This window comes from Anaerocolumna jejuensis DSM 15929 (assembly GCF_900142215.1).
GTDB lineage: Bacteria > Bacillota > Clostridia > Lachnospirales > Lachnospiraceae > Anaerocolumna > Anaerocolumna jejuensis.
Map to the genome: position 1 here is coordinate 169,028 of NZ_FRAC01000008.1, position 57,671 is coordinate 226,698.

Annotated in this window: 46 protein-coding genes and 1 tRNA gene (1 of these 47 cut by a window edge); 7 read left to right on the plus strand and 40 right to left on the minus strand. The window is 43.5% G+C overall.

Going from position 1 to position 57,671, the window contains the following annotated elements; all coding sequences use genetic code 11:
• Positions 1-418: 418 nt before the first annotated feature.
• The 9 genes from rny to BUB77_RS06955 form a co-directional block, all read right to left on the minus strand.
• Complete coding sequence (rny, locus tag BUB77_RS06915; RefSeq protein ID WP_408606386.1) at positions 419-1,951, minus strand: ribonuclease Y; 1,533 nt, start codon at positions 1,949-1,951, stop codon at positions 419-421.
• Positions 1,952-2,141: 190 nt separating this feature from the next.
• Positions 2,142-3,596: a tRNA (N6-isopentenyl adenosine(37)-C2)-methylthiotransferase MiaB gene (miaB, locus tag BUB77_RS06920; RefSeq protein WP_073274215.1), complete on the minus strand. Its 1,455-nt coding sequence runs from the start codon at positions 3,594-3,596 to the stop codon at positions 2,142-2,144.
• Positions 3,597-3,661: 65 nt separating this feature from the next.
• A complete protein-coding gene (locus BUB77_RS06925; RefSeq protein ID WP_073274217.1) occupies positions 3,662-4,174 on the minus strand; it encodes a hypothetical protein in 513 nt (170 codons plus the stop codon).
• A 42-nt stretch (positions 4,175-4,216) separates the two neighbouring features.
• Positions 4,217-5,461 carry a glutamate-5-semialdehyde dehydrogenase gene (locus BUB77_RS06930; RefSeq protein ID WP_073274219.1) on the minus strand — a complete coding sequence of 415 codons (1,245 nt, stop codon included), beginning with the start codon at positions 5,459-5,461 and terminating at the stop codon, positions 4,217-4,219.
• Positions 5,462-5,490: 29 nt separating this feature from the next.
• Positions 5,491-6,057 carry a 5-formyltetrahydrofolate cyclo-ligase gene (locus tag BUB77_RS06935; RefSeq protein WP_073274221.1) on the minus strand — a complete coding sequence of 189 codons (567 nt, stop codon included), beginning with the start codon at positions 6,055-6,057 and terminating at the stop codon, positions 5,491-5,493.
• Positions 6,057-6,284, minus strand: a complete 228-nt coding sequence (locus tag BUB77_RS06940) for a DUF896 domain-containing protein (protein ID WP_330392514.1) — start codon at positions 6,282-6,284, stop codon at positions 6,057-6,059. Before BUB77_RS06940 ends, BUB77_RS06935 begins: the two co-directional genes overlap by 1 nt.
• A 265-nt stretch (positions 6,285-6,549) precedes the next feature.
• Positions 6,550-7,404 carry a glutamate 5-kinase gene (proB, locus tag BUB77_RS06945; protein ID WP_073274223.1) on the minus strand — a complete coding sequence of 285 codons (855 nt, stop codon included), beginning with the start codon at positions 7,402-7,404 and terminating at the stop codon, positions 6,550-6,552.
• An 89-nt stretch (positions 7,405-7,493) separates the two neighbouring features.
• Positions 7,494-9,098 carry an NAD(P)/FAD-dependent oxidoreductase gene (locus tag BUB77_RS06950; RefSeq protein WP_073274225.1) on the minus strand — a complete coding sequence of 535 codons (1,605 nt, stop codon included), beginning with the start codon at positions 9,096-9,098 and terminating at the stop codon, positions 7,494-7,496.
• Between the two features lie 136 nt (positions 9,099-9,234).
• On the minus strand, positions 9,235-10,437 hold the full coding sequence (locus tag BUB77_RS06955) for a BaiN/RdsA family NAD(P)/FAD-dependent oxidoreductase (RefSeq protein WP_073274227.1): 1,203 nt from the start codon (positions 10,435-10,437) through the stop codon (positions 9,235-9,237).
• A 1,104-nt stretch (positions 10,438-11,541) separates the two neighbouring features.
• On the opposite strand from BUB77_RS06955, the gene BUB77_RS06960 reads away from it, so the two are divergent.
• The gene (locus tag BUB77_RS06960) at positions 11,542-12,021 is read left to right on the plus strand and encodes a flavodoxin family protein (protein ID WP_073274229.1); all 480 of its coding nucleotides are present in this window, start codon (positions 11,542-11,544) and stop codon (positions 12,019-12,021) included.
• 115 nt (positions 12,022-12,136) lie between these two features.
• Here the strand turns inward: BUB77_RS06960 and BUB77_RS06965 are convergent, their stop codons facing one another.
• The 5 genes from BUB77_RS06965 to BUB77_RS06985 form a co-directional block, all read right to left on the minus strand.
• A complete protein-coding gene (locus BUB77_RS06965; RefSeq protein ID WP_073274231.1) occupies positions 12,137-12,499 on the minus strand; it encodes a response regulator in 363 nt (120 codons plus the stop codon).
• 65 nt (positions 12,500-12,564) lie between these two features.
• Positions 12,565-15,024 carry a leucine--tRNA ligase gene (leuS, locus tag BUB77_RS06970; protein ID WP_139241128.1) on the minus strand — a complete coding sequence of 820 codons (2,460 nt, stop codon included), beginning with the start codon at positions 15,022-15,024 and terminating at the stop codon, positions 12,565-12,567.
• 236 nt (positions 15,025-15,260) lie between these two features.
• The gene (locus tag BUB77_RS06975; RefSeq protein WP_073274235.1) at positions 15,261-15,695 is read right to left on the minus strand and encodes an RbsD/FucU family protein; all 435 of its coding nucleotides are present in this window, start codon (positions 15,693-15,695) and stop codon (positions 15,261-15,263) included.
• A gap of 87 nt (positions 15,696-15,782) precedes the next feature.
• Positions 15,783-17,258, minus strand: coding sequence for a rhamnulokinase (locus BUB77_RS06980; RefSeq protein WP_073274236.1), 1,476 nt, complete (start codon positions 17,256-17,258; stop codon positions 15,783-15,785).
• Positions 17,259-17,277: 19 nt separating this feature from the next.
• On the minus strand, positions 17,278-19,071 hold the full coding sequence (locus BUB77_RS06985) for an L-fucose isomerase (protein WP_073274237.1): 1,794 nt from the start codon (positions 19,069-19,071) through the stop codon (positions 17,278-17,280).
• Positions 19,072-19,241: 170 nt separating this feature from the next.
• Here BUB77_RS06985 and BUB77_RS06990 point away from each other — a divergent pair, with 170 nt between their 5' ends.
• On the plus strand, positions 19,242-20,147 hold the full coding sequence (locus BUB77_RS06990; protein WP_073274240.1) for an AraC family transcriptional regulator: 906 nt from the start codon (positions 19,242-19,244) through the stop codon (positions 20,145-20,147).
• Between the two features lie 62 nt (positions 20,148-20,209).
• Here BUB77_RS06990 and BUB77_RS29380 read toward each other — a convergent pair whose 3' ends face one another.
• Genes BUB77_RS29380 through BUB77_RS07005 form a run of 3 tightly spaced genes read right to left on the minus strand, consistent with a single transcriptional unit; the run spans position 20,210 to position 23,546 of the window.
• Positions 20,210-21,316, minus strand: coding sequence for a BclA C-terminal domain-containing protein (locus tag BUB77_RS29380; protein ID WP_073274242.1), 1,107 nt, complete (start codon positions 21,314-21,316; stop codon positions 20,210-20,212).
• A gap of 12 nt (positions 21,317-21,328) precedes the next feature.
• Positions 21,329-22,432 (minus strand): BclA C-terminal domain-containing protein, encoded by a 1,104-nt coding sequence (locus BUB77_RS07000; protein WP_073274244.1) that lies wholly within the window; start codon positions 22,430-22,432, stop codon positions 21,329-21,331.
• A 25-nt stretch (positions 22,433-22,457) separates the two neighbouring features.
• Positions 22,458-23,546, minus strand: coding sequence for a glycosyltransferase (locus BUB77_RS07005; RefSeq protein ID WP_084123964.1), 1,089 nt, complete (start codon positions 23,544-23,546; stop codon positions 22,458-22,460).
• Between the two features lie 163 nt (positions 23,547-23,709).
• Between BUB77_RS07005 and BUB77_RS07010 the strand changes: the two genes are divergently transcribed.
• Together BUB77_RS07010 and BUB77_RS30670 are read left to right on the plus strand one after the other, a co-directional pair.
• On the plus strand, positions 23,710-24,819 hold the full coding sequence (locus tag BUB77_RS07010; RefSeq protein ID WP_073274248.1) for a tetratricopeptide repeat-containing glycosyltransferase family 2 protein: 1,110 nt from the start codon (positions 23,710-23,712) through the stop codon (positions 24,817-24,819).
• A complete protein-coding gene (locus tag BUB77_RS30670; protein ID WP_073274249.1) occupies positions 24,819-25,739 on the plus strand; it encodes a collagen-like triple helix repeat-containing protein in 921 nt (306 codons plus the stop codon). The genes BUB77_RS07010 and BUB77_RS30670 overlap by 1 nt, the downstream gene beginning before the upstream one ends.
• A gap of 40 nt (positions 25,740-25,779) precedes the next feature.
• Here BUB77_RS30670 and BUB77_RS07020 read toward each other — a convergent pair whose 3' ends face one another.
• The 12 genes from BUB77_RS07020 to alaS all read right to left on the minus strand — a co-directional run bounded on the left by BUB77_RS07020 (position 25,780) and on the right by alaS (position 38,970).
• Positions 25,780-26,499: a BofC C-terminal domain-containing protein gene (locus BUB77_RS07020; protein ID WP_073274251.1), complete on the minus strand. Its 720-nt coding sequence runs from the start codon at positions 26,497-26,499 to the stop codon at positions 25,780-25,782.
• A 68-nt stretch (positions 26,500-26,567) separates the two neighbouring features.
• Positions 26,568-28,232, minus strand: coding sequence for a putative polysaccharide biosynthesis protein (locus BUB77_RS07025; RefSeq protein WP_073274253.1), 1,665 nt, complete (start codon positions 28,230-28,232; stop codon positions 26,568-26,570).
• A 15-nt stretch (positions 28,233-28,247) separates the two neighbouring features.
• Positions 28,248-29,333, minus strand: coding sequence for a DUF3048 domain-containing protein (locus tag BUB77_RS07030; protein ID WP_073274577.1), 1,086 nt, complete (start codon positions 29,331-29,333; stop codon positions 28,248-28,250).
• Between the two features lie 77 nt (positions 29,334-29,410).
• A complete protein-coding gene (gene ybeY / locus BUB77_RS07035) occupies positions 29,411-29,911 on the minus strand; it encodes an rRNA maturation RNase YbeY (RefSeq protein WP_073274255.1) in 501 nt (166 codons plus the stop codon).
• Positions 29,895-31,013, minus strand: coding sequence for an HDIG domain-containing metalloprotein (locus BUB77_RS07040; RefSeq protein ID WP_073274257.1), 1,119 nt, complete (start codon positions 31,011-31,013; stop codon positions 29,895-29,897). Before BUB77_RS07040 ends, ybeY begins: the two co-directional genes overlap by 17 nt.
• A 24-nt stretch (positions 31,014-31,037) precedes the next feature.
• Entirely contained in the window at positions 31,038-32,090 is a 1,053-nt protein-coding gene (locus tag BUB77_RS07045; RefSeq protein ID WP_073274259.1) for a PhoH family protein, read from the minus strand.
• On the minus strand, positions 32,065-33,306 hold the full coding sequence (yqfD, locus tag BUB77_RS07050; RefSeq protein WP_073274260.1) for a sporulation protein YqfD: 1,242 nt from the start codon (positions 33,304-33,306) through the stop codon (positions 32,065-32,067). Before yqfD ends, BUB77_RS07045 begins: the two co-directional genes overlap by 26 nt.
• A gap of 37 nt (positions 33,307-33,343) precedes the next feature.
• Complete coding sequence (gene yqfC, locus BUB77_RS07055) at positions 33,344-33,721, minus strand: sporulation protein YqfC (RefSeq protein WP_242962411.1); 378 nt, start codon at positions 33,719-33,721, stop codon at positions 33,344-33,346.
• Between the two features lie 97 nt (positions 33,722-33,818).
• A complete protein-coding gene (locus BUB77_RS07060; protein ID WP_073274261.1) occupies positions 33,819-34,880 on the minus strand; it encodes an LTA glycolipid anchor biosynthesis glycosyltransferase, IagA/BgsA family in 1,062 nt (353 codons plus the stop codon).
• Between the two features lie 230 nt (positions 34,881-35,110).
• Positions 35,111-35,710: a TVP38/TMEM64 family protein gene (locus tag BUB77_RS07065; protein WP_073274581.1), complete on the minus strand. Its 600-nt coding sequence runs from the start codon at positions 35,708-35,710 to the stop codon at positions 35,111-35,113.
• 294 nt (positions 35,711-36,004) lie between these two features.
• Entirely contained in the window at positions 36,005-36,181 is a 177-nt protein-coding gene (gene rpsU / locus BUB77_RS07070) for a 30S ribosomal protein S21 (protein WP_033166800.1), read from the minus strand.
• A 149-nt stretch (positions 36,182-36,330) separates the two neighbouring features.
• On the minus strand, positions 36,331-38,970 hold the full coding sequence (alaS, locus tag BUB77_RS07075; RefSeq protein ID WP_073274262.1) for an alanine--tRNA ligase: 2,640 nt from the start codon (positions 38,968-38,970) through the stop codon (positions 36,331-36,333).
• 294 nt (positions 38,971-39,264) lie between these two features.
• On the opposite strand from alaS, the gene BUB77_RS07080 reads away from it, so the two are divergent.
• Positions 39,265-39,336: transfer RNA gene (locus BUB77_RS07080), tRNA-Glu, on the plus strand.
• Between the two features lie 183 nt (positions 39,337-39,519).
• On the opposite strand, the gene BUB77_RS07085 is transcribed toward BUB77_RS07080, so the two are convergent.
• The 10 genes from BUB77_RS07085 to BUB77_RS07130 all read right to left on the minus strand — a co-directional run bounded on the left by BUB77_RS07085 (position 39,520) and on the right by BUB77_RS07130 (position 53,151).
• Positions 39,520-43,986, minus strand: a complete 4,467-nt coding sequence (locus BUB77_RS07085) for a PolC-type DNA polymerase III (RefSeq protein ID WP_073274264.1) — start codon at positions 43,984-43,986, stop codon at positions 39,520-39,522.
• Positions 43,987-44,002: 16 nt separating this feature from the next.
• Complete coding sequence (ispG, locus tag BUB77_RS07090) at positions 44,003-45,067, minus strand: flavodoxin-dependent (E)-4-hydroxy-3-methylbut-2-enyl-diphosphate synthase (protein WP_073274266.1); 1,065 nt, start codon at positions 45,065-45,067, stop codon at positions 44,003-44,005.
• A 224-nt stretch (positions 45,068-45,291) separates the two neighbouring features.
• Entirely contained in the window at positions 45,292-46,641 is a 1,350-nt protein-coding gene (gene rseP / locus BUB77_RS07095) for an RIP metalloprotease RseP (RefSeq protein WP_073274582.1), read from the minus strand.
• Positions 46,642-46,825: 184 nt separating this feature from the next.
• Positions 46,826-47,974 carry a 1-deoxy-D-xylulose-5-phosphate reductoisomerase gene (locus BUB77_RS07100; RefSeq protein WP_073274268.1) on the minus strand — a complete coding sequence of 383 codons (1,149 nt, stop codon included), beginning with the start codon at positions 47,972-47,974 and terminating at the stop codon, positions 46,826-46,828.
• Between the two features lie 171 nt (positions 47,975-48,145).
• Positions 48,146-48,943 (minus strand): phosphatidate cytidylyltransferase, encoded by a 798-nt coding sequence (locus BUB77_RS07105; RefSeq protein ID WP_073274270.1) that lies wholly within the window; start codon positions 48,941-48,943, stop codon positions 48,146-48,148.
• 18 nt (positions 48,944-48,961) lie between these two features.
• Positions 48,962-49,669 carry an isoprenyl transferase gene (locus BUB77_RS07110; RefSeq protein ID WP_073274583.1) on the minus strand — a complete coding sequence of 236 codons (708 nt, stop codon included), beginning with the start codon at positions 49,667-49,669 and terminating at the stop codon, positions 48,962-48,964.
• Between the two features lie 124 nt (positions 49,670-49,793).
• Entirely contained in the window at positions 49,794-50,348 is a 555-nt protein-coding gene (gene frr, locus BUB77_RS07115) for a ribosome recycling factor (RefSeq protein WP_073274272.1), read from the minus strand.
• A 47-nt stretch (positions 50,349-50,395) separates the two neighbouring features.
• Positions 50,396-51,100, minus strand: a complete 705-nt coding sequence (pyrH, locus tag BUB77_RS07120; RefSeq protein WP_073274274.1) for a UMP kinase — start codon at positions 51,098-51,100, stop codon at positions 50,396-50,398.
• Between the two features lie 15 nt (positions 51,101-51,115).
• Positions 51,116-51,919, minus strand: coding sequence for a bactofilin family protein (locus BUB77_RS07125; RefSeq protein WP_073274276.1), 804 nt, complete (start codon positions 51,917-51,919; stop codon positions 51,116-51,118).
• Between the two features lie 20 nt (positions 51,920-51,939).
• Positions 51,940-53,151: a polysaccharide deacetylase family protein gene (locus tag BUB77_RS07130; RefSeq protein WP_073274277.1), complete on the minus strand. Its 1,212-nt coding sequence runs from the start codon at positions 53,149-53,151 to the stop codon at positions 51,940-51,942.
• A 273-nt stretch (positions 53,152-53,424) separates the two neighbouring features.
• Between BUB77_RS07130 and BUB77_RS07135 the strand changes: the two genes are divergently transcribed.
• Positions 53,425-53,844 (plus strand): hypothetical protein, encoded by a 420-nt coding sequence (locus tag BUB77_RS07135; RefSeq protein WP_073274279.1) that lies wholly within the window; start codon positions 53,425-53,427, stop codon positions 53,842-53,844.
• A gap of 360 nt (positions 53,845-54,204) precedes the next feature.
• A complete protein-coding gene (locus tag BUB77_RS07145; RefSeq protein ID WP_073274283.1) occupies positions 54,205-55,059 on the plus strand; it encodes a hypothetical protein in 855 nt (284 codons plus the stop codon).
• 138 nt (positions 55,060-55,197) lie between these two features.
• Here the strand turns inward: BUB77_RS07145 and BUB77_RS07150 are convergent, their stop codons facing one another.
• Positions 55,198-57,671, minus strand: partial view of a glycoside hydrolase family 2 TIM barrel-domain containing protein gene (locus BUB77_RS07150; protein ID WP_139241129.1) — the 3' portion only. The gene runs 544 nt beyond the window's last position; the window shows 2,474 of its 3,018 coding nt (coding positions 545-3,018); its start codon lies off the right edge, out of view; its stop codon occupies positions 55,198-55,200.

The window sequence follows — 57,671 nt, forward strand, 5'->3', positions numbered from 1 at the left end:
AATGGATATACACAGATGACCAAGGGGGTTGTATTGGCATTTTGTCTCAAGAGGTTCCTTATGACACTTAAGCGGCAGGAAACGTGACTAGGTAAAGCAATGCCACTGTTTGAGCTTGATAACTAACACAGCCCTATTTGTTACAGCGAGTTTGGCATTGATTTGCCTGCCAGTCACGTTTTCTGCCGCTTTAGTGGAATAAGGGTTCTCGCGTAACAAAAGGTCAATACAACCCCCTTGGTCATCGTCCGGTCCCATAAACTTCCTTCATGCATCTGTCGTGGTTAATATATACGCCAAACCCATGAAGCCCAATTATGGAACCAAGCTTTATCAATTTAACTCATTAAAATATCTTTGTCCAAAAAAAGATGGCGAAATCCCCGTTACAGGAATTTCGGCCATCCTAAATCTGTCATTATTTAGCGTAATCCGTCACTCTTGATTCTCTGATTACATTTACCTTGATCTGACCCGGATATTCCAGTTCAGATTCAATCTGCTTTGATATGTCACGAGCAAGTAAAATCATGTCCGCATCGGTAATCTGATCCGGTACAACCATAATTCGAACTTCCCTGCCTGCTTGTATCGCAAAGGACTTATCTACTCCCTTAAAGCTATTGGAGATATCTTCTAATTGTTTCAATCTGTTTGTGTATGTTTCTAATGTTTCTCTTCTGGCACCTGGTCTCGCAGCCGAAATGGTGTCCGCAGCCTGTACGATGCACGCAATCAATGATTCCGGTTCCACATCTCCGTGATGTGATTCCACTGCATTAATTACAATCGCAGATTCCTTATACTTTCTGCATAAATCAACACCGATTTGAATATGTGAGCCTTCCATTTCATGGTCAACAGATTTACCAATATCATGCAGTAATCCGGCTCTCTTTGCCATTCTGATATCAACGCCTATTTCTCCGGCAAGTAAACCGGATAACTGAGCCACCTCAATCGAATGTTTTAAAGCATTTTGTCCATAGCTTGTTCTAAACTTCATCTTACCGAGAAGTCTCACAAGTTCAGGATGAATTCCATGAACACCAACCTCTAAAGTTGCTGCTTCACCTTCTTCACGAATCATGACCTCAACTTCCTTTTGAGCCTTTTCTACCATCTCTTCAATTCTGGCAGGATGAATTCTTCCATCCACGATCAGCTTTTCAAGGGCAATTCTTGCCACTTCTCTTCTGATGGGATCAAAACCGGATAAAATAACGGCCTCAGGGGTATCATCTATGATAAGATCCACTCCCGTAAGGGTTTCCAGGGTACGGATATTTCTTCCTTCCCTTCCGATTATTCTTCCTTTCATCTCGTCATTTGGAAGCTGTACAACGGATATGGTAGTTTCCGCCACATGATCTGCAGCGCATTTCTGAATAGCGGTAACAACATAATCCTTTGCTTTTTTGTCTGCTTCTTCTTTTGCTTTGCTTTCAAGTTCCTTAACTAACATTGCAGTTTCATGCTTAACTTCATCTTCAACTGTCTTTAAAAGATATTCTTTCGCTTGCTCGGAGGTAAGTCCTGAAATTTTCTCCAGTTCCTGCAGCTGCTGTGCATGAAGCGCTTCTGCTTCATTCTTGACTTTGTCAAGTTCAGCTTCCTTTGCAGTAAGTCTGGATTCTTTCTTCTCAAGTGCTTCGATTTTTCTGTCTAAGGTTTCTTCCTTGGACAGCACCCTTTTCTCATAACGTTGAACTTCTGCTCGTCTTTCCTTGCTTTCCTTCTCTAACTCATTTTTAGTCTTTAAGGACTCTTCTTTTGCTTCGAGTAAGGCTTCTCTTTTCTTAGTTTCAGCCGTTTTTAAAGCTTCATCTATGATTTCCCTTGCTTTTTCTTCCGCAGAACCAATCTTAGCCTCTACGACTTTGACATGGTAGGAAATAGCAAGTTTCCAGACAAGAGGAACAGCGATGGCCAGGGTTACTAATATAGCAATAACTATCTGTACAACCGGCACTGGAGCACCTCCTTATTGAATTTTCATTGTACGAATATACAACATATAAATTTTATACTGTTTTAATGACTATGTCAAGTATCCCCATTAAATTTTTATGCATTATGTCATATTTCACCGAAAATAATCAAAAGGAATGGGAAATCTTACACGATTCAAACAAGGCGTATCAGCCCTCTGCCAGTTCTCCGAAATAGTAAAATCCCTTGCACTGGGAAAGCTTGACTTTAACCAGCTTTCCTATTAAATCTTCCGGTCCTTTGAAATGAACCAGACTGTTATTGCTTAACCTTCCGGTCAGCAAAGAAGTATCCTGGGAGTTTATCTCTTCAACTAAGATTTCTTCCTCTGTTCCTTCCATTCTGCCTGTCATTTCACCTGCTATTCCCTGTACTGTTTTTAACAGCCTGTCAAACCGCTCCTTAGCTACCGCTTCCTCTACCTGGTTTTCCATTACGGCAGCAGGAGTACCGGAGCGCTTGGAATAAAGGAAGGTATAGGCACTGTCATAGCGCACCTTCTCGACCACTTCCAGTGTTTCCAGGAAATCCTCCTCTGTTTCACCTGGAAAGCCTACAATGATGTCCGTGGTAAGAGAGATATCCGGCATGGCAGTTCTGATTTTTTCAGCCAGGTTCAAGTAACTTTCCTTGGTATAATTCCTGTTCATTTTCTTTAAGACCTCTGTGCTGCCGGATTGTACCGGAAGGTGCAGATGCCTGCATATCTTCTTGGAATTCTTCATTACTTCAATAAGCTCGTCAGATAAATCCTTCGGATGAGAGGTCATAAAGCGAATTCTTTTAAGACCTTCTATCTCTTCCAGCCTTGCGAGTAACGCTGCAAAACTGATTGGTTCTTCCAGGTTCTTTCCATAGGAATTGACATTCTGTCCCAGAAGCATTATTTCAACCACACCGTCTGCAACTAACTCCTCCACTTCCTTCACAATGTCCTCTGGATTTCGGCTTCGCTCTCTTCCTCTTACATAAGGTACAATACAATAGCTGCAAAAATTATTGCAGCCGTACATAATATTAACGCCTGCCTTAAACCGGTATTTTCTCTCGCTGGGAAGGTCCTCCACAATCAGCTTTGTATCCTTCCAGATATCAATTATCATGGTCCGGGAGCTTAATCTGGTGTCAATCAGCTCCGCCAGCTTAAAGATATTATGGGTGCCAAATATCATATCTACAAAGCGGTAGCTTTTCCTGATTTTATCAACCACGGCATCTTCCTGCATCATACAGCCGCACAGGGCAATCATCATGTTCGGATTTTTTCTTTTCAGGTTATTAAGATGGCCAAGCCTTCCGTAAACCCTGGTATTGGCATTCTCTCTTACCGTACAGGTATTGTAGACAACAAAGTCAGCCTCTTCCCCCTCTACCGGCACGTAGCCGATTTTCTCCAGTATTCCCGCAAGTTTTTCCGAATCCTTGGCATTCATCTGGCAGCCGAAGGTGACTACGGAAAAGGTCAGCGGCCTGTTAAGCTCCTTTTCCTTTCTTTTGACCCATTCCCGGCATTTAGCCATGAAATAGTATTGGCGCTGGGGTTCCTCCAGGGGTTCTTTGCTATCTAAATTAACATCCTCAAAATTCCTAAGTAAACTGCTCATTTTCTATTCTCAACTTTCAAAATACAATTATCCGGGGGTTATTATTACTACTGAAAATCACACCACTAACCGCCGGCTTTTTCATTCTCATTATACTTCTTTTTATAAAGCTCATATTTTTCTATCATTACTGTCTCAATATCTATATCATAGATGCTGCATATATAAAATATTTTCAATATCAAATCTGCCATAGCCCCCGGCACACCCTTGGGGTCATTATCGCCCCTGTAATAATAATAACTTACATGGTAGCCTTTGTTGGACTCCTGGATAATAGTATAAAAATCTGTAAGGCAGGAGGCGATGGCTTCTGTAAATGGAAGAGTATCTTTTTTATTTCCCGCCATTTCCGGAAAATACTTTTCTGTCTCTTTAATGAAACCTCTGATATTCAGTAAATCATCGGCAGTAAGTACCTGTATTGCATCTTCTCCTATTTTGATTTTTTTCTGAAGGTAAAGTTTCAGAAACTGATGCCCTAAGTCACGCAGAGCATCATAATATTCCTGAGCTGTTCCGGCTCCCGGTTCTTTTAATTTCCAGCATTTTTGCAACAGTCTTTCAAGCCTACCCATATATGCCTCTCTCGTGCTTATTCCATATTAAATTTTGCTGCTTTAAGGTCTTATCTGTCCATTTCCAAAAATAATATATTTCGTTGAAGTCAATGCCAGCAGTCCCATAGGTCCTCTGGCGTGAAGCTTCTGGGTACTGATACCGATTTCTGCTCCAAACCCGAATTCTCCTCCGTCCGTAAAACGGGTGGAAGCATTGACGTAGACGGCAGCTGCATCAATCTCATTTAAAAACTTCATAGAGTTCTGATAATCCTTTGTGATAATGGATTCGGAATGACCTGTATTATAATGGTTTATATGCTCTATGGCTTCCTCGATGGAATCCACTATTTTCAAAGATATCAACCGGTCCAGGTATTCCTTTCCATAGTCCTCTTCCGTCGCGGTTTCAATATCCGGGCAGACAGCTCTTGCTCTTTCGTCCCCCCTGATTATAACCTGGCTGTCCGTCAGCATTTGATACAATAAAGGGAGAAAGGTATCTTTTATACTGCTGTGCACTACCAGGGATTCGCAGGCATTGCACACTCCAAGCCTCTGGGTCTTGGCATTATGAATAATACTTAATGCCATGTCAAAATCCGCTGATTCATCCACATAGACATGGCAGTTACCGGTTCCGGTCTCAATCACGGGAATGGTACTGTTTTCCACTACTGTCTGAATAAGCCCGGCACCCCCTCTTGGTATAAGAAGGTCAATATACTTGTTCAGGCGCATTAATTCCCTGGCAGTTTCTCTGCTGGTATCTTCAACTAATTGTATGGCATCCTCTGCAATCTCACAGGAAGCAAGTGCTTCCCTGATAACCTTCACAATTGCTGCATTAGATTGAAGGGCATCACTGCCGCCTTTTAGTATAACGGCATTACTGGTTTTAAAGCATAATCCGAAGGCATCAGCCGTAACATTGGGTCTGGATTCATAGATTATACCGATAACACCCATGGGAACCCTTCTCTGTCCTATCAGCAGGCCATTGGGCCTTTCTTTCATAGATATGACTTCACCAATGGGGTCCTCTAAGGCTGCAATATCCAAAAGTCCTTCTGCCATTGCTTCAATCCTTGCAGAGTTAAGTTTCAGCCTGTCAATGAGAGCCTCTGTCATACCATTTGCCCTGGCATTTTCTACATCAGCCAAATTAGCTGACAGAATATCGTCCTCATGGCTTTTTAAAGCAAGAGAAGCTGCCTTTAATCCGCCTACTTTCTTTTCCTGACTGAGTGTGTTTAAAGCCGTAGCCGCCTTCCTGGCCCTTTGCCCTATTTCCGATAATTTCATGAAATCACCCTCTCTTTCTATCTTTCATTTTAAGGTATAAATTTTTTCGAAAAGGTATCTGTTATTAATAAATCTATCTTCACATCGTGTTTTTCAGACGGTATTCTGTCATATACCTGAAAATCATAGGCAAAGGCAATTTTCATGAATTCCGCCCTATGCGCTGCAAAATATGCGTCATAATAGCTCCTGCCATAACCGATTCGGTTCCCTTCCAGGTCAAAAGCCAGCCCCGGTACCAATATTACATTCAAGCCATCGGCTAAAAGCTCAACAGGGTTTGAGGTATCCGGCTCCGGTATTCCCATATTGCTTATGGCCGTCTCCTGAAAAGAGCGTATATAAAAAAATTCCAAGCCGCCTTCCGTTACCTTTGGAAGAGCCACCTTTTTACCCTCCTCTAAAGCCTGATTGATCAGCGGCAGGGTATCGACCTCCTGGTTGAAAGCGGCATACAGTATGATCTGACTGCAATTTTTGTATTCTGTAAGCCCGGTGAAGTGCCTGGTCATAATTTTACTTTTCTCTGCGATTTTATCTGTGGTAAGCTTTTCTTTTTTACTCTTTATTTCCTGTCTGATTTCTTTCTTTGTCATTAATGCTTATCCTTTTTTACCAGCTCCGTCACTGTGCCATCAGGGTTTAAGAGGGATATGTTATTAAGAGTGCCCCTTAAATTATTTCTTACTGCCTGTATATATTCACTGCGAAGCTGCGCCTGCTCTGATTTTTCTTCTTCTGTCAGGCCTTCTTCCTTTGATTTTTTATATAATTCATTAATTCTTGCCAGTTTAAAGTCTTCCATGTATTCTCCTTGTTTCATTCCAGCTCCCCTTGCATGCCGCAAATAAGGAGGTGAATTATGCTTTTCCTTAATTCTTACTAACTGCCATGCTTTCCCAAGCGTTTTCCTTTCACACTTGCTCCCATTGCATACCGCAGACAAGTCTGCGGTACTGCCACTAATAATGGAGTGTGAAAACGCTTTTCTTTCACACTTGCTCCCATTGCAGTACCGCAGACAGGTCTGCGGTACTGCCTTAAATAATGGAGTGTGAGAACGCTTTTCTTTCACACTTTTCCGTAATCTATTTATTAGAATACTGCCTGGTACTGATATAATCAAGCAGTTTAAAATTCTCATTCCTGTGCGCCTGAAAGAAGGTTCCTTTTTTCTCTCCTGCCATAATAGCATTAATAATATTTATTTCTTCCCCGTTGGCGATTATCATATCCGCGCCGGAGCCTGTAGCTATCTTAGCAGCACTGATCTTTGTTGCCATGCCGCCCGTTCCCACAAGGGTTGAGGAATCCTTTGCCATACTGTCCAGTCTGTCATCTATACGCTCTACAAAGTCAATAAATACCGCCTCTGCATTTTGCCTGGGGTCGTCGGTGTACAGCCCGTCAATGTCGGACAGGAGAATCAGCAAATCAGCATTTACCAGCGCCGTTACTATTGCGGACAGGGTATCATTATCACCGAACTCAATTTCATCCGTTGTAACCGTGTCGTTTTCATTTACTATGGGTATAACACCCATGCGGAACAGCTCCTGAAAGGTGTTTTGGGCATTTTCCCTGCTGATATCATTAATCATAGTATACTTTGTCATCAGTATCTGTGCGGGAACCTGATTATATTCCGCAAACAATTTTTGGTAGACCATCATAAGCCTGGCCTGGCCCACAGCCGCACATGCCTGTTTTTCAACCTTTTCAGTAGGACGGTTCTGAAGTCCAAGGGTCTCCTTTCCCACTGCTATGGCACCGGAAGATACCAGAATGACATCCTTCCCCTCATTACGTAAATCTGTTAATATACGTACCAGTCTTTCCATCTTGGAGAGATTGATCCGTCCTGTCTCCTGATGGGTCAAGGAGGATGAACCAATCTTGATAACGATCCGTTTCTTATCCTTTAAGTCTTCTCTGCCTGCCATATTTCTTCCTCTCCTGCCATTAAGCCGCTTTGCCGCCTGAACTTATGCTTTGCCTGTAAAATTACATCTATTCTACCTTATTTATGATTTCATGTAAACATTGGATTCTTAAATTTTGACGCAATGGCTTCAAAAACCTTAAGCCCGTCAACAGCTGCCGAGGTAATGCCTCCGGCGTAGCCGGCTCCTTCTCCGCAAGGGTATATCCCCCCAATACTGGATTCAAAGAACTCATCTCTTTCCATCCGAAGGGGTGAGGAAGTTCTGGTCTCAACTCCTGACAGAACAGCCTCTTCCCCGGAAAAACCTGCTATTTTTTTCTCAAAGGCTCCTATTCCGTCAATTAAGGCAGCCGATACATAATCCGGCAGGCAGTCTCTCAGGTTTGAAAGGTTATACCCTCCCTTTAAATTCGGAGTTATCTCTCCAAAACCGGTGCTGGCCTTATTTCTCTTAAAGTCTCCATAGAGCTGTACCGGTATCAGTCCTTTTCCAGCCTCATAAGCCTTGGCTTCCCAGATTCGCTGGAATTCAACTCCTGCCAGAGGATAATTTTCAATACCGGACGCCTGAAAATCCTCCGGTTTAACAGTAACAATTAAAGCACTGTTGGCATTCCGCTCATTTCTGCCATGGTTACTCATACCGTTAACAGCCGTGTGCCCTTCTTCGGAAGAAGCATTTACCACAAAGCCTCCCGGACACATGCAAAATGAATAGATTCCTCTGTTATTTACAGCATTATGAGTTAATTTATAGTCGGCAGGAGGGAGCTTATCAAACCTGCTTCCGTATTGGTTCCGGCTGATTAATTCCTGGGGATGCTCCATACGGACTCCAATTGCAAAAGCCTTGGGCGTAAGCTTCATTCCCTTATCATAGAGCAGCTGAAAGGTGTCCCTGGCACTATGACCAAGGGCCAGCACTAAAACTTCACAGGCCAGTACTTCCCTGTGGTTTACCTCAATGCCGGTAACCTTTCCCCCTTCTGTCAGAATATTGGTCAGGCAGGTATTAAACCTTACCTCACCGCCAAGGGACAGGATTTCCTCTCTGATTGCCTTTACCACATCTCTCAGCTTATCCGTACCGATATGAGGCTTGTTCAGATAGAGGATTTCCTCGGGAGCACCATGCTCGGCAAGTACCTGCAGCACAAAATGGTTTCTTCCGAAGGCATCCTTTATCAGCGTATTTAGCTTTCCGTCGGAAAAAGTCCCGGCACCGCCTTCCCCGAACTGAACATTGGACTGAGTATTGAGTTTACCGCCGTTCCAGAAGCTTTCCACGGTTCTTACTCTGTTTTCTACTGCTTCTCCCCGCTCAATAATTACAGGGCGGTAGCCAAAGCGTGCCAGCAAAAGCCCGCAGAATAAGCCCGCAGGGCCAAAGCCTGCTATAACCGGCCTTGCCGACATTCTGTTTTCACCGGAGGGCTTGAAATGATAAGCATTTTTCTTTGCTATTGTTATATTGGGAGTTTTTAGCCTGGCAGCCTTTTTTTCTTCGTCCGCCACCATGACTTCTACCTGATAAACATAATAGATGTCTTCCTTTCTGGCATCTATGGATTTTTTTGTAATAACGAGCTTTTTAATGTCCTGCTCGCTTATTTTCAGTGTTTTTGCAGCCAGCTTATACAAATCCTTTTCTGTATGGTCAATTTTAAGCTTTAACTGGGATATTTGTAACATTACTACCTCTTTTCCTTCCTGCAGAAGTTGAAATAAATTTTTTAATCACCTCCAGGTGTTAAAAAGCTGAAATTTATGGCATTTTTAAACCTGGAAGGGGTCAAATACCCTTAATTCAACTTATCAGTCTATCTTTTTATAAATGGCTGCCGGCTGTATAACCGCTGGACCATGCCCATTGCAGGTTATAGCCGCCGCAGGTACCATCCACATCCACAATTTCCCCCGCAAAGAACAGTCCCTTCACCAGCTTTGATTCCATGGTTGCCGGATTAATCTCCTTCGTATCCACGCCCCCGGCAGTTACCTGTGCCAATTCGAAGGATTTTGGTTCCGATATCGGTATCTTCCATTCCTTTAGCCTGGCTGCCAAGCGGCTCAGCTGCTCATTCTTTAACTGACCTAAGGTCAGGGATACCTCTATTTTTGTCTCTTTTAAAGCTACATATGCTAATTTATTATTTAAAAGCCCGATAAAGGCCTGCTCTATGGTTTCCATCCGATTTCTTTTAAGCCTGCTGACAAGAACATCCTTCAGCTCCTCCTTTGAAAGAAAGGGAAGAAAGTCAAGTACCAGCAAGGCTTCCCTTCCTTCACTTAAAGCCTTGGCCGCATAGCGGCTTACCTGCATAACAGGAATGCCTGAAATCCCGTAATCTGCAAAAAGCACTTCGCCTTTTTCTTCCGCCAGGAGCTTCTTTCCGGAATATAAGCTCACCTCAGCCTCCGTACGGACTCCCGCTAATGTCTTAAAATATTTTTCCTTTGACTTTAGCTGGACAAGGGCAGGAAGTGGTGTAATAATCCTATGCCCCAGAGCCTTCGCCAGCTCAAATCCGCTTCCGTCGGAGCCAAGGGCAGGATTTGCCATGCCTCCTGCTGCTAAAAGCACTCTGTCCGCCTGATATTCTCCCTTATCCGTATATATCCTAAGATTCTTCTCCATTCGCTGAACATGGACGCCGCATTCAACTCTCACTCCCAGCCGTTCCCCCTCCATTAACAGGGCCTCTAAGACAGAGGTAGCCTGTCCGGAATTGGGATAAAGATATCCGTTCCGCTCATGAGGATATATACCGATTTCCCGAAAGAATTCCACAGTCCTTCCAGTGTCAAAAGCCTTTAAAACCTCCGGGGCAAAGGAGGGGTCATCGCTTCGGTAACACTCCCTGTCCTGTATTAAATTAGTGTAGTTGCATTTGCCATTCCCTGTAGCCAGGATTTTCTTGCCCGGTTTATCCTTATGCTCCAGAACCGTAACCTTATTCTTCCTTTTTGCGGCCCATAAAGCAGCAAAAAGCCCGGATGCCCCGCCACCAATAATATAAATCCCGCTCATACGGTTACTCCTTCCAAATTACATTTCTATAACATTTCCCTATTACAATCCTCTATTAAATCTCCATATGACTCTCTGACACCAGAATCATAATCCAGTTTTATAAATCCATATCATAAATCTGTATGCCGCCTTTCTTTTATTCAAAAAAAGGAAACTAAATTCTATTATAGCATATTAACCGGTATCTGCCCACAATTATCATAGAATCCCCCACAGCAAATGCATGAAAACATACTATGGATGTCCAAAGAACCAGGGGATTGGTTTGGACTTTACATTGAGAGTTTCTTTATGACACTAAGCCTCACAAAACACAGCAAGCCAAAACACCCTCCATATCAATCCTTCCGTTACAGTTCAGCCTCACAATCTATTCACGGAAATTTTAGAAAAAGTACAGATGGTTTCTGATTCCGTTCATGTATTTTCAATGAGGGGTTCCTTATAACACTTAAACCGTCAAGAAACACAGCAAGCAAAAACACCCTCCATATCAATCCTTCCATTATAGTTCAGTCTCACAATCTATTCACGAAAATTTTAGTAAAGTATAGATGGTTTCTGATTCCGCTCATGCATTTTCTATCGCGGGGTTCCTTATAACACTTAAGCCGCAAGAAACACAACATGGAAAACGCCCCTCTATAGCGAGATTTCCGTTACAGTTCAGCCTCACGATTTATTCACGGAAATTTTAAGAAAAGTACAGATGGTTTCTGATTCCGTTCAGGCATTTTCTATCGAGGGGTCCCATTATGACACTTAAATGGCAGCCGTTATGACTAGGTTAAATTACACCATTGTCTGAGCTCACAGCATTAATATACCCAATAATTGTGAAGCGAGTTTGGTGCAATTTAACCTTCCATGAATAACGGCTGCCATTTTAGTGGAATTGGAACCGTGAGCAAGAAAATGCCTGAACGGAATCAGAAACCATCGTCCGTTTCCAAAGACTTAAGTCCAGCAAAGCCTGAACTGTAACAGCCTTCCATTCCATAAATTAACATATCCTTGACAAACGTGTCCCAATGCCGTAAGATAGCAATTAGGCAATAATACCTAGGCCATATTCACTATATGCTTAGAAAGGAGCGAAGGATGAACACATTAGTTGTTTTCTATTCACTTGAAGGAAACACAAAAATCGTTGCTGATATCCTTGCAGAGGAATTGGATTCTGATTGTATAGAGTTAAAGCCGGACAAGGAAATTCCAAAAGGGGGCTTCACCAAGTTTTTCTGGGGCGGTAAAAGCATTCTGTTCCACGAAAAACCAAACCTTTTAAATGACCTGCCTGACATAGATGAATACGATACGATATTCATCGGTACTCCCATTTGGGCAAGCTCCTATACTCCCCCCATTGCCTCTTTTCTGGAGAAAGTATCCATAAAAGGCAAGAAACTGGCCCTATTTGCCTGCCATGCAGGTGGTGGTGCCGAAAAGTGCTTTGAGAAATTAAAATCTGCTTTAAGCGATAACACGATTATCGGAACAATTTCCTTTACAGACCCTGCCAAGGAAGAAAAGGAAAAAATCAAAGCCCAGCTAAAGCACTGGCTTCATGAAATCACTTAACTCCCCTCACCCAATCAACTATGAAAATTAACTTCCCGTAATGAATAAGGCTTAAGAAAACAATCTGCGACTGTCTTCTTAAGCCCTTTTTTATGATATCACTTATATTATATATTTAGAGGAAATTAAGCTTTTTTACCTGCTCCAATACGTCCCCTTCACGGAAGGGCTTTACAATATAGCCCTTGGCACCGGCCCGGATACAGTCTAACTTCATATCTTCCTGTCCCAAAGCCGATACCATTATAATCTTACAGTTACTATCGATTTTCTTTATTACTTTTAAAGCTTCCACTCCGTCCATCACGGGCATGGTAATATCCATTGTCACGAATTCAGGCTTAAGCAGGAGATATTTTTCTACCGCTTCTCTTCCATTCGATGCTTCTCCCACCACTTCATAGCCATTCTTCTGTAATATATCCCCTAAAACTTTTCTCATAAATATAGCATCGTCAGCAATTAAAACCGTCTTCATGTGACCTCCTGTAATTTTGCCACGTATGATATATTTACAGGTATCTCCTGTAAATATTGTTTTTACTAACGTACTACAATATTATAAATTTTATCTTTTACATAAATTTCTTTTATAATATTCTTGCCATCCAGGAACTGTCTGACTGCTTCTGTCTCCATGACCTTATTCTTCACAGTATCCTGCTCTTCTCCCCTGTTGATCAAAACTGTTGCTTTTACTTTTCCGTTAACCTGAACAGCAATTTCAACCTGATTTTCAATGGTCTTCTCTTCTTCCCAGACAGGCCAGGAAACTGCATAAAGCCTGCCGTTAAAGCCTGCCATATTCCAAAGCTCCTCCGTCATATGGGGTGCTACCGGATTCAACAGAATAAGAAAGGTTCTGTATTCACCCTTTGTAATCCTGCCCTGCTTGTTGAATTCATTGATCAGTGCCATAAGGGCAGCAACGGCTGTATTGAATTTCAGTCCTTCAAAATCCAGGCTGACCTTCTTAATGGTCTGATGCATCTTTACTTCTAATTCTCTGGAGTAGCCTTCGTCCTCTGTAAGAATATCCTGAAGCTTCCATACTCTCTCAAGGAAACGGCGGCAGCCCTTTACGCCGTCATTGGACCAGGCAGCACTTAATTCAAAGGCTCCGATGAACATTTCATAGGTACGTAAGGTGTCCGCACCGAATTCTGCTACGATATCATCCGGGTTGATTACATTTCCCCTGGACTTTGACATCTTTTCACCGTTTTCCCCAAGAATCATACCATGGGAGGTTCTCTTCCTATAAGGTTCGGGCTCGCTTACATATCCCAGATCATAGAGGAACTTATGCCAGAATCTGGAATAAAGAAGATGCAGAGTGGTGTGCTCCATTCCGCCGTTGTACCAATCTACCGGCAGCCAGTAGTCCAGTGCTTCCTTGGAAGCAAATTCTTCCTCATTGCGGGGGTCAATATAACGCAGGAAATACCAGGAGGAGCCTGCCCATTGTGGCATGGTATCCGTCTCTCTGTGAGCAGGACCGCCGCAGTGAGGACAGGTAGTTTCCACCCAGTCCGTCATTTTGGCAATGGGGGACTCCCCGTTTTCACCGGGTTCATAGCTGTCTGTTTCCGGTAAGAGCAGAGGAAGCTCACTCTCCGGAATCGGCACATAGCCGCATTTTTCACAATGCACCAGAGGAATCGGTTCACCCCAGTATCTCTGTCTTGAGAATACCCAGTCTCTTAATTTAAAGTTAACGGTCTTCTTTCCGATTCCTTTTTCTTCCACCCATTCTGTCATGAGCTTCTTTGCTTCTGTTACGTAAAGTCCGTTCAGGAATTCAGAATTAATCAGCTTTCCGTTATATTCCGTAAATGCTTCTTCCTCGACGTTGCCGCCTTCAATTACGGGAATAATCGGCAGGTTAAATTTCTTTGCAAATTCCCAGTCCCTGGTATCATGAGCAGGTACTGCCATAATAGCACCGGTTCCATAAGTCATAAGGACATAATCTGATATCCAGACAGGAATTTCCTTGCCGGTTACAGGATTTACGGCAGCTATTCCCTTAATCTCCACACCGGTCTTTTCCTTGGCAAGCTCCGCTCTTTCAAAATCGGATTTCTTTGCCGCTGCTTCCCTGTAGGCAGTTATCTCATCCCAGTTGGTTATTTCAGCTTTGTATTTATCCAATAAACCATGTTCCGGTGACAGTACCATATAGGTAGCACCAAAAAGGGTATCCGGCCTGGTGGTAAAGATTTTTAAGGTTTCTTCTTTTCCCTTTAATTTAAAATCGATTTCCGCACCTTCCGAACGTCCGATCCAGTTCTTCTGCTGGTTCTTAATACGGTCCGCATAATCCACCAGGTCAAGGTCATCTATCAAACGGTCTGCGTAAGCAGTAATCTTTAACATCCACTGGCTCTTTACCTTATGGACGACTTCGCTGCCGCAGCGCTCACATACACCGTTTACCACTTCTTCATTGGCAAGCCCCACCTTACAGGAAGTACACCAGTTAATTGGCATCTCCGCTTTATAGGCAAGTCCTTTTTCAAATAATTTTAAGAAAATCCACTGTGTCCATTTATAATAACCGGGGTCTGTGGTATTCACTTCCCTTTCCCAGTCAAAGGAGTAGCCCAGAGATCTAAGCTGTTCTTTAAAATGCTTTATATTATTATCCGTTACGATTCTCGGATGAATTTTATTCTTAATGGCATAGTTTTCCGTAGGAAGTCCGAAGGCATCCCACCCCATTGGATATAGCACATTGAAGCCTTCCAATCTTCTCTTTCTCGCTATGATGTCAAGGGCCGTATAAGGTCTTGGATGTCCAACATGAAGTCCCTGTCCTGATGGATAAGGAAACTCAACAAGGGCGTAGTATTTGGGCTTGGATTTGTCAATTCCGGTCCTGAAGGCATGCTCGTTTTCCCAGATATCCTGCCACTTTTTTTCAATTTTCTTCGGTGAATATTCCTCTGTCACTCTAAATGACCTCCTAAAATGTACTAGATTTTTATTAATTATACACATTATTTAATATTTTAACAACAGTTAAACTTAATTTCTGTCTTTCTTTTAAATACAGCCGTAGGGGCAGCAAAGCTGCAACCCCTTAAAAACAAAGAAAAACTGCTGTAAAATAAATTGTATGTAAATTGTATGTAAAGACACATTGCCGGATTTATACGCTGATTCGGAAAGTTTCGTCCGATTACAGCCTATAAATCCGGCAATGCATTTTTTATAGCCTTCGCTTAATTTTCTTGTCAGATTACGCCTTTTTGGAGCATGATATTGGCATAAAGTGCCTTTTCTCCCGTTGCTATAATTGCATAGGAACTCTTTGCCTCCTCATAGAAAGCAAAGCGTTCCCGGTGGTCAACGGCGTCCTCTCCTCTTGTATCATGTTTTTCTATGATTTTTTCATAGGTTTCCCATATGGGAGTTTCAACCGTATCTCCCTTTACAAGCTCCATTAAGGTGACCGGCTTCGTGGCATATGTATCCAGAGGGAACACTGTCAGTATTGCATCCAGTATCTCCGGAACCCCGTGTCCGTCCAGGCGGATTACAATGCTGTTTTTTCCCATGGACTGAGCCGGAAAATTCCCGTCTGCTATTACAATTCTGTCACCATGCCCCATTTCACACAAAACTTTCAGCAGCTCCGGTGACAAAATAGGCGGAATACCCTTTAACATGCTAAAATCCTTTCCCAATGCAGAAAAGTCATTCTCTTTCCCATTGCTTCATAGTATTTATCAGCAGGCAGGTAACAGCTACAGTTCTTAAACAGTACCATTTGAAAGGACTGCCTTATAGCGATTGTAAGCCTCCTGCCATTCATTTTGTTCTTTCGGACTGTAAACTGCTATATCCGCCGACTGTCTTATGATGCTCCTTAAAGCAGGCAGGCCGTCAATATCCCCGGCTGCTGCAAACTGAAGAGCAACATTTCCGTATACGGTTGCCTCTACAGGTCCTGCCATTACCTCTTTTCCGCAGGCACAGGCAGTCATTCTGCACAGCAGCGCACTGTTTATTCCTCCACCCACCATATAAAGGCGCTCATAGGATAGTCCGGTGCAATCTCCGATTTCTTCCAATACCATCCGGTATTTAAAAGCCAGGCTTTCATCGATGCAGCGTACAATCTCACCGGGTGTTACAGGCACCCTCTGACCGGAATCCCTGCAATAATTTCTTATCCTCTCCGGAAGATTCCCCGGCAGGGAAAATTCCTCTTTGTCCGTATCAATAAAGCATAAAAAAGGCTCTGCCTCCTCCGCCATTTGCTCCAGCTGGGAGAAGCTGTAGGAGCTTCCCTCCTTCTCCCACCATCTTCTGCTCTCCTGAATCAGCCATAAGCCGGTAAGATTCTTCAGAAAAGAAACCTTACCGCCATAGCCGCCTTCATTGGTAAAGTTATACCCGGCAGATTTCTCATTGATAAGGGGGCTGTCAAGCTCTGTTCCCATCAGGGACCAGGTGCCGCAGCTGATAAATATGAAATCCTTCTCCTCTGCCGGCACCGCAACCAGAGCGCTCTGGGTATCATGGCCTGCTACCGCTACTACATTTATGGGCATGAGATTAAGTTCTTCCCTTATTTCTTCCAGAACAGGTCCCAGAACAGTTCCGCTGGGTATTATTTCCGGCAGCAGCTCCTTTGGAATCTCCAGGGCCCGCAATACCTCCCCGGACCATTTGCTCTCCCCGGCCTCCAAAAGCTGGGTGGTGGATGCGATGGAATACTCTCCATAGCTCTTCCCGGTAAAGAAATAATTGAATAAATCCGGCATCAGCAGTAAGGTTTTTGCCCTGTCAAGGAAATCCTTTCTGTGAGCTGCCAGTGAAAAAAGCTGAAAGGCTGTATTGATCTCCATCAGCTGGCTGCCGGTTATACGGTATAAATCTTCCAGCCCCATTTTTTCCTGAACCGCTTTTAATATGCCTTTCGTTCTTGTATCCCTGTAGTGGACGGGATTCTCTAACAGCTTGCCTTCAGCGTTAAGAAGGCCGAAATCCACGCCCCAGGTATCCACGCCAAGGCTGGTGATATCCCCTTCATTCCCTGCTTTTAACAAGCCTTTCTTCATTTCATGAAACAGTCTTAATACGTCCCAGTACAGAGTACCGCTTACCAGTACCGGCTCATTCAGAAAACGGTGGATTTCCCTTATGCTTATGCTGTTATTATTCAGTTCTCCAACCATTGCTCTTCCGCTGGAAGCACCTAAATCAAAGGCTATAACCTTCTTCATTTCACACAATCTCCCTGCTTTATTTGTACATAGGGCCAAAGGTCTGGCAGGCTCTGTAATCCTGTCCTTCCTTATCCATGCCAAATGCATTCCATACGGCAGGACGGAATATTTTCTCCTCGGGCACATTATGCATGCTTACAGGTATTCTTAAAATAGAGCACAGGGTAATAATATCTGCTCCGATATGTCCATAGCTTATGGCACCGTGGTTAGCTCCCCAGTTATTCATCACATCATAGGCAGAGGCAAAGGCGCCGCTTCCCGTAAGTCTTGGAGCGAACCAGGTGCAGGGCCAGGTATAGTCCGTTCTCTTCCACAGCTTATCCGAAACCTCTTCCGGAAGATTCAGGGTATAGCCCTCTGCCAGCTGCATTACAGGTCCTATGCCCTTTATCAGGTTAAGGCGCATCATGGTAACCGGCATTTCACTTCTTGTCAGGAATCTGGAGGAGAAACCGCCGCCTCTGAAATATCCGGTATCCGCTGCATTCCAGGTAGTTGCAGCAAGGCAGGCAAGTTCATCTTCCTTTGATATCTCCCAGAAGGGCTTCATGATACCATTTCCGTCCTTATCCTTTATCTCACCGCAGGCATCGATGCAGGCAGCACCGGAGTTGATAAGATGGATGAAGCCCTTGGATTCCTTTGCAATTCCTTCCAGCTCATAGCCGGTAGCCTTCTTTACCGCCTCAGGACTCCAGTAGGTTCTGACATCCGCAAATATCTGAGGTGTATTGGTCAGGAGCTTGCCAAACAGCATTCCGATACCATTTAATGTATCATTCTCCGTAGCAAGGACATAAGGCTCCCTTGCTCCTTCCCAGTCAAAAGAGGAATTCAAAAGGGATTCCGGGAAATCACAGTTGGGATAAAAATCCGTCCACTGCCTCTGTCCCTGGAAGCCGCCGGCTATGGCATTGTGTCCCACGCTTTCTTCTTTGGCGTAGTCCGGAAGATTTGGATTACCATTATATAAATCCTTGATAATACACATCATCTTTACAACAAATTCCCAGTCTTTCTCCTTGTCCTCATCGGTTTTGCGCAATTCCTCCGGATTCTTGTCAAAGCCTTCCCTGCAGTGTTCCTTTGTCCAGGCCAGTGCCTTTTCATACTCTTTCTTATCGTATATTTCTTCCGTCATTCTGCGGATAATCTCTACTTCATCAACAGATTCCACTCTCATCCCCAAGTATTCCTCAAAGAAATCCGTGTCAATTATGGATCCGGCTATTCCCATACAGATAGAGCCGATCTGAAGATAGGATTTTCCCCTCATGGTAGCTGCCGCAACAGAAGCCCTGCCAAACCGAAGAAGCTTCTCCTTTACATCCTCCGGAATCTCAGTGTCCGCAGCATCCTGCACATCATGGCCATAGATGCCAAAGGCAGGAAGTCCCTTTTGCGCATGTCCTGCTAAAACAGCTGCCAGATAGACAGCTCCTGGTCTTTCCGTACCGTTAAAGCCCCACACACCCTTGATGGTGTTCGTATCCATGTCCATGGTTTCTGAGCCATAGCACCAGCAGGGAGTAACTGTAAGGGTAATGTCTACTCCCGCCTTTTTGAATTTGTCCGCACAGGCAGCTGCCTCCGCTACACGGCCGATGGTGGTATCGGCTATAATTACTTTCACAGGCTCGCCGTTTGAGTATCTGATGTTTTCCTCAAAAAGCCTGGCTGCTGCCTTTGCCATACCCATGGTCTGTTCTTCCAGGGATTCCCTTACTCCTAAGGCTCCCCTTCTTCCGTCAATCGTCGGTCTGATTCCGATTACCGGATAATCCCCGATTAGTCTGCTCTTTGCCATAATAAATACCTCCTGAATATTCTGCATTAATGGCATTTCATAAAAGTAAGGCCTGCATTTCACCGGACCATTTCATGCAATGCTCATGTTAGCTTTATTATACCGTTGCCCTATCCCTGTTACTTGTGTTATAATGGCAAAAAATATAACGATATTCACCTGGAGGATATATGCAAAGTCTTGGCTACAATGAGAGCAAACAAAGAGGAACCTTTGACTTTCCAATAGAATTCTATCATATTGATAAAAACCATCCCCAATACATAATGTCCTACCATTGGCATGTAGAATATGAAATTATTCGTATTTTGGAGGGCAGTTTTTACGTTTCCCTGGATGAGAGGGAATATCAGGCCCAAAAAGGGGATATTCTTATCCTGAACAGCGGTACCCTTCATGGCGGTACGCCTAAAGACTGTATTTACCAGTGCATTGTTTTTGATATGAATATGCTGCTGAAAAAGGAAAATGTCTGCAATGTCTACATTAAGGATATCATGAGCCATAAGCATATGATAAGAGAATATTATCCCTCCTGCTGCAGGGGTGCTGCCTCCATTCCCAGCGAAGGACCGGCGCCTAAGGAAGAAGCCTTAAGGCAGCAGCTGGACTGCCTCTTTGATACCCTGAATGAAAGAGCCCCCGGATATGAGCTTATCATCCAGGGGCTTCTATACCTGATACTTGGCAGCATTACCATCAATCATTTCTATACAAGGGATTCCTTGGATACCCAGCGAAACCATAAACGAATTCACCTTCTAAAACAGGTGCTGGAACTTATGGAGGAATCCTACCAGAGTATTCTGACCCTGGAACAGCTGTCCAAAGCGGCCGGGATGTCTCCCAAATATTTCTGCCGTTTCTTTCATGAAATGACGCATAAAAGTCCCTTTGAATACCTGAATAATTACCGGGTCGAAAGGGCCGGCTATCAGCTTCTGGCAACAGAGGATTCCATCACAGAAATAGCCTATGCCTGCGGTTTTAATGATTTAAGCTACTTTATCAAGATGTTTAAGCGCTATAAGGGGATTACACCGGCGAAGTACCGGAAATTAAACTCCTCCGGTTGATTCCGGTGCGGTAATTCATAAGCTTTAAACAGCTTATGAATTACCGGCCTTTCCGGCTCTAACTAACTTAAACGTATAATCATCAGGCTTGCGCCTGCTCCGTTGTTAATTAAGGTAGCTACACCTAAAACACTGGTAAACATCTGCAGGGATACTGTTGCTGCTGCTCCCAGGTCAAGCTCGATCTCATTATAATACTGGGAGGTCGATATCACCGGGTTGATGGTGGATGCAGTATTAACAGCACCGTTTATTAATAGCCTGCTTCCCATTAAGAGGGATAAGGTCGTATTAATATGGTAGGATATACGGTATCTTCCAAAGGTATTAACGGTAAAAATGGTATTAGCCCCATTTACTAAGATATCTGCGGATAACAGCTGGGTGCTCGGAAGAGGAATCAGGGTTCCGCCAAGCAGTACGGTAACAGCAGTTCCTGTTGTATTGGCTGCAAATCCTGCCGTAGCGGACGGATTGGGCCCTGTGGCTCCCGTTGGGCCTGCAGGACCAGTTGCGCCCGTAGCCCCCGTAGCTCCCGTGGCTCCTGCTGCTCCCACTGTCCCGGTTATTCCTGTTGCTCCGGCAGCTCCCTGAGGACCTGCCGGTCCTGCTGCTCCCACTGTACCTGCCGCTCCGGCTGGTCCGGTGGCTCCTCTGGCTCCCGTAGCTCCCGTCAGTCCGGTAGCTCCTGTGGCCCCGGTTATTCCTGCTGCTCCCACAGCACCCGTGGCTCCTGTAATACCCACGCTGCCCAGGGCTCCTGTGGCTCCTGCCGGCCCGTTGGCTCCCGTAGCTCCTGTGGCTCCCGTGGCCCCGGTGGCTCCCGTAGCAGACCCGGTGGCTCCCGTGGCTCCCGTAGCTCCGGTAACTCCCGGAATAACAGGGGCATTCATGGCAAGCATCATCTTGGAGTTCAGCATAAGCTGGTTTTCCAGGGCCGTATTCAGCATTGCTTCAACACTTGAATTTACATTCAGCACATCCTCATAGGTAGCACTCCCTCCCGAAAGCCCGGGCAGTGTACCCAGTACATATTGCATCTTTTCCCCTTCTGCGTTGAGGATATGGCTCATTCCTAATTCCTCCAGCGCTATAGAGGATAATATCTGATTAATGGAATCACCTCTGGTAAGAGGCGGTGTAATGGTAGGATACTTTGGCAACGACATATTAGCTCCCTCCTAACTCAAACGAATTATCATTAGGGATGCTCCAGCTGAGCCGCTTAATAAAACGGCTGCTCCCAATAACCCAAATAGTTGCAATGATACCGTTGTTCCTGCCGTAACATCAAGTAAAACTTCGGCAGAAAAGCTTGATAAGCTCAGCAGTGGTATTACTGTGGACTGCAGCAGTGCTGACCCGTTAATTAATACTCTTGTGCCAAGAACCAGCGCAGCAGTGGTATTAACATTGTAAGATAGCCTGTAACGCCCGGCCGTATTAATGGTAAAGGTATCATTTGCTCCGTTTACCGTAATGTCTGCCGGCAATACCTGACTGCTTGGAAGCGGTACTACAACTCCAGCCACCGTTACAGATATGGTAGCTCCTGTTGTATTTGCTGCAAAGGCTGCTGTACTAGTAACGTTGGTACCTGTCGGCCCTGTGGCTCCCGTACCACCGGTGGCTCCTGTGGCTCCTGTGGCCCCCGTAGCTCCTGTGGCTCCTGCCACCCCTTGGGCTCCTGTCGGTCCTACTCCTCCTGTAGGGCCCAGGGGACCGGTGGCTCCCGTGGCTCCGGTTGCCCCTGCCGCTCCAACAGCACCGGTAGGACCTATAGCCCCTGCCGTACCTGCGGCTCCTGTGGGACCTGCTGGACCCTGGGCTCCCGTGGCTCCCGTGGCTCCGGCGGGACCTGTGTCACCCGTTGGACCAATGATTCCGGCGGCTCCTGTGGCTCCTGTAGCTCCTGTGGCTCCGGTTGCTCCTGTGGGTCCGCCGGAAGGACCTGTGGCTCCCGTGGCTCCCGTTGGCCCTGTGGGACCCTGCATTTCCGAGGAGGCCAATGCGCTTTGCATTTTATTTTTATAGAGCAGCTGATTCTGAGATATGGCATCTATCATATTGCGTACACTCTCATTTGCTGCCAGAACATCGTCAACCGTTGCACCCGGTCCGGTGACACCCGGAAGAGTTCCTAAGATGTATTGAAGCTTTTCACCTTCTGTATTAATAATGTGGCTTAATCCCAATTCTTCCATTGCAATAGAAGATAATATCTGATTAATGACATCTTCTCTTGTCATTGCAGGGCTGATGGAAGGAAAACTTGGCTGTGACATATAATTGCACCCCTTTATCTGAAATTTAAGTCCTTAGTACTTCCAACCTGTTTTTCGCTTCCTCAAGGCCAGGATTGTTCAATAATGCCTGTTCATAAGCTTCACAGGCATTTTCTTTCTCTCCGGCCTTTAAACAGGCTTCCCCCATATAAAAATAGGCAAGAAAGCTTCCGCTGCCGCTCCTGATCAGATAATTCCCATTATCTTCTCCAAGGAGAACACAATAGGAAAACTCCTTCTTGGCTTCCTCATATCTGTTAAGCTTTAGCAAAGCAGATCCTCTGTAAAAATGAAGCTCCACATAATCCGGATACAAATTGACCGCCTTTGATAAGCCCTCACATACACTTTCCAGGTTTCCATTAGTAAGTAGTATGTCGTATTTTAATTTATACAAAAGTGCCGGGGGCAGTTTACCCTGGGACAGAAATCCTAATATCCCATGATTAACAAGCTCTAATGCATCCTTTATATTCCCCAGCCGGTACAGTTCGCAGGCAATATAATAATCCAGCCACGGATTATCCTTATCCTTTTCTCTTTCCTTCAGGCAGATACGAAGGTTCCTTAAGGCTTTTTCCCTCATGTGTGCTGTGTTGTATCCGTAATGAAGGATTTCCATACAATTTCCGGTATCCCCCGGTTCCGGCATAATACCGGATTCCGTCACAAGCCTCTCATGTATGCTGCCCTTAAAATAAAATTCCTCTTTCTTTTTAAAAAGTCTGTTATGATAGGAAATATAGTATTCCTTTTCTTCTCCTTCCGAATCAATCAGATGCAGCAGCTTTACCCAATATATTTCTCTATCTCCTTCCAGTAATTCCTTAAAAGCCTCTTTCTCCTTTATTACCAGTCTTTCATCTGCATCCATCCACAGTATCCAGTCACCGGAAGCTTTTTCCAGGCTCATATTACGGGCAGCGCTGAAATCTTTCCTCCATTCCGCTTCATAAACCTTATCGGTATACAGGGCACAGATTTCCCTGCTATTATCAGAAGAGCCTGTATCAATGACAATTATCTCATCAACAACATCCTTCACACTCTCTAAAGCTGCCCTGATATACTCTTCTTCATTTTTAACTATCATACAAAGACTTAATGTCGGCATAATCCATCCTTTAAATGTACTGGATCTATAACATTTTATGTTCTATCCGGTCAGGGGTTACTATACAATTAGTATTATAAAGCAATGAATATAACAGTATCACTCCATGAATCCGCTCCCATATAATATATTAATAATTATGTAATGAACCGGAGATTTATTAATGGTAACTATCAGTTTATCCATGATTGTTAAAAATGAAGAAAACAATATAAGAAGGTGCCTGAATTCCATCCGGGGTATTGTGGATGAAATAATCATTGTCGACACCGGCTCCACCGACAATACCAAGGAAATCTGCGCCCTTTATACCGATAAGATATATGATTTTGAATGGATAGATGATTTTTCCGCCGCCAGAAATTATTCCTATAGGCTTGCGGCAAAGGATTATATCCTGTGGCTGGACGCAGATGATTTTCTGCTGCCGGAAGACAGGGTCAAGCTGAAGAAGCTGAAAGAAACCTTAAACCCCCAGATCAATACCGTTATGATGAACTATAACACTGGTCTGGATTTTCAGGGAAATGTTATTTTTTCATATTACCGGGAAAGACTGACAAAGAGAGAATGTAATTTTAAATGGAACGAGCCCGTACACGAATACCTGCTAACCGAAGGTCCCTTTCTGGAAACAGACATCTGCATTACCCATGGTAAAATACCGGGAGAAACGTCAAGTGACCGGAATCTGAAAATCTATGAGAAAAAGCTGAGCAACCTGGAATTTCTTTCTCCCCGGGGAACCTATTACTACGCCAGAGAATTAAAGGACCACGATAATTTTCTGGAAGCCTCCAGGCAATTTGAACTATTCCTTGACACGGATTTAGGCTGGTTAGAGGATAATATCTCTGCCTGCAGTGAGCTGGCCAAGTGCTACCTGAAGCTGAATCAGGATAAACGCGCCCTTGCCTGCCTTTTCAGAAGCTTTATTTATTGTGCTCCAAGAGCCGAAATATGCTGTCAGATCGGATATTACTATCAGGAAAAAATGGATTATGAAACTGCCGCTTTCTGGTTTCAATTTATCCTGTCCCTGAAAAAGCCAAAGCAATGCTGGGGCTTTCTGCAGCATGACTGCTGGTCCTACATCCCCCTCATCGAAAGTGCTGTTTGCTATGACCGGATGGGTGATTACAATAAAGCACTGAAATATAATACCAGGGCTTTAAAAATAAAGCCTGATTCTCTGCAGGCAAAGCAAAATCAGACATATCTGCAAAATAAAGTGGCTTTGAACCGGAAAAATAAAACGAAAGGAGTTCCTTAATGTCTATCCCGAATTTTCCGGATATCAGTCCGGATATTACTAGAGAAAAAGCATTGAATATGATTCTTGCATCCATTGCTCTGGAAGAAGTGGGACTAAGCCACATTATTAATGCAGAAGGAGAAAAAATACAATATGTAATAAACGAGCTGCATAAAAAGACCGGATGCAGTGCTTCCGTTGATGATATCCTATCCGTTAATAAAAGCGTGGAATCCTTAATTGACGCCCTGATGCAGATGCAGATTTTTCTAAAAAATAAAATGGACCATGTACTCGATGTCATGGCCTCTGAAATAGGACCCACCGGTCCCACTGGACCTACCGGCTGCCAGGGCCTGCCGGGGCAAAAAGGCCTGCCAGGTCCGAAAGGACCTGAAGGAAAACGCGGACCCAGAGGAGAAAAGGGTACCATAGGAGATACGGGACCCATGGGCCCAACCGGACCCCAGGGCATTCCCGGCCCTGTGTGCAAAACCTATTCCTGTGTTTCATCCTTCCGGGAAGGCTGTTTAGAAGCTGCCTGGAACTGCATGACCTCCTTTAAATGGAGGGTCAATTTTTCTCCTGATGACTGCACCTGTCCTTCTCTTTCCTCCGACGACAGCTGCATCCTGCTGAAAACCGGTACATATTATCTGATAACGCTGACCATCAATATTATAGGGCAGAATAATCAGCAGAAAAAGAATCTGGACATCTCCATAAATCTGAATGAAAATAATCTGACAAAGGAAATCTTTCGTATATTCAGGCCATATACAGCCTGTGTCAATACACCAGTCACCATATCCGCCGGCAGTTTCTTTCTTTCCACGGCTAATGGTATGGAAGACTGCTTTTTGACTGTCAGCCTGCTGTCACCTTATTCTGTTACTACCGGGCAGGCAGAGCTGACTGTAGTTGAATATCCCTGCTGACTTTTAAATTACAGTCAATGGACGCAGACACCGCTGCGCCCTAGCTGGAATAATTCTCAAGAACCGCATACAATTCATCCAGGTCCTTTATCGATATTCCATCCTCTAACCGGAGCCTTTCCTCCAGAGGGATATCTTCAACGGAAACACCGGTGTAGTTATAAACGGTTTTCTTATCGCCATAATAAGCTACAATATAGCCGTCCACTGCCTTAAGAAAATATTTATATTCCACGGAATCCGGATTATAGGTTTTACGAAGCACGATATTATCGGTTGAAAAGGAAACCAGCTCAAAAGCTGTCAGGCCCTTTTCAAATTCATTCAATGACAGGTCCGCTAAGTATCCCTTTAAGTACTCCATTACTTCTTCCCTGTTAAGTCCGATAAGGTAGCTTGGAGTAGGAAGCTGCTCTTCCTTCATACTTTTGGTTTTCATATCATAGGTCTGAAGAGTATACTGGGTCGTTGGAAGCACGGCATTTGCCGAAGCATTTACCGCTGCCGCACCGTCGTCCCCTGAAGCATCTTTCTGGCTGCTGTTTTCACTTCCATTTGGGGTATTTTTATTTGCTGCATCTGCAGTATTATTCAAATATCCCTGTTTTTGAAGTTCTTTGATAAGATCATTATTTCTTTCTATTGCATTTTCATTAAAATCCTTTAATGCCTGCTTATAGCTGAAGTAGTAGCAGGCAGTGAAAATACATGCTATGGCTGAAAAAGCCAGGAAATAGTTTACGGCTTTTTTATATCTCACTGATATCACTCCTTTGCATTAAGTATTTACCTAAAAACCAGGTTTATACATACTGCAAAGGGATTGAACTATAAAAGATGGAACTTGACCGCAATACGGGCCAGGGTCCGTCCCATGGGCATCTTAATTAATTCTGTTTCCGAAACATCTTTGAAAAGCAGGAGCAATACGGCATAAACTATCATTGCTACTATAATTGCTAACAGGGTACTTATGGCATTACTATGTATCGCATTATACACCAGCCAGTAAACAAGATAAGCAACCCCTGCCATAAAGACCGAGCAGCCTGCAGGTATTAAAAAGGTCTTCTTGATTTCCTGCTTATAATTTAAGAGCCGTGCCACAGATATCCAATTCAGAATACTTACAATAAGGGCAAAGACAACATTGCTGACTACAAGGGCATAGGCACCCATATTAAACACCTCCAGCAGGACATACAGCACGATAATATGTACTCCCAGGGCTATTACAGAATGTATTACCGGCAGATGCATCTTATTGATCCCCTGTAATACCGCATTGGTCAGGGTAGATAAAGCATAGAATACAATTGCAATAGAGCCCAGTGTCAGCATTCTGGCCGGCAGTTCACTGCCATCCCCAAAAATCAGCTTTAATATGGGTGAAGCCAGTGCTCCTATGCCAAAGGCACTGGGAATGGCTATCAGCATATTAAATTTAATCGAATCATTTATCTTTTCCTTTACAAGGTGATGGGAGCCCTCTTCTCTGGAAGCTACAATGCTTGGTACAATAGCCACTGCCATGGCAGATGCAATGGAAATCGGTACATTTACCAGGATGTTATATTTATTCGAATAAATTCCCCAAAGGGCCGAGCGCTGTGTATCCGCAAGGCCCTTTCCGGCCAGTACATAAGAAAAAACAGAACCGTCAATCAGGGAACTGATGTTGTAAACTGTCTGGCTTAAAATTACCGGCAGGACTGTAAAGCCGAATACCTTGAGTATATCCGGTATGGTCTCCTGCAAGGCACCTTTATCCTTCCGCAGCTGCTTATCGACTATGGGCTTATAAAGTGAAAAAATAAAGGCTAGAAATATAAGGGATGCAATAGCTCCTATCAGGGTACCAAGAGTCCCCCCTGCCGCACCGTAAGCCGCCATTTTATCCGAGACACTGTGATTCTTCACCAGAAAATAAGCGGCAACAATACTTACAACAGCATTTACGATCTGCTCTATTACCTGTGAAATAGAGGTTGGCAGCATGGTTTTCTTGCCCTGAAAGAACCCTCTTAAAACTCCCATTATGGCAAATACCAGAATGGTCGGAGCAAGAACTCTTAAAGGGATGGCAACTGCCGGCTGCTTCGAAATAATTACAGCAAAGAAATCGGCCCCAAAGTACAGCAATAAGGAAAAAGCCGTTCCGGTAGCAATTGCAAACCCAAGGGCGCAAAGGAACACCAGATAGGAATTCTTATACTGCTTTTTGGCATCTCTGGAAGCTACCAGCTTAGATACTGCCAAAGGAAGGCTGTAGGAAGACAGTATCAGGGCTATGTTATAGATATTAAAAGCATAACCGTAATACCCCATTCCCTCATCACCAATCAGATAGGTCAGCGGTATTCTGTAAACTACTCCGATTATTCTGACTAATATGGAGGCGGCAGCCAGTATACTCCCCTGAACTAAAAAGTTACTGCTTTTGTTTTCGACCCTGGGTTTTGTCCCCTGGTATATCCCATTGTATGATTCCATTTAACTAAAAACCTTTCAGTTTATTTCAATATGCTCTTTTCTGTTTACAGGAAATAATGCAATATAAGTCTTTCCTGGATTTATGGTAAGCTCATCCCCTGAAAGCGCATAATATCTCATCTTCTTTGTATTTTCATTCTTTTTCCAGGTTATCTCGGTCATTTTACCGTCCGTTATATAATACCCCTTACCTTCGGCATTTTCAATATCCATTGTCTGGTAACCATGATTATCCTTATTCCATTCCTTTACGAGCTGGATAATGATATTCTTATATGCTAACTGTTTCCCTGTATTCTTATCAATATGAGCCTTGCCGAACTGGTATCTGAGGTAAGTCTTAGCCTCCTGGTCATAGGTAAAATAAGGATTGGAAATACTGGAAAAGCTAAGAGCAAGCTTTGTTACTGCCTTATCACTGCTAAGAGGCGTATCCTCTTCCTTGAACTTAAAATGCCCTTCATAATCCTTTGGATATTCCGTCTCATATTTCTTTATTTTCATTCCCTTTTCAATCCCCTCTTTGGAGGTAAAGGCATTATGAGGTGCTTTTATGGTATTGTCCCGGTAGAATACTGTTTCACCGATGCTGCTCAATCCGCTCAAGGTATCGATTCCCAGCTCTGCTATCTTTTTGGTAGCATAGGTAGTCTGACCATAATGAACAAAAATGGCATCATATTCATCGGCAACACTTACAAAATAATGTCTTGCACTGCGGGTGGAGCCGATTCTCTTATCATTTAAGGTCTCAAAGATTCCCATTAACCGGGTGATGCCGCCTTCTGCCAGAGCCTCATATAAGACAGAGGCCTCCGTTGTACCGCTTTGGGGGGAAGCATATTCAATATTATTTAACATAATAGCAAAGGGTCTCTTCGTTCCCTCTTCCTTCGGCACCCATAGCCCTGAAAGTAAGCTCTTCATCTGGCCTTCATGATCCTCTGCCGGGTCCTTGGTGGGCTCAGGGGTCGGGGTACTTTCCGTTGTAGGTTCTGCCGTAGGCGTAACCTCCCCGCTGTCCTTCTTATCTCCTTTGCTGCATCCAATCAATGTAATTGCGGTTATTACCGCCAATATTAATACAAGCTTTTTCTTCATAGTAATCTTTCTTTTGAACACCCTGTCTCTGCGGGTATTCTGGCCTCCTTTCCTTTTACAAACCCTGCAGGGTATCTTTAATCCCTTGTAATCCCAAGGCTGTCAAGGATAATTTTTTGCTTTTCTTCCATTACAGCTCTTTCATCCTCTTCCATATGGTCATATCCAAATAAATGAAGCATGCTGTGCGCAACGAGGAAGCCTAATTCCCTTTCCTCTGAATGGCCGTATTCTACTGCTTGTCCCATTACCTTTTCAACGGAAAGGATAATATCGCCAAGAAGAAGTTCTCCGGTCTCCGGATTAAAATAATCATCGGCTGCCTCCTCCAGATGGGAAAAATCAGATGGGCTGCTGTAATCAACCAGGGGGAAGGACAGTACGTCCGTAGGCGCATCCACCTCTCTGTATTCCTTGTTGATTGCCTGTATTTCCTTATTATCGGTTAATATGATATTTAACTCTATTTCATAAGGACAGCCCTCCGCATCCAGAGCCTCCTCCACTACTTTCTCAATAAGTGCTTCATAATCCAGGTCTAATTTAATATCTGTTTCATATTCAAAATTCAGCGTCAAGATACTCCTCCTTACTAAAATAATCCATAAAAAAGTTTTTTAGCCTTATGTATTGGGCAACGGTCAGATTGGAATCGGCCAGGCTGTCCTTTTCAAGCCGCATGGCAAAAAGATTATCGGTAAACTTTAACATTAGCTTGGAAATGTCCGGTCCATCCTTGTCTTCTTCCTTCCCGTTCATTAAAAAATATTCCTTAGCCGCCACCAGACTTACCGTGAACATTACAACAGCGCCCTCCGGTGAGGCCGGCTTGTCCGTTTTCAGGTTATGGGATTCAATAATATTTACAATGACCTCCGGCAAATGATACTCCCTGGCAAGGGCTGTTCCTTCCGCCACATAATCCTTCCCCTTAAGCCTGCCGATTTCATGATAAAGGCCGCCGGCTCTAGCTATAGTTCCGCTAAGCCCGGCAGCCACGGCAGCTCTTTCCGATATGGCCGCAATTCTGTCTGCATGAAGATAAAGCTTTTCAGAAGCCTTCAGTATCTGATAAAGTTCAAAGTCCTCTCCCAGTATACCTTCTATTGTTACTATTGCAGGGCTGTCTTCCATATCCTCTTTTATATCAGGAGGAACCATCCTCTTTTGATACAGGTTTCCTGCCATGATGCCCAGCAGAACCGATATCACCACAACCACAGGCATTACTGCCGAAGTGGGTCTCAGGAATTCCTCCATGGAAAATCCGTTATTTAATAGCAGTATAATAACATCAGCTGATACTATCATAAGAAAAGAATAGCAAAGCAGCTTTTTATCCTTCTTATTAACCGGCAGCAGACTGATTAAAATTCCGGTTATCAGAAAAAATATTCCATCTTTCCCGTCTGTAAGTCCCAGTGAGCTTGCAAAGATATAAAGCAGTAAGGTAAAAAATATACTGTTTTCTTTGTTTAGAACAATTGCAGCAAAGGTAACTCCCATAAAAACTGCCGGCATAAATTCCGTTCCGGCCCACAGCAGACCGGGAATTGACAATAATACCATGGCCAAAATGGCAGGGTAATCCTTTTTCCTTCCGCCCATATATAAAACCAGCAAAAGCAGAAGAAGAATTCCCAGAACCCCCGCCTTTAAAATTTCAATAGCGCCTATCATATATTCCACCTGTACACTCCAGCCTTATCTCTTCCTGCGGTATCCTTTATCGGAGTTTTTTATTGAAATTCCTTTCGGGCCTCTTCTGGCATATTTTTCCTGCTTTACTTCGGCTTTACTGAGCTTACTCTCATAAGACTCGTAGGCCATAACAATCTTTTGCACCAGAGGGTGCCTTACAACGTCCTGACCTGTTAAATAAGCAAAACCAATGTCTTCTATCTTACTCAGCACCTTTACGGCAACATCGAGCCCTGACTGGGTTCCTGCGGGCAAATCCTTCTGGGACAGGTCACCGGTGATAACTACCTTGGAGCCAAAGCCAATACGAGTCAGGAACATCTTCATCTGGGCAGGTGTTGTATTCTGGGCTTCATCCAGGATAATAAACGCATTTTCCAGGGTACGCCCCCTCATATAGGCCAAAGGAGCTACTTCTATCAGCCCTTTTTCCGTATTTTTCAAATACCCTTCCGCTCCCATAATCTGATAAAGGGCGTCATAAAGGGGCCTGAGGTAGGGGTCTACCTTACTTTGCAGGTCACCGGGCAGAAAGCCCAGCTTCTCTCCGGCTTCTATGGCAGGCCTTGTAAGAATAATCTTGCCTACGTCATCGTTTTTAAAGGCAGTAACTGCCATTGCCATTGCAAGATAGGTCTTGCCGGTTCCGGCAGGCCCTATTCCAAAGGTAATCATTTTCTTTCGTATGAAATCCACATAGGACTTTTGCCCCAGTGTCTTAGGTTTTATCGGTTTACCGGATATTGTATGGCATATCAGATCCTGATCAATCTCGACAATTGCCGCTTCCTTGTTATCCTGGCTTAAAGACAGGGCATAGCTTACATTCTGCTCCGTTATCACATTTCCGCGCTTCGACAATTCCAACAGGTTCATAAAAACACTTTTTGCTTTTACAACATTCTCATTCTCGCCAATCAGCTTTATTTCACCGTCTCTGACAATTATAGTAACGGCAAGGGTTCTTTCTATTATTTTGACATAGGCATCAAATTGGCCAAATACATTCTTTTCATGCTCCAGAGGCACATCAATTATCGTTTCCATCAGACTCATCAGTATCAATAATCCTCCACTCATTGTCATCAATTGCTTTATAATCTTTCACAGATTCCAATACCACAAGCTTGCCATTTGCTATACAGTTATTTCCCTTTACAGCCACCGTGACATTATTTTCCAGTATAACTACATCTTTTTCCACCAGCTTCTTAATAAAGCGGTTTAAACGCTTTTCAGCCAGAGCTTTTGCCTCAGCCTCCGAATACTTTTTCTTTTCTTCCTTATATTCCAAATACCGGTTCGTATCCAAAGAGACCGGAAGGTAAAATTCATCATTAAGATGCAAAGTAAATTCATTCCCAATTATATCATACTTATCATAAGGAATTCTAGGTCTGTATAAATTTATTTTTTTCAAAAATATGGAAAACAGATAAGATTTTTTTTCATTACCAGTATATACTTTATCATTATAGTATAGAGAAAATTTATCAGAATAATCATAAAAGGTCTTTCCTGTAATATCTGCATCGGCTATTACCGGTTGTTTTCTGACCAGCAGCTCATTATCTCCGATGATATCAACAACGCCGGATACCAGGATATCTCCTTTTTTAACCACATCTCCGATACCGACCTTGGGTGTTCCTGTTCTTGTCACAATCTTCGTTATAATACAGTCCTTCGAGGCTATAATATGACAGTTGCTGGTCGCTGTTACAGCAGGAGCGGGCATATTGGTCTCTGTTATTTTTACAACCAGTCTTGTACCTTTTATTTCTGCGGAAACCCAGCCGATATCATTGTAGCTGTGGCGTATCAGGTCTTCTATTTTCTGGCAGTTTATATCCTTTTTCTGAAGTCCCGGATGGATATCATTATTCCGCAGGAACTTAACCATTGCTTCCTGTGTATAAGTATAGCCTCCTGAAACATTAATATCCCAAATAAACAGAGATAATATGTACAAAATAGCCAGAAAAAGCAAAAAACCCAATGCATATCCGCTTCTCTTCCGGTAACGCTGTATCACAAAGGGAAGGCCAAATCTTTTTTTTATGAAGGGCAGGGTCCCTGTCTTTTTTGCAATAGGCTTTAACTTATAGTAATCCTTTAATTTGATTTGAAATTCATAATCATCGCCGTTTGATTTTAAATCCCACAAATAAATATAACGATTGCTGCACAAATTGATAAAACGCTCAGTAGATATTCCCTTTAAACGGACCAGGAGATATCCCTGAAACCAGCGAACCAGCTTTATAATCATCTAACACCCTCCGTTTTTGCATCTATCGCAAACATTTTTAATCCTTCTGTGTTATATACGTTATGGCAGATACCAGTCCGGTTATACGCATTTCATCATTTGTGAAATAGGAAATATTCAAGTGCTTGCCTTCAATCCGTATGGTACCGATTTTGGAAAGCACTTTTATATAAGTATCGTTATATTCTAATATTCCTTTATAATTCTCAATACATACCTCATTTCTTCCCAGGGCAGTTATAATCGGCGCCCCTACCAGGATATCCGAAGGCAGCTTTAACTGCTCTGATACCGTTTCCAGGAAGGTCTTTCTGGCTGCTTCTTCTTTCTTTTTATTTTTATTTATATTGCTATACAATTCTTTATTCGAAGTTTGCTTATTTTTTTCATGCATGGACTTGAATTTATGCTGCATCCGAAATACTCCATATTATTCTGGATTATGATAGAATATATGGGTAGACTCCCCCAGTTATGCGTATTATCGGGTCCCTGAAAGCATTTTATATGGCCTACGTATTCTTATAGGAATACCTGGACATACCCCTTTCTTTCCCTTTCTGTACTTCTGTCTTGTTCTCTAGCAGCTCCCAGTATATGCCCCTTAATGTCTCTCCGACCTTTCCGATGCTTCTTTCGCCTGCCTTTGCATAGCCCTGCTCTGTTAAGCTGGGAGCCTCTCCTTCCAGAATGTCACGGGCTAATTGCTCAAATTCCTCAAGTTTTCTGCCTTTATAGACCTGCTTCCGGTCTTCCAGCCAGCCTTCGTAAACGGGAATATCACGTATCAAAGCAGGTATTTTCAGAGCCAGCGCTTCCAGCAGCACAATCCCTTCCGTTTCTTCCTGGGACAGGAATAAAAACAAATCACTGCCGCAGTATGCCTGTCTTAACTCCTCACTTGATATGTATCCCGGAAAATGCAGGTTCGGAAGCTTCGTCTCCACCGCTCTTTTTATATTTTCAGGCACAAGCTTCAGATTGGTATCTCCAAACCATATAAACTGATATTCGGGAAGCCTTCCTGCCAGTTCCACAAAATCTTCGATGCCCTTCCTTTCAATATAATGGCCTACGGATATAATCACCTTGTCATCTGCACCAAAGCAGTATTTTTCCCGAAAGCACTTTCCCGATTCCTTATCACGGTTAAAAAAGTCCAAATCAATCCCATTGGATAAATGCATAATTTCCTTCTTTATTCCATAGCCCTCCAGCAGCTCTTTCGAATACTCTGTGGGAGTAATTATGACATCCCCCAGGCAATAGCAGAAGCCGATCCATTTTTTGAAGAAAGGAGCAAAAAAATCGGAGCCCCGAAAGGATTTTTTAAAGTCTTCCATTGTGGAATGGGCATAGTATACCACTTTTTTTCTCATGACCTTTGCCAGAAGAGCTGTGAATACCGAGTCCGGAAATATCGTATTCACCTGGACAATATCGTAATCAAAGCCAAACTGTTTTGTATGAGCAACCCCTGTATTTTCCAGTGCTGCCTTCTGATGCTCCCAGGCCTTTCCTATACCGCTCTTGCGTATTAATTTTAACCCGCCTTTATATAACCATATCTTCATAATAATAACCTTTGCCTTTCCGGTGCCTGCAGACCCTGAGCTGCCGGTCCCCTTTTGCTGTACCCTCCGGCATTACCTGGTGTTATGCCCTGTCAGCTTATAAATACTATTTAAAAACCTTATAAAGGTCCTTTTTCATTCTGTTAAAAATCTGTTTAGCCTTCCGGTTAACATTGCAGTGTAACCGGATTATCCTTCTGCATGGAATACTGCTGATGAAATACCGCTGTTTAATTGAAAGGGATTACATAATGAATAAGTGCAGTAAATACCAGATTTAATCCCATGGAATAAGCAGCTATTGAAAATGGCTTGCCTGCCAGTATAATAATAGAAAATTTCTTCAGCGGAATTTTTGTGATTCCGGCCAGATAGCACAAAAAATCATCCGGGGCTACCGGTAAAAAAATTGCAATTGCAAACCACTTGTCGAATTTCTCACTATTTAGCCAGGAGCCGTATTTCTGCCATAGTCCGGGTTTTGAAACCCTTTCCACAAAGCTTTTCCCATATCTTCTCGCCAAGAGGAAGGCGAGAATCGAGCCCAGGCAGATTCCGGTATAATTATAAAGAAAGCCTTTTACCGGCCCGAAAATAATCACACCGGCAAGGCAGCCAATGGAGCCGGGAATAATGGGAATGACGACCTGTATGGCCTGCACTAGAATAAATATGATATCCGCGAAAATTCCGAACCGGCCCAGAAAATGATGCAGGGCCTCTGAAGATACAAAAATCTTTGTCTTATAACCGTAAAATATAAAAGCAATTGTCATCATAAGGCCAATAATGGTTATGATATCTAAAAATGATATTTTTCTTTTTGCCATATCTGCTCCAATCAGTGTAATAATGCAGGAGTTCCCTCCTTCTTTGGCGTAAGATGCCATTATTTCTTATCAACCTGATTATAAAGCAAATAAATAAAGAATAAGTTCATGTTTTATAAATGATTTCTAAAGAAATCCATAAAAATATACAATTAAGTTATTTTTTATGTGGATTTGCCGTATTTTGAATAAAATAAAGAAGTATTTAGAATTTCTTTGTTTTCAGATAGAAAAAAAGACAAATTAAAAACCCCTGAACAAAAGTTCAAGGGCTAATTTAAGTAGTTATTCTACTTATTTGAATTTACGCTTACGAGCAGCTTCAGACTTTTTCTTACGTCTTACGCTCGGCTTCTCATAATGCTCTCTTTTACGGATTTCCTGCTGAATACCTGCCTTCGCACAGTTTCTCTTAAATCTACGTAGAGCACTATCTAAAGTCTCATTATCTTTTACAATAACATTTGACATAGTCTCACACCTAACCTCCCTCCAGTTGTGTATTGTGCCTAAACAACTGTTTGGGTATTTTTTGAATAGCACTAAAGTAATTATATTGTCTGTTATAGGTTTTGTCAATACATTTTTTTGTGTTTCCTAATAATCTTGGCAGTTCCGTTTTATTTAAGCTGCTTTTCCAGGGCCTTGGGAGCTGCTTCAATCAAAGCATCAATGCCGGCCGGATTCTTACCGCCAGCCTGGGCAATATTTGGACGGCCGCCACCGCCACCGCCTACCAGGGAAGCCAGTTCCTTGATAAGATTACCGGCATGGGCACCCTCTTTCATAGCAGAATCCGTAACCATGGCAATCAGGTTTACCTTGTCATCGGCGGCAGAAGCTAAAATAACAACACCGTCTCCCAGCTTATCTCTTAACTGGTCTCCCAGATTTCTAAGATTATTAACATCTACGCCATCCGCTCTTGCTGCCAGGAGCTTAACGCCCTTGATTTCTGTTACCTGGTTCATAACATCACCCAATGCGTCCTTGGCAAGCCTGCTCTTTAATTTATCATTTTCAGATTGCAGGGCCTTTATCTCCTCCTGTAAGCTCTCAACCTTAGCTGACAGCTGCGCAGGTTCTGTCTTAGCGGTCTTTGCAGCCTGATTCAATTCTGCCTCAAGCTGTTCATAGTAATGGAATACTCCCTTGCCGGTAAGTGCTTCAATACGCCTTACACCGGCAGCAACACCGGTTTCCGATACAATCTTAAATACCATAATGGAGCTGGTATTGGCTACATGGGTACCTCCGCACAATTCCTTGCTGAAATCACCCATGGTAACGACACGGACACTATCTCCGTATTTTTCACCAAAGAGTGCCATGGCACCTGTCTTTTTTGCCTCTTCAATGGACATAATATCGGTATTTACCAATAATCCATTTTGAATCTGCTCATTCACGATCTCTTCTACTTTATGGATTTCTTCTTTGCTCATTGCAGAAAAATGGGTAAAGTCAAAGCGCAGTCTGTCTTCATTTACAAAGGAACCTGCCTGCTCTACATGGGAGCCCAGTACGGTCCGGAGAGCCTTCTGAAGCAGGTGGGTAGCACTGTGGTTCTTTCCGGTGCCCCCTCTCTTTTCCTCATTGATAGCAAGATGAACGGTTTCATTTGCCTTTATCATTCCCTTTGTTACAACACCAACATGGCCAATCTTTCCGCCCTGAAGCTTAATGGTATCCTCTACCTCAAATTCTGCTGACGCCGTTCTGATGAAGCCGGTATCGGCTGCCTGTCCGCCGCTGGTCGCATAAAAAGGTGTCTCCTTTGTAAAAATAGTACCCTTCTGGCCTGCAACAAGCTCGGAAACCACTTCTGTTTCTGTTGTAAGGGCTATCACTGCCGAGTCAGTCTCAACCTTTTCATAGCCGACAAAGGCTGAGATAAGGCTGGGATCCAGCTGTAAATATACGGTTTCATCAGCTCCCATGTAATTTGTGACCGCACGGGCACTTCTGGCTGTTTCCCTTTGTACGTTCATGGCTTTTGTAAAGCCTTCTTCATCAATGACAAAGCCCTTTTCTTCCAGTATTTCCCTAGTCAAATCAAGAGGGAAGCCATAGGTATCATAGAGCTTAAAGGCATCCTCACCGGCAAGTGTACTCTTTCCTTCCTTTACAAGTACCTCTTCCAATTCGGAAAGGAGCTTGAGTCCCTGGTCGATGGTCTTATTAAAATTATCTTCTTCTATGGTAAGAAGCTTTAAGATGTAATCCTTCTTCTCTTCCAGCTCCGGATAACCGTCCTTGGACTCTGCGATAACTGTTGTGCTCAAGGTAGCAAGGAAACGGTCCTTGATACCAAGAAGCCTTCCATGGCGGGCAGCACGTCTTAAAAGCCTGCGCAGCACGTAGCCTCTTCCTTCATTGGAAGGAATGATACCGTCGGATATCATAAAGGTCACAGAACGGATATGGTCGGTAATTAAACGGATAGAAACATCCACCTTAGGGTCATTCTTATAGGTAACACCGGCTACCTCGCACACCTTATCACGCAGCGCCTTGATGGTATCCACATCGAAAATGGAATCCACATCCTGGGTAACGGTAGCAAGTCTTTCAAGTCCCATTCCGGTATCAATATTTTTCTGAACCAGTTCCGTATAATGTCCGTTGCCGTCATTTTCGAACTGGGTAAATACATTGTTCCATATTTCAATATAGCGGTCACACTCACAGCCTACGGTACAGCCGGGTTCATGACAGCCATACTTTTCTCCGCGGTCATAATAAATCTCAGAACAGGGGCCGCAGGGGCCTGCGCCATGCTCCCAGAAATTGTCTGCCTTGCCAAAGCGGAAAATTCTCTCCGGTGCGATTCCGATTTCCTTATTCCATATTTCAAAGGCCTCATCATCCTCTTCATATACGGAAGGATACAGCCTGTCAGGATCGATGCCTACAACTTCCGTTAAGAATTCCCAGGACCAGTGTATTGCTTCTGTTTTAAAATAATCTCCAAAGGAAAAGTTTCCGAGCATTTCAAAAAAAGTACCGTGTCTTGCAGTTTTTCCTACATTTTCAATATCACCGGTACGGATACATTTCTGACAGGTGGTAACACGTTTTCTCGGAGGAATTTCCTGACCTGTAAAATATGGTTTCAAAGGTGCCATACCTGAATTAATTAATAATAAACTTTTGTCATTTTGGGGAACCAGGGAAAAGCTGTCCATTTTTAAATGACCTTTGCTTTCAAAAAAGTCTAAGAACATTTTTCTCAGCTCGTTAACTCCATAAGCCTTCACACTATTTGCCTCCTGTGTATATAATATGGTGCATTTCTTATATATGTTTTTAACAAAAATCAATAAATCCACTAGTAACTTATTATAAGCAGATATTAGTTTTTTGTCAATAAAATAGGAATCTGCAATCCCAGCCCCAGGAATCCGCGGCAACTGCCGTACAGTACCGGCAGTTACGGCACCTGTATATTTTCATTTTCCAAATATTGAAGCTATTTTTAAAACTTTTTGAAAAACTTTAAAAATAACACTTGCATTTTTGAGTAGGGTGTTGTACAATACTAAATGTGATACGGCTCATTGGTCAAGTGGTCAAGATGTGGCATTCTCAGTGCTGAGACAGGGGTTCGACTCCCCTATGAGCTGCTTAATAAAAAGATGTTTTCCTTAAATGGAAAACATCTTTTTTTGTTTCAGTCTAAGCATATCCTCTGCTCCTGCACGCCAATAAGGAAGTGAGTATAAAAAGGCTCTGTTCTGATAATAGTATATTACTTTTATATCAGGAAACAGAGCCTTTTAAATAGACTTATCTTTTTATTTCATTCATTACTGCAGAAAATCCAACAATGATATCTGGTTGCTCTCCGGCAAATCTCCAAAGAGTCCCAGGTCATTCATTAAATCCACTACTGTTGTACTTACCTTGCAGCGGCTTCTAAAATCATCCCTTGACAGGAATTTTCCATCCTTTACCGCATCTACCACTGCATCCGCCGCCTTATCTCCCAGGCCGTCTATGGTACTTAAGGAAGGCATCAGCTTGCCTTCTACGATCTGAAAATGATGTGCCTTTGCAGTATAGATATCAATGGGCATAAATGCAAAGCCTCTGACATACATCTCCTGTACAATTCTCATGTCCTTATAGGTATCCTGCTCCTTTTTGCTGAGCTCATTTCCTCTGCGCTTGTAATCTGCCATATGCCTCTCCAGTCGTTCCCTTCCAAGGCACATAAGCTCATAATTAAAAGCAGATGCACGGATGGAAAAATAGGCGGCATAATAGGCCAGAGGATAGTATACTTTAAAGTAGGCAATACGGAAGGCCATCATAACATAGGCTGCCGCATGGGCCTTGGGGAACATGTACTTAATCCGCTTACAGGACCAGATATACCAGTCCGGCACACCCGATGCCAGCATTTCCTCTTCCATTTCCGGTGTCAGGCCCTTACCCTTACGGACACTTTCCATTATCTTAAAGGAATGTCCGCTGTCAACGCCCATATTAATCAGGTAGGTCATAATATCATCACGGGTACAGATGGCAGAGGCCAGCGTACATTTTCCTTCCGTAATCAGGGTCTGTGCATTGTTAAGCCATACATCTGTTCCATGGGAAAGACCTGATATACGGACAAGGTCCGAGAAATTCTTCGGCCTGGTATCCCGAAGCATCTGCATTACGAAATCCGTACCGAACTCAGGAACGCCAAGGCAGCCCAAATCACAGCCGCCCAAATCTTCCGCCCTGACTCCCAGGGCACTCAGGTTATCAAAAAGGGAGAGCACCTTCTCATCATCCAGCCGGATTTCCTTGGCATCCAGCCCTGTAAGGTCCTCTAACATCCTGATCATGGTCGGATCATCGTGTCCCAGTATGTCCAGCTTCAGCAGGTTATGGTCAATGGAATGGTAATCAAAATGTGTGGTTATGGTCTTGGTGGTCATATCATTGGCAGGCCGCTGAACCGGGGTAAAGGAATATATCTCCTCACCGTGGGGAAGCACGATAATACCGCCGGGATGCTGGCCCGTTGTTCTGCGCACTCCCACGCAGCCAGATACGATACGTTCGATTTCCGCCTTTCTTCTATGCTGGTTATGCTCTTCGTAGTATTTTAATACAAAGCCGTAGGCAGTCTTATCCGCCAGGGTACCGATGGTCCCGGCCCTGAAGGTATGCCCTTCGCCAAAGATGACCTCCGTATAATCATGGGCCTTGCTCTGATATTCACCGGAGAAATTCAAGTCGATATCAGGCTCCTTGTCCCCGTTAAAGCCCAGGAAGGTTTCAAAGGGGATATCATGCCCGTCCTTACTTAAGGGCTGTCCGCATACAGGACAGGTTTTATCCGGCATATCACAGCCGCTGCTGCCTGCATAAGCCCTTACTTCCTCGGAGTCAAAATCCGAATAGTGGCAATTGGTACAATAGTAATGGGCCGCCAGAGGATTAACCTCTGTAATACCCGACATGGTCGCCACAAAGGAGGAACCGACGGAACCTCTGGAACCAACCAGATATCCATCCTCATTGGATTTCCATACCAGCTTCTGGGCAATAATGTACATAACCGCAAAGCCGTTGGTTATAATGGAATGAAGCTCATGCTCCAGCCTCTCTTCTACCTGCCTGGGCAGCTCCGGTCCATACATGGAATGGGCCTTGTTGTAACAGATTTCCCTCAGGGTCTTATCCGAATCCGGAATGACCGGCGGGCATTTATCCGGGCGTACTGGAGAAATCTTCTCTATTCGGTCGGTAACCAGATTGGTATTGGTCACGACCACTTCATAAGCCTTATCTTTTCCAAGATAAGTAAACTCCTCCAGCATTTCCTCCGTGGTGCGAAAGAACAGAGGAGCTTGGTTATCCGCATCCTTCATTCCTTTTCCGTATAAAAGGATTCTTCTGTATATCTCATCCTCCGGGTCCAAGAAATGAACATCGCAGGTGGCAACTACCGGCTTATTGAACTCTTCTCCAAGCCTTACGATCCTCCGGTTTATGTCCATCAGCTCTTCTCTGGAATTAATGTTGATTTTTTCACTCTCAATCATAAAGTCATTATTTCCCAGGGGCTGTATTTCCAGATAATCATAAAATTCTGCCAGCCGGTTAATCTCCTCCGGCGGCTGCTCCCTTAAGATTGCCTGGTAAAGCTCTCCCGCTTCACAGGCGGAGCCTATCAGAAGGCCCTCCCTGTTCTCCATAAACACACTCTTTGGAATACGGGGTCGTTTCTGATAATACTTGATATGGGATAAGGATATGAGCTTATATAAATTTACCCTTCCGATATCGTTCTGGGCTAAAATAATTGCATGATAGGTAGGCAGCTTCTTAATAGCCTCCGGTGAAAGCTTTCCAAGGGGGTCAATTTCCTCCAGGCGGGTAACGCCAAGGTCGGTAAGCTTTGGCAGCAGCTTTATAAAGATATCTGCCGTTGCTCCTGCATCATCCACTGCCCTGTGATGGTTCTCAAGGGATACGCTTAGAGCCTTTGCTACAGTGTGAAGCTTATAATTATTCAGATCCGGAATTAACATTCTGGCCATACCAACGGTATCCACTACGGTAAAATTCGTTTCTATCCCAAGCATCTCTGCTTTTTTACGGATAAAGCTGACATCAAAGGAAGCATTATGGGCCACCAGCACCGCTCCTTCACAAAATGCCAGGAATTCCGGCAGTATGACATCAATCTTGGGAGACCCGATTACCATATCATCCGTGATGCTGGTAAGCTCTTCAATCCTTTGTGGAATGGGTATTTCCGGATTAATAAAGGTGCTGAATTTGTCAACAATAACTCCCTCTTTTACCTTTACCGCACCAATTTCAATAATCCTGTCCTTGACGGGACCAAAACCGGTTGTCTCAATATCAAATACCACATAGGTATCCGTAAGGGACTGCCCCCTGGGATTCACAACGATTTCCTTTAAATCGTCCACCAGATATGCTTCCACTCCGTAAATTACCTTAAATTCCTTCAGCCGCTCCCACTCTGATTCCGGATAATCCTTTTTACTTAAGGTATGATTGGCTTCGGGGAAGGACTGCACCACTCCGTGATCCGTAATGGCAACCGCTTTGTGCCCCCATTCAAAAGCCCTCTTCACCAGATCCTTTACATCCACAACAGCATCCATATCGCTCATCATGGTATGGGCATGAAGCTCCACACGCTTTTCCACACTGTTGTCCATGCGCTTAACGGTAAAGGAAGGAATGGATTTTACTCCGACAATTGACCCGATGGAAATTTCCCTGTCATATTTGTCCATGAGTGCCATCCCTTTTAGCTTAATAAATTTACCCTTCTTCAAAACCTCCGTAACCTCGGCGGCTTCCTCCGTCTTAAGAAACAGCTTTGCCGATATGGAGTCGGTGAAATCCGTAATTGTAAAGATAAACAGAGTCTTTTCATTACGGAGTTCTCTCGCTTCCGTATTCAGTATTTTTCCTCTGATTACAACTTCGCCGATTTCGTCCTGAATATCCGAAATGGGAATTGCTTCTCCTTCAAAGCCCCTGCCATAGATGGTGTCAGGGTCATGTATCACTTTCTTTGGCGTATATTCCGACCTTCCAAAAGACCTGTCGCTCTTCCTTTCATCTTTGGCCTTGGGGAATCCGGCAGACTTCTGCAAATGGGCATCCCCGCCCTCAGCCATAGGGGCAGAAGCCGCTCCTGTATTGTCTTCTGTCTCACTTTGCTGATTGATATGTACCATATTACCTACGCGGACGAATTCATATTCCTCCCCGGCCTCTTCTTTCACAGGCTCATAATAGTCGAACAAAATGGAGACCTGGAGATGGAACTTCTCAAAGACAGCGGTCAGATGCCTCTTAAAATCCTCGGCCATTTTACGGACCAGAAAGCTCTCCTCACACCGGAAGGTAATTCTGTTTCCGTCAAAGGTTATTTGGGAGAGTTCAAATATATTATATTCCAGAATACTTCTTTCCCTGAACTCAGTAAATATACTCCCTTTGTAGATTTCAAAGAGATTTTCCGGCGTATACTGGGCGGAGAGATGATAGCTCTCTATAAACCTGACCTCATCAGAGGTCTCGGAAAACAGCTTATGCTTGATAAGCTGCTCCATCCGGCAGATGTCCTTTCTCTGAATCAGCCTGCCGCTTTCCATATGGATTTTTATCTCAGCCCTGGACTTGGATACACATACCTTTTCAATGACTACTTCTTTGAAGAGCTGTACCAGTTCCTCCGGTATATCGCTTAACTGGTCAAATACTTCCAAAAAAAGTATTCCCATTTCTCACGCCTCTTTTCTATTTCAATGCATCTGCTTTCATTGCAAGAAGCTCCTCTTTTAAGGCCTCCAACAGCTTATCCTCGGGAACTTTTCTTACGACCTGCCCTTTCTTAATAAGGATTCCTTCTCCTTTACCTCCGGCGATTCCGATGTCCGCTTCTTTTGCTTCACCGGGGCCGTTTACCGCACAGCCCATTACTGCAACCTTAATGTCCATATCAAAATCCTGAATCATATTTTCTACCTGCCCCGCAAGGCTGATTAAGTCAATCTGTGTTCTTCCGCAGGTCGGGCAGGATACCAATTCCACTCCGCCCTTTCTGAGGCCAAGGGTTTTTAAGATAAGTCTGGCAGACTTTATTTCCTCCAAAGGGTCTCCTGTTAAGGACACTCTTATGGTATCGCCAATACCCTCATAAAGTATGATGCCTAACCCTACAGCTGATTTAATATTGCCTGAAAGCAGTGTACCTGACTCTGTTATACCTACATGAAGGGGATATACGGTTTTTTCTGCAATCATCTCATAAGCTCTGGCACACATTAGCACATCCGAAGATTTAATACTGATTACCAGATTGTCATAGCCCATAGCTTCAATGGCCTTAACCTTATCCAGTGCGCTTTCCACCAAGCCCTCCGGCGTTACCCCACCGTATTTTTCAACCAGCTCCTTTTCCAGAGAGCCGCTGTTAACGCCTACTCTGATCGGGATATCTCTAACTTTTGCCGCTTCAATCACTGCCTTTAGCTTCTCATATCCTCCAATGTTGCCGGGATTGATTCTGACCTTATCCGCCCCATTCTCCATGGCAGCAATAGCCAGACGGTAATCAAAATGGATATCCGCCACCAGGGGAATATGTATTTCCCTTTTGATATCCTTTATTGCGTAAGCTGCCTCCATAGTAGGAACTGCACAGCGTATAATATCACAGCCTGCTGCTTCCAACTTTAAAATCTGCTGGATGGTGGCTTTTACATCTTCTGTTTTTGTATTTGTCATGGACTGGATGAGGATTGGATTTCCTCCTCCAATTACCTTATTTCCTATTTTTACAGCCTTTGTTTCCTTTCGCATAACAACCTCTTTTCTATATATCAGAGCTTTGATAGGATATTCCTGAATCTGTACTAAAGCAGGTTCAGGCTGTCCCTTTATTGGACCTCAAAGCCTTAGCGGGATAATCCCCGCTTACTGACAGGAAAAAATGGCTGTTGTAAAAAAGCTTATTTCACACAATCGAAAGATACATCTGCTATTTCGTTCTATGAATACTAATTTACAACAGCCACCTCTATCATTTAAAATATCCGGCTAAAATCATTGAACATTACAAATACCATAAGAATCATAAGTGCAATGAAGCCTATCATATGCACCATACCTTCCTTGGTCTGGTCCACCGGCTTTCCTCTGAATACTTCAATCAGCAAGAATACCAGTCTTCCGCCATCCAGTGCAGGAATGGGCAATAGGTTCATAACACCAAGGTTTGCACTGAGCAGTACACTAAAGCTTGCAAGACTCAGGAACACCGTAACAAAACCGCTTGGTGCGCTGTCCTTATAAATACTTCCTATCATATCCACGATACCTACCGGACCTGCCAGGTCATTGGCCTTAACTTTTCCGGTAAACAGCATTTTAAGACTGTCAACAGTCATTACAATAACATATTTAACCTCTGCCAGACTGTACTTTACAACTCCAAAGCCGCTGGTCTTGACCCTGCTGCCGTCCAGAGCAAAGCCGATGGAATATCCCTGTCCTGACAGCTTTGGCGTTACATTCGCAGAATTCTCCGCTCCGTTCCTCTGATACGTAATGACAACCGGTTTATCTGATAAAGGTTTTTCCTTGAAATAATTTATGATATCATCCTTGGTCGCAACCTTTACCCCATTGATTTCAGTAATGATATCGCCATTTTGAAAACCGGCATTCTTCATGGGATAATCATCCATTACCTCTTTTACAACAGCCTTATTGCCATCATCATAATAAAATCCCAGCATATAATTCTTTACATACTCCGGATTGATGGTTGCATTATGTTTTTCGCCATTCCTTTCATAGGTCAGGTCCACACTTGCCTCACTTAACGGATTCATATAAAGGAACATATTTAATTCCCTGGCAAGATTTATGTTTTTTCCGTCTATCCGGGTTATGACATCCCCGTCCTGCAAGCCTGCTTCCTTTGCTACCGTAGTAACATTTGCGATTTTTGCCGGATCATAGCCTCTCATGCCTACGATAATCAGGGCAAGAACAAAAGCCAGTACGAAGTTAAAAATAGGGCCTGCCAAAACAACGGAAATTCTGCCCCATACACCCTTCTTGTTAAAAGCTCTCTCATCCTCAACTGTTTCATCTTCTCCAAGCATCATACAGGAGCCGCCGATTGGAAGCAGTTTAATGGAATAAATAGTCGCCTCCAGTTCTCTATTAGCAGCGGTAAAATCACCCGTTGACATAAATCCTCTTAACCGGTATCCCTTCACAGTTTTTACCATGGAAAGAATTCTTGGACCCATACCAATGGAAAACTCCGTTACAAAGATACCATTGGACTTTGCCAGAAGAAAATGGCCTAATTCATGGATGATAATAAGGACGCTAAATATCAAAATTGCAATTATTATATTCATGCTTATACCCATTGTATATCGCAGGCAGACCTGCGATACTGCCACAATTAAAAACGAGTGAAAGAATCTGTAAGTGGCATCCTTTCAAAATGTTATTTTCTTTCACTCTTACTCCTATCTTAGTGTATCTACACCATATTTATTGTTAATGGCTACAGAAAATGTATAAAACCGCTCCACCCTGTTATCTTTTTAACTTCCCATCAAGAAATTCACGGGTCTCTTTTTCAGTCTCAAGAATTTCCGAGACAGAAGGATTTTCCCTGAACCTGTGTGCTTCCATGGCTTTCTCTATCAATTCCGTGATTTCCAGATAAGATATTTCTCTGTTTAAAAATTTTGCTACCGCATACTCATTGGCAGCATTGTAAACGGTTGGCATACTGCCTCCTCTTTTTGCTGCCTCAAAGGCTAATTTCAGCCCCTCAAATGTCTCATAGTCCGGTTCAAAAAAATCCAGCCTGCCCAGCTTAAAAAAATTGATTCGTTCTCCCTTAAGATACCTTCTGTCAGGATAATACAGGGCATACTGTATGGGAAGCTTCATATCCGGCATTCCCATTTGTGCCATTATACTGCCGTCAGTATATTCAACAGCAGAATGAATAATGCTCTGGGGTTGAATGACTACTTGTATTTTCTCCAAATCCACATCAAATAACCATCTGGCCTCCATTACCTCAAGACCTTTATTTACCATGGTAGAAGAATCAATGGTTATTTTTCTCCCCATGGACCAGTTCGGATGCTTTAAAGCATCTTCCACCTGGATTTTTTTCAAATCTTCTCTTTTTTTACCCCGGAAAGGTCCGCCGGAGGCTGTGAGGATAATCCTCTCTATTTCATTTTTTTCTTCTCCGTTTAAGGCCTGGAATATGGCAGAATGTTCACTGTCTACGGGAAGAATTCTAACCTGCCTCTCTTTTGCCAGGGGCATAATAATGTGTCCGGCTGTGACCAGGGTTTCCTTATTGGCAAGAGCAATATCCTTTCCTGCCTTAATTGCTTCAATGGTTGGTACAATACCAATCATTCCCACCAAAGCCGTAACAACAATATTGGTATGTATGTCCGTACTGCAGGCAATCAAGCCTTCCATCCCCGACATAACCACCACAGCTGTGTCCTTTACCTTCAAAGCCAGTTCTTTTGCCTTTTCTTCCTCATAAACGGCCGCCAGTAAAGGTTTAAACTCTCTGATTTGTGCTTCCAGTAAGGAGATGTTGCTTCCTGCCGCCAGTGCCACAACCTGTATATCGGGGTTCTCCCTTACAACTTCCAGGGTCTGCGTACCGACTGACCCGGTGGAGCCCAGAATGGATATATATTTCATTATAACTCCTTTATTAAATATCAAATCCTTGATATGATATCTCCATAGTTTAACTCAAATATTTATTTTCCGTCAAAGCGCCTTATATACCGTAAGCCTGCTTACATTCCTGCTTAAAAGAAAAAATTACTTTTTAAGCTTGATACAATATAATTATGAAAGGTATTCCCATTATAATATAGTAGCAAGGAAATACACAATAGGTGCGACAAAAATGATACTGTCAAATCTGTCCAGAATACCGCCATGCCCTGGAATAAGTGTTCCATAGTCTTTTATATTATGATTTCTTTTAATCGCCGAAGCTGCTAAATCACCCAGCTGGGATATCACACTGCCCACTGCCGATATTAAGGCAAAAATAAGACCTGTATTGTGAAAACCGGTAATGTAGTCTTTTATTATCACCCCATAGAGCAAGCCAATAAGCCCTGCGCCAATGACGCCTCCGATACAGCCTTCAATCGATTTCTTAGGACTTAAGGGTGTAAAATTCTTATGCTTGCCAATCAGCATTCCCACGCAATAAGCACTGGTATCGGAACCCCATGCTCCGATAAATATAAGCCATATAATATAAAAGCCGCTTTCCAGCATTCTGACCTGATAAATAAAGCTTAACATTACTGCCACATAGAAAAGCCCAAAAAAGGCGGCGGTAACTTCCTCCATCCTGAACTTGGGATATAAAATTACATACAAAATCATTAAAGCCAGTAAAAAGCCGATGAAAAGAAAGTCATTATAGTCCGCAAATCCAAAACGCAGTAATCCGAAATAAACGGCGGCAGCTAGATAGCCGGCGATACCAAGAGGTGACTTTTGCAGGTTAACTGTCTTATACAGTTCTGTCATGCCGATAATAGAAATTGCCAGTACCACAGCAAATAAAGCATCTCCCCCCAGCAGGATTACCGCTATGGTGATAGCCATAAGTATGACCGAACTGCGAAATCTTACCCAAAACATGTATTACCTCCCAATAAATCAATCTTCTTTGATGCCGCCATAATTCCTTTTTCTGCTTCCATAAAACTCAATGGCTTTTCTCAATTCATTTTTATTAAAGTCCGGCCACAGGGTATCCGTAAAATAAAACTCCGTATAGGCTAATTGCCATAAGAGGAAATTGGATATCCTCATTTCACCGCTGGTTCTTATCATTAAATCCGGATCAGGAATTCCTCTGGTATCCAAATATCCGGAAAATATATCCGTATTCACTTCCGTAAGATTAATCTTACCGTCTTTATAATCCTGTGACATCCTTTTAGCTGCCCGTAAAATTTCATCCCTGCCGCCGTAATTTAATGCCACCTGAAAACGAAGTCCCGTATTACTGGCGGAGGTCTTTTCAAGCTCAATAATACTACTCTTTATATCTTCACTTAATCCGTCCGTTTCACCAAGTACCCGGACTCTCATATTATTCTTGCTGCTGGTTTTCTGGCAATTCTTAAGATAGCTTCGCAGGAGCTTCATCAATGCATCAACTTCATCTTTGGGTCTCTTCCAGTTTTCAGTAGAAAAAGCATAAACTGTCAAATACTCCACTCCCATATTATAAGCTTCTTCACATATGTTTTCAACTGTTTTACTTCCCTGTACATGGCCATAATTTCTTGGCATCATACGCCGCTTGGCCCAACGGCCGTTTCCATCCAGTATAATTGCTACATGTCTTGGAATTTTTATATCGGAATAATTGTCTCCCATGGAATCCTCCAACTGAAAAAGACTGCTTCAAAGATCCAAAAACTATTGATAAAAAATAGTTTTCTTTGAATTTTGGAGCAGTCCCTGTAAAATATTCGAATGCTTATACCGTAAGTACTTCTTTTGATTTATCCTCTGTAAGCTTATCCACATCAGCAATAAACTTATCTGTGGCTTTCTGAATGCTGTCTTCTAATACCTTTACTTCATCCTCAGAAATTTCACTGTTCTTGTTCATTTTCTTGATGGCATCATTGCCGTCCCTTCTGATATTGCGGACAGCAACCTTAGCATTTTCAGCCTTTTTCTTAATGTCTTTTACCAAATCTTTTCTTCTTTCCTCTGTAAGCTCAGGAAATACCAGTCTGATGACTTTTCCGTCATTGCTGGGTGTAAGTCCCAGGTCAGAAGCAATGATTGCCTTCTCAATATCCTTGATCAGTTTGCTTTCCCAGGGCTGAATCTGAATAACTCTGGGCTCCGGGACCGAAACGTTTGCTACAGACTGAAGAGCAGACGGAGTACCGTAATAATCCACTCTCAACTTGTCAAGTAAATGAGGATTGGCCCTTCCTGCACGAATTGTTGAATATTCTTCCTTCAGGTTATCCAGTGTTTTCGTCATTTTGCTTTCGTATTGTTCCAATCTAGCATCCATAAATATTTCTCCTCTATGATAATAATACTTAAAAATTTCCAAATTCTTTAAGCAGTTACAATGGTTCCGTCAGACTCACCATGAACGGCTTTCATAATACTCTCTTCCTTTTCCAGAGCAAATACCAGCATCGGCATCTTATTCTCCATAGCCAGTACCGTTGCCGATAAATCCACTACCGCAAGCTGTTTATCCAAAGCTTCCTTGAGACTTATCTCACTGTACTTTTTCGCATTGGGATTCTTTTTGGGATCACTGTCGTAGACACCGTCCACTGCCTTAGCCATTAATATTACGTCTGCTTCCAGCTCTACTGCTCTTAACACTACTCCCGTATCCGTCGAAAAATAAGGATGGCCTGTTCCGCCAGCCAGGAATACGACCATGCCCTTTTCAAAATATTTATTTGCCCTGTCCTTTGAAAAGAGCTTTGTCATGGAACCACATTCAAAAGGTGTAAGCACCTGGGTCTTCATACCGACAAAACGGAAAATCTCAGAAACATAAATGCAGTTCATAACAGTTGCCAGCATACCAATCTGATCAGCTTTTGTACGGTCTATGGTTTCACTGGTTCTTCCTCTCCAGAAGTTACCTCCGCCTATAACAACTCCGACCTCAACCCCTTCCTGTACCAGCTGCTTTACCTGATTTGCAACCCGGATACAGGTAGCTTCATCAAAACCGGTCTTCTTATCTCCGGCCAGAGCCTCCCCGCTTAACTTCAGTAAGACTCTTTTATACCTGTTCATTTATAATACCTCCAATTATTCAAATATGCTATCAATATTAACAGATGCGTAAGACAGGGAACAGAAACCATCAATAACTGCACCATTGTTAACCTGAATGGATGCAGCTTTTATATTTCCCTTGATTACAGCGGAGGAGTCGATAACGATAGGACCGCTGATGTCGATATCTCCCTTGACAGCTCCCGCAATAAAGCTGGCAGTTCCAAGTATATCTCCGATTATAACCGTACCAAGACCAATTCTTACATTGCCCTCACTGGTAATGGAGCCTTCAAAACGCTTTGCACCTATATAAACCTCTGAAGCAGAACAGTTTCCGCTTACGGTTCCGATTACAGACAGCTTTCCTTTACAGTCGATATCACCTCTGACAGTACCGATTACTTCCAGGGAGCCATCCGTATGAAGATTACCGGTAAGCACCGTGCTCTTAGCTATAATAGTAACCTCTTCAGTGACATCAGTGCCGTCACCGCTGGTATCCTCTGCGGTACTCTCCTCTGCTTTCTTCTCTTCCAAAGCCGGTTCTTCGCTGGCAGCCGGTTTTTCATCATTTACTGTAACTGCCTCAGATGTTAACAATGCCTCCAAAAGCTCTTTATCCACATTATCATCCTCTGTCAGATTATCCTCTTCCTCTGTCTGAACTTCCTTTGTTTCTTCACCTTCTATGGCTTCTGTCTGTTCCACGGCCTCTGTTTCGTTGCCTTTTTCCTCTGAAGTATTTCCCTCAGTCCCGCCTTCTAACACATCCTCCGGCAGCAATTCATTTACTGCCTGTGATAAATCATCTTTAAAGTCTTTAAAAAAGCCCATTTAAGGTTCCTCCTATGTAATTACTTATTATTAAGTTCTGATGAACTAAGTTTAACCTGTTGAATAGGTTTTACTGTTTCATTTAGTGTAAGAAGTTTTGCACCGCTTTGTGTTAAGGTACTCAATAATTCATCAAGGGACTTGACAGTATTTAACTTGGCATCCGTATCGTGCATCAGCACAATGGATCTTGTATGCCCGGCAATGCCTTCCAACGCATTATCACAAAGCTGCTTTGGCGTATAGCTTACTCCGGTAGCATCACCGCTTGCCACATTCCAGTCATAATATACTACATGTTCCTTATTAAGATAGCGGATAAAAACTGACATATCCGTATCACTGACCTGATTTCCGCTTCCTCCCGGAAAACGGTAAATATCAGTATGAAAGCCAGTGGTATCATATATTAATTTTCTTATTCTCCTGTAATCACTTTCAAAGGTCTTCAAAGATTTATAAAGCTGCTTATAATCATGGGAATAAGAGTGCATACCAATTGAATTGCCCTCTTCCACTATCCTCTTATACAATCTTTTAGACTGTTCATCCGTCTTGCCAATTACAAAAAAAGTTGCCTTTACATGATATTTGTTCAGTATATCCAGAATGTCATCTGTATAGCTGCTTGGGCCGTCATCGAAGGTTAAATACACTTCCTTTCCTTCGTATTTCTTCCGCTCCTGCTCATCAATGCCATTAATCGTATTTTTTAAAGAAGATGAGTCCTTGTCCTGTACTTTGTTCTGTTTTTCTTTTGTATTAAAAACATCTGCCTTGCCATCGGAGGAAGCTTCCGCCACTTTACCTGACTGTTTTCCGCTGTTTTTCCCGGTTTCCGCTTTGGTATTCTGTGAAGTTCCGGAATCCTTTTTTGTGCCCTTAGCTGTATTCTCTCCGGCTACGGGAATGTCCGATGAATCTATAACAGATATTTTTTTTTCATTATAACTGTTTTTTTCTGATTCTTCAAGAGAAGATGAATAATCTTCTGCATGATAGTAAATATTTTTTTCGAAGGTCTTACTGCTTTTTTCTTCCGTCTTTATCTGATTTTCTGTTAACTTGTCGATTTTTCTCTCTAATGAGTAGATTTTGCCGAATAATATCATACAAAGTAAAGTTGGGAGTATCAAGCAGATGATAATTATTATAATAATCGCATTCTTAAGGTGTTTCACACGCCTTTTTCTGCGAAGTGCATTTTCTCTTTCCGGCTGGGTATTATCCATATTAATTTTATGTCTCCCTTGCATTGCCCCTTTTGCTATATTCTATCATAAAATATCGAAAATTGAAAGAAACGCATTTAGTACTATTGACCTATATGATTTTACTCTTACTTATGTTGAAAGATGAAACATCTGTTAAATTAATTAATATGGAAACCATTGACATAAAATCAAAAAAGATATATTATATAAGCGGTTTTGGATCATATATCTGGTAACCATTATTGGGAATGAGATCTTATTTACATAGTGCGCGGGTCAAGGTAAAAATTTATGAATTGTCATATTAAAAAAAACAAAAAAGCAGCATTAATAATTTTATTGATATCTCTTCTATTTATAATAATCATAACATTGGTTTATAAGCTGTTATTTAATAAACAAAATAATGATATTGAATGGACAGAAATTCAGCTGGACTCCTCAGAGCTCAATAACTTGCAATTATCCGCAGACAATGGGCATAGGCCAGGTATGTTAGACCCTAAGGAAGCAGCAATGGATACTTTAATGAACCAATTGAAAATTGATACGGTTGATAGCGTTGAAATTTTAAAAAAGAAGAAAGATTTATGTTTAGTAGAAATAACTTTGCAAAATAGGAGAAAGGTTAAAATGAAACTTTTCCAACCTGTAACAAAGGGAAGAACCGGTATTTGGGCAGTTAAAGCATATAGTATCAGCAAAAATTAACGCTTTATTTTCCTTTTAATTTTTTTACATTTTCACACAAAAAGGGTACTGCAATAACCTGCAGTACCCTTTTTATAGTTTTAAAACTATAATTTTTTTAGAAACACAAAAAGAAAAATATCAGTCTAAGGTTAATTCTATCATATACCCAGGAATCTCCTCTCCAGCGAAAGCCCTCCACATGATTTCTTCCTACAAAAGTAGGGAAAAACCAAAAGCTCCTTCCATTAATCAGCCAGACAAAAGTAAACCGGTTTAAACAGGTCCATATATTATTACGGCCTACTTGCCCTCCCATACGAAAAGATTCCGGTCCTTCTGTGGTTGGCAATTGCGGTATAAAATTAGGCGGCGGTGTCAATGGCTGTGGTGGTCTGGGTCCTGGTCCCGGCGGTGGAAATGGTCCTGGTCCTGGTGGAAATGGCCCCGGCGGCGGGAATGGTCCTGGTGGGAATGGGCCTGGCTGCGGCGGTCTGGGGCCTGGCTGCGGTGGCCTCGGGCCTGGTTGCGGTGGTCTGGGGCCTGGTTGTGGTGGTCTCGGGCCTGGCTGCGGTGGTCTGGGACCTGGTCCTCCTGGCCCACCCGGTCCTCCAGGTCCTGGCTGCGGCGGTCGTTGGCCGGGTCCTCCTGGGCCTCCCGGTCCTGGCTGTGGTGGCCGTTGGCCGGGCCCTCCTGGACCTGGCTGCGGCGGTCGTTGGCCGGGTCCTCCTGGGCCCCCTGGTCCTGGCTGTGGTGGCCGTTGGCCGGGCCCTCCTGGGCCTCCTGGTCCTGGCTGCGGTGGTCGTTGGCCGGGTCCTCCCGGTCCTCCCGGTCCTGGCTGTGGTGGTCGTTGGCCGGGGCCTCCTGGGCCTCCTGGTCCTGGCTGCGGTGGTCGTTGGCCGGGGCCTCCCGGTCCTGGTTGTGGCGGTCGTTGGCCGGGCCCTCCTGAGCCTCCTGGGCCTGGCTGTGGTGGCCGTTGGCCGGGTCCTCCCGGTCCTCCCGGTCCTGGCTGCGGTGGCCGTTGGCCTGGTCCTCCGGGGCCTCCCGGTCCTGGCTGTGGTGGCTGTTGGCCGGGTCCTCCCGGTCCTCCCTGACCTGGTCCTTGACTCAGATAACGCCTTTGGTCGGAATCAGGGGGAAATACAAATTCTTCATCTGATACAACATAATCGTGTTCTACCGTTTTATCCTCTCCATAACCCTGCATTTGGAATAAGTTATTATCATCCAACTTAGAGTCTCCTCGTATATTCATTCTTACATCTATCATATGAATATAAACGTAAAATGTTAAACTATATAACTATAAAACACGCTTAGATTATTATTGCAAAAAACCGTATTTTCAGACCATTTTGTCAATATCCTGATCTATCAGCTAAATTGCAGGGTCACTTTAAAGGATATGTCTTCCTCGTTCAACTGATATTTTTCAGCAAGTGCAGGTCCGCATGAATTAGAACCTGTTCCGCTCATTTTATAGTCCAGGCAAAGAATTGTGCCATCTGCCTTTTCCAGTTCATAATTATGGGCTTTTGAAGCCAGCTCTTCCTGTGTGTATTTACCTGCCTGGAAGGAGAAAGGTGCCTGGGCCGTAATATAAATTCCCTTGCCAGTGAGTGCGCTTAGCTTCAGTTCCTCACAGCCGTAATGGCTGGAATTTTCCTGGGGTTTGATATAATCCACATACATATCGGAAACCTTCTGGTCAAACCTTCCAAACCAGGCAGAGCGGCGCTTGTCAACGTAGCTCTCTCCCGGACCGTAGCCAAGATATTGAACACTGTCATATTCCCCGGGAAGGAAGAAACGCAGGCCAAAGCGCGGCAGGAAAGGAAGCTCCTTGTTCCGTTTTCCCTCCATTTCCGCTGTAATGGTACCATCCTCTCCGATGAACCAGGTCACATTCAAGTCCAGTATGTGCTGAATCTGAATAGCTGTGATTGCCAGGCGGCAATGAATGGCTGTTACACCCTTCTCCTGGGATACCCAGGTTTCATACACACGGGGAAATGCCCTGTCATAGCGGGCCATTTCCCAGGAGCTGCGGATATTGCGGTCATTATCCATAGGTGCACGCCAGATATTAAATTCCAGTGGTCTCTCTATTATGTTTTGATTCTTTATTACTAAGCTTTCAAAGCTTCCATGTAATTTATCAAAGCAATACTTAAAATCAACTCCGGCAACCAGTATCTTAGAGGCATTTTCTTCTACCGTAATTGATGTAACTTTCGGCCCGTTCCCGCCGGCTTTAACAAAAGGATTTGCGCTTTCTTTGATAAACAGCTGGTCAAAGCCTAACTTATGGCCTTTTGATGTAAAAGGTAGCTCGATGGACTGAATATAATTAAGCTTGATGGTTATTCCTGCATTTATGCTCTGAGCTTCCAGAAGGCTTTTCTCAACAGGCAGTTGAATTATTGTTTTTCCATGAGGCGGCAAATCGACTGCTCCTAAAGCATAAGCTGCCACCCTCTCTCCATTGCATAAAAGCTCTGCCTCAATTGTAAGAAAATCCTTAAGGTTTGTAAAATCCAGCTTATTTTCCAGTTCAACAGTGAACTCTTCCTTCTTAACAATGGCCGCACGTACGGGGCGGATAACATTTTTATATTCTGCAAGGGCAGGGTGAGGGATACGGTCGGGGGATACCATACCATCCACACAGAAATTGCCGTCATGAGGATATTCCCCGGAATCTCCGCCATAATGAAAGACCTTACGCCCGTCAACAGTTATCCCGCGGTATATGGCATGGTCACACCATTCCCATACAAAACCGCCTGCAAAACGTTCATGGGAATAGATACATTCAAAGTAATCCTCCATGTCTCCCGGCCCGTTGCCCATGGCATGTACGAATTCACACAGCATATAGGGCTTTGGATTAGCTGCCAGGTATTCTTCTATGCTGGGAATAGATGCATACATAGTACTGTAAATATCCAGCATGGAGGTATCATTAGTGTGTCCGCCGGTCTGGCTTGTACTTCCTTCGTAATGCAGGAGCCTTGTGCTGTCATATTCCTTTATCCAGCGGCCCGTATCCTCAAATGCCTTACTGTAGCCGGCTTCATTTCCCATAGACCAGATAATGACGCTGGCATTATTCTTATCCCTGATAACATTTCTCTGATTGCGGTCCAAAATCGCTTCAGCGAACATTTCCCGCTGCACCAGGTCGCCATAGGTTTCCCAGCCCCCGCCGTAAAAGCAGGTAGCACCATGGGCTTCCAAATCACTTTCTGCCACTACATAAAAGCCATATTCACTGCAAAGGCCGCTGAACCAGGGTGCATTGGGATAATGGCTTGTACGGATTGCATTAATGTTTGCTTCCTTCATTAATTTTAAATCCTTTAATGCCTGCTCCCTGCTGATGGTATAACCGGTTACCGGGTCACTGTCATGGCGGTTGACTCCCTTAAACTTTACCTTAACACCATTAATATGAATAATATCCTTGATAACTTCAACAGAGCGAATACCCACCTTCTGATAAATAACCTCATCAGGGGCAGCTATGGCCAGGGTATACAGATAAGGGTTCTCCGCATTCCAAAGAACCGGCTCTTCCACCGGGATGAAAAGCTGTGAATCCTTTACGGTATCCTCAGCAACCACCTTACCGGAGGCATCTGTCAAGGTGCAGACTACCGGCACTGCTTCTCCGTCAAATTCAAACTCCACCTTGATTTCCGCTTTGGTATAGTTATCCTTTAACTGGGTTTTAACGAAAAAGTCACGGATATGGTCTGCCGGGCGGCTGATCAGATAAACGTCACGGAATATACCCGTCATACGGAATTTATCCTGATCCTCCAGGTAGCTTCCGTCGCACCATT

Bases quoted from the DNA above. Each gene is read 5' to 3' on its own strand.
- miaB (WP_073274215.1), bottom strand. From the start codon at position 3,596: ATGAGCAGTTTACTTAGGAATTTTGAGGATGTTAATTTAGATAGCAAA.
- BUB77_RS06925 (WP_073274217.1), bottom strand. From the start codon at position 4,174: ATGGGTAGGCTTGAAAGACTGTTGCAAAAATGCTGGAAATTAAAAGAA.
- BUB77_RS06930 (WP_073274219.1), bottom strand. From the start codon at position 5,461: ATGAAATTATCGGAAATAGGGCAAAGGGCCAGGAAGGCGGCTACGGCT.
- BUB77_RS06935 (WP_073274221.1), bottom strand. From the start codon at position 6,057: ATGACAAAGAAAGAAATCAGACAGGAAATAAAGAGTAAAAAAGAAAAG.
- BUB77_RS06940 (WP_330392514.1), bottom strand. From the start codon at position 6,284: ATGAAACAAGGAGAATACATGGAAGACTTTAAACTGGCAAGAATTAAT.
- proB (WP_073274223.1), bottom strand. From the start codon at position 7,404: ATGGCAGGCAGAGAAGACTTAAAGGATAAGAAACGGATCGTTATCAAG.
- BUB77_RS06950 (WP_073274225.1), bottom strand. From the start codon at position 9,098: ATGTTACAAATATCCCAGTTAAAGCTTAAAATTGACCATACAGAAAAG.
- BUB77_RS06955 (WP_073274227.1), bottom strand. From the start codon at position 10,437: ATGAGCGGGATTTATATTATTGGTGGCGGGGCATCCGGGCTTTTTGCT.
- BUB77_RS06960 (WP_073274229.1), top strand. From the start codon at position 11,542: ATGAACACATTAGTTGTTTTCTATTCACTTGAAGGAAACACAAAAATC.
- BUB77_RS06965 (WP_073274231.1), bottom strand. From the start codon at position 12,499: ATGAAGACGGTTTTAATTGCTGACGATGCTATATTTATGAGAAAAGTT.
- leuS (WP_139241128.1), bottom strand. From the start codon at position 15,024: ATGTGTATAATTAATAAAAATCTAGTACATTTTAGGAGGTCATTTAGA.
- BUB77_RS06975 (WP_073274235.1), bottom strand. From the start codon at position 15,695: ATGTTAAAGGGTATTCCGCCTATTTTGTCACCGGAGCTGCTGAAAGTT.
- BUB77_RS06980 (WP_073274236.1), bottom strand. From the start codon at position 17,258: ATGAAGAAGGTTATAGCCTTTGATTTAGGTGCTTCCAGCGGAAGAGCA.
- BUB77_RS06985 (WP_073274237.1), bottom strand. From the start codon at position 19,071: ATGGCAAAGAGCAGACTAATCGGGGATTATCCGGTAATCGGAATCAGA.
- BUB77_RS06990 (WP_073274240.1), top strand. From the start codon at position 19,242: ATGCAAAGTCTTGGCTACAATGAGAGCAAACAAAGAGGAACCTTTGAC.
- BUB77_RS29380 (WP_073274242.1), bottom strand. From the start codon at position 21,316: ATGTCGTTGCCAAAGTATCCTACCATTACACCGCCTCTTACCAGAGGT.
- BUB77_RS07000 (WP_073274244.1), bottom strand. From the start codon at position 22,432: ATGTCACAGCCAAGTTTTCCTTCCATCAGCCCTGCAATGACAAGAGAA.
- BUB77_RS07005 (WP_084123964.1), bottom strand. From the start codon at position 23,546: ATGCCGACATTAAGTCTTTGTATGATAGTTAAAAATGAAGAAGAGTAT.
- BUB77_RS07010 (WP_073274248.1), top strand. From the start codon at position 23,710: ATGGTAACTATCAGTTTATCCATGATTGTTAAAAATGAAGAAAACAAT.
- BUB77_RS30670 (WP_073274249.1), top strand. From the start codon at position 24,819: ATGTCTATCCCGAATTTTCCGGATATCAGTCCGGATATTACTAGAGAA.
- BUB77_RS07025 (WP_073274253.1), bottom strand. From the start codon at position 28,232: ATGGAATCATACAATGGGATATACCAGGGGACAAAACCCAGGGTCGAA.
- BUB77_RS07030 (WP_073274577.1), bottom strand. From the start codon at position 29,333: ATGAAGAAAAAGCTTGTATTAATATTGGCGGTAATAACCGCAATTACA.
- BUB77_RS07040 (WP_073274257.1), bottom strand. From the start codon at position 31,013: ATGATAGGCGCTATTGAAATTTTAAAGGCGGGGGTTCTGGGAATTCTT.
- BUB77_RS07045 (WP_073274259.1), bottom strand. From the start codon at position 32,090: ATGAGTCTGATGGAAACGATAATTGATGTGCCTCTGGAGCATGAAAAG.
- yqfD (WP_073274260.1), bottom strand. From the start codon at position 33,306: ATGATTATAAAGCTGGTTCGCTGGTTTCAGGGATATCTCCTGGTCCGT.
- yqfC (WP_242962411.1), bottom strand. From the start codon at position 33,721: ATGCAGCATAAATTCAAGTCCATGCATGAAAAAAATAAGCAAACTTCG.
- BUB77_RS07060 (WP_073274261.1), bottom strand. From the start codon at position 34,880: ATGAAGATATGGTTATATAAAGGCGGGTTAAAATTAATACGCAAGAGC.
- BUB77_RS07065 (WP_073274581.1), bottom strand. From the start codon at position 35,710: ATGGCAAAAAGAAAAATATCATTTTTAGATATCATAACCATTATTGGC.
- rpsU (WP_033166800.1), bottom strand. From the start codon at position 36,181: ATGTCAAATGTTATTGTAAAAGATAATGAGACTTTAGATAGTGCTCTA.
- BUB77_RS07085 (WP_073274264.1), bottom strand. From the start codon at position 43,986: ATGGGAATACTTTTTTTGGAAGTATTTGACCAGTTAAGCGATATACCG.
- ispG (WP_073274266.1), bottom strand. From the start codon at position 45,067: ATGCGAAAGGAAACAAAGGCTGTAAAAATAGGAAATAAGGTAATTGGA.
- rseP (WP_073274582.1), bottom strand. From the start codon at position 46,641: ATGAATATAATAATTGCAATTTTGATATTTAGCGTCCTTATTATCATC.
- BUB77_RS07100 (WP_073274268.1), bottom strand. From the start codon at position 47,974: ATGAAATATATATCCATTCTGGGCTCCACCGGGTCAGTCGGTACGCAG.
- BUB77_RS07105 (WP_073274270.1), bottom strand. From the start codon at position 48,943: ATGTTTTGGGTAAGATTTCGCAGTTCGGTCATACTTATGGCTATCACC.
- frr (WP_073274272.1), bottom strand. From the start codon at position 50,348: ATGGATGCTAGATTGGAACAATACGAAAGCAAAATGACGAAAACACTG.
- pyrH (WP_073274274.1), bottom strand. From the start codon at position 51,100: ATGAACAGGTATAAAAGAGTCTTACTGAAGTTAAGCGGGGAGGCTCTG.
- BUB77_RS07125 (WP_073274276.1), bottom strand. From the start codon at position 51,919: ATGGGCTTTTTTAAAGACTTTAAAGATGATTTATCACAGGCAGTAAAT.
- BUB77_RS07130 (WP_073274277.1), bottom strand. From the start codon at position 53,151: ATGGATAATACCCAGCCGGAAAGAGAAAATGCACTTCGCAGAAAAAGG.
- BUB77_RS07135 (WP_073274279.1), top strand. From the start codon at position 53,425: ATGAATTGTCATATTAAAAAAAACAAAAAAGCAGCATTAATAATTTTA.
- BUB77_RS07145 (WP_073274283.1), top strand. From the start codon at position 54,205: ATGGCTGTGGTGGTCTGGGTCCTGGTCCCGGCGGTGGAAATGGTCCTG.